The following is a 41,474-nucleotide window of genomic DNA, read 5'->3' as shown; positions in this document are numbered from 1 at the left end:
TAAGTTGTACTAACCGTATTATCCAAGGCTGGCGACCAGCTGCCAGATATACCATTGTTGGATTGTGTAGGCAAAGGGTCTAAGGTATCACCCTCACAAATAGGGTCTATGGGATCGAATAATGGGTCAACCAATGGATTAACCACGATTTCCAAAGTTACCTCTTGAGCACAATCTTGGCCAGGACCTGGTGTAAACGTATAAGTAGTCGTTGCTAAATTATTTAAAGCTGGTGACCAAGAACCAGATATTCCATCATTAGACATTATTGGAAGTGGCGCCAAGGCATCACCTTCACAAACAGGCGCAACAGCATCAAATTCTGGAAACTGTAATGGATTAACCACAATCTCTAAGGTGGCATTAGTTGCACAAGAATTGTCTGGAGTGAATGTATAGGTTGTAGTTACGGTATTATTAAGGGCTGGAGACCACGTCCCTGTTATACCGTTAGTTGAAGTTGTAGGAAGTGGCGCTAAGGTGTCACCTTCGCAGATTGAATCTACAGGGTCAAACAAAGGGGTCTCAACAGGCAAAACCGACAAGGTAAACATCTCTTCCGTGATATTACCACAAACATCGGCCACAGTGACCGTATAGGTTGTAGTTACAGTAGGAGAAAGTGTTGGATTAGGACTATTAGGGTTACTCACACCGTTAGTTGGTGACCAAGTATAGACCACACCACTAGGAATAGCTGCATTTACCACTTTACTTGACCCTTCACAGATGAAATCATCTTGCAACTGCAGGTTATCTACAAATGAGATACTATTGAAGCATACCGAATGCACATTGGAAAGCCCTCCTGTTGAACCTACAAATCCAAAAAATACAGAATCGTCGTTGGCGAAAATATTCCCTTTAACATCAAAAACTAAACTCAACCTAAGTTCACAATCAAAATAGACATTAAGGGTTGTTGAAGCAGCAAACCATTCTATTTTAATCTCATGGAAACTGCCATCTTCAATATTTTGACTGAAAGGACTTGCTTGAACTGGACCCGCCAAGTTTGTTCCTAAATTATTATGGTTCGGATTTCCATTACCCATTATAGAAATATGATCAAAAGAGGGGTCTCCAAGTAAGCCCTCAGCAGGAATATTGTTTTCATACGTATCAAACTCAACTGCTAGAGATGGTGAGATTCCTTGATATCCAACGCCGCCGCCAGCAGCACCAAGTTCTGGTGTTGAGGTGCCTTTAAAAACCAAAGCCATACCATCAGCGCCATTAGCATCCTTTGACCCAAAATTGTTTTGGTAAAGAATAAAAAAGTCCTCATCAAAATCAATCGGATTATCATACCAAACGCCACCAGCTTGGAAATTTAAATCTTGAGTTATGGTGTAACAATTATTTCCCTGATCAATGGCATCTCCAATTATAGAAGCATTTAATTGAGCTAACAAGTTATTGCTACATGCAATAAACAGAGAAACAACTATCCAAAGGTGTAAACGCAATTTTTTCTTTTATGGATGAAGATATTAAATGATAGCTACCGCTGCAATAAATCAGGTTATTTAGCGGAATTTTAACGTTATTCTGGTTATTTATTTAAGATTATCTTCAACGAATTCCAAAAGGTCACTTGGCTGACAATCTAAAGCCTTGCAAATAGCCTCCAACGTAGAGAAGCGAATAGCTTTGGCCTTGCCAGTTTTAAGGATGGATAAGTTAGCCGTGGTTATACCAATCTTGTCTGCCAGTTCATAGCTCTTCATACCTCTTTTGGCTAAAATTACGTCTAAATTAACAAGTATTGGCATATCTACACGGTTAGTTCATTTTCCTCTTTGGCGTGTTTTGCAACTTTAAATACCTCACTTAAAACCATAAAAAACAACCCTAAAGCTGTTATAAAAAGGTATGGGCTAAAACCTAGATTTATTTTTATTTCGCTTTTAAAATAAACGGCAAAAACAATGGCTAAAATCAGAGAAACTAAACCACTGTAGCATAAAAATTTACCAATAATTCCAAAATTTGTTATAACCTCATTGTGAAAAGGTTTCACTTTTTGAAAATAACTTAATGTCTTACGAAAAAGATAAACGCAATAGATATTTATATAAATCACTAAAGCCCCTATAAGAATAGTAATTTTTACTGGCCAACCGGTAATTTGGTCCTCCTCTTGGCCTAAACCTGGTAAAACTCTTATTATATCAGCATCCATAAACGCCATAACTACAAAAAATAGTACCATTGGAATTAATGGAATACACGTTAATATCCAGACAAAATCTATTAAACTTTTTAAAATTATTAATTTTCGCATTTTCAAAAAATTATTGTTTTACAATAACAAATTTAATAAAATTATTGTTTTACAATAATTTTTACTTTTTTTCAACACATATCTATAAGTATATTTGAGCAATGAATGCTAAAAAAATTATCATTTCTGAAAACAATAGACCGATTTGGCAGATTCCTTTAGCGGCTTTATTCTTTACAATTGCTGTTGGGTCTATTAGCTACAAAATATTTCTTTGGATAAGTAACGACGTACCTCTGAGCCTAAGTGTGGCTGATTTTAATACTGCTATTTATTTTAGTGCTTTAGGCGTTGGCTTCACCTACCGAAAAAGAATTTACATAGACCTTAAATCCTCTAGATTTAAACCTAGTTTTGAAGTTGGTCCTTTAAAATTTGGGAAATGGATAACTATAACAAACTATGAGTATGTATCCGTTTTTCATCAACCTTTAAAAGATGGAAGCTATATTTACGAAGTAAACTTATGGTATGACTCCAATAAACACTTTCAACTTTACGAAAAAAATGATTATAAAGATGCCTTTATCATTGGTTATCAGCTTTCTGAGGAGCTTAATATAGATTTATTAGATGCCACAGTTCCCAATGATTTTAAATGGATCGATAAAGAGAAATGGAAGAATCAAATGAATGAATCCTAAATTTCATTTATATTAAAGCAGCAACAATGTCCAAAACATTTACAACTATAGCACGTTATCAGTATTCTTCCGAAGCCCAAATTATTAAAGGACGATTAGAAGCAGAAGGTATTGAGGTATTTCTTAGTGACAATATCACTATAGATACGGACCCCTTAGTGAGCAATGCCATCGGTGGCGTTAAGTTAAAAGTCCTATCTGTAGACGTTATTAAGGCCAAGCATATTTTATCAACGATTCAATCTTTTTCTGTAGATGATAACGGAGAGCGCATCCAATGTCCCAAGTGTAATAATGAACATATCAATATATATTCAAGTATTAAGGATCTAAAATCCCTTTTATCTTTTATTCTTGGCTTTGTGTCTGGAACTTTACCCTTTAGCACAAGACACCACTATAAATGCGACAACTGCAGTTTTGAATTCCCTATTAAATAATACTATCTTGCGCCGAAATTTATTTTTATGCACTTAAAGTCTCTCGTTACAGTCATTGCCCTACTTGTCCTTATCCCTTGGAGTTTTGCACAAGAATTCCCTCAACAAGATCTCGACTCTATAACTTTGACTTCAGAGCGTATAGACTTACCTTTTAGAGAAAATTCGAGGACCATCAACATTATAACAGCTGCCGATATAAAAAAAAGTGCTGCTGTTAATATAGCTGACGTATTGCAACAAGTTGCAGGTATTGATATGCGCAGACGTGGTACTGGTGGCACCCAAGCGGATTTACACATTCGAGGCGGAAACTATAATCAAACCTTATTGTTAATTGATGGCATAAAAATGGATGATGCCCAAACAGGGCATCACACCATGAATGCCGCATTGCCTATAGAAGTTATAGAGCGCATTGAAATTGTTAAAGGGCCCGCGGCAAGGGTTTTTGGACAAAATGCCTTTACAGGTGCCATCAATATTGTAACCAAGAAAAGTTTTGAAAATACCCTTTCTGCAAATCTAGAAGCTGGTTCTTTCGGACAATTAAATGGCAATATTACAGCAGGCGTACAGCAAGAGAATGCTTCACACATTCTACATGCTGGACGAGTGACATCTGAAGGTTATCGTCCAAATTCAGATTATGATAATGCCAATTACTTTCTAAAGAGTATTTTTAATAAAAACCGTCAGCCTGTAGAGCTCATTGCATCCTTACTAGAACGAAATTTTGGTGCTCAAAACTTTTATACGCCAACGCAGTTTGGATTAACCGAGTATGAAGAAACCCAAAACAGCCTTATTGGTTTAACCACAACATTTAGAAAGAATAATCTAAAAATTAGGCCAAGAATCTATTGGAGACGCAACCAAGACAGGTATCAATTGGTAAGGGATAACCCTAGGGCAAGAAACTTTACAGTTAACAATAAAATAGGTGCAGAACTCAACGCTTCTTACAGTTCTAGTCTAGGAATAACAGGGTTTGGAATCGATCTTGCAAAGGTAGATATGCGCAGTAATTCACTTGGTAACAGAAACCGTTTTATGACAACGGTTTTTCTAGAACACCGTTTTAAATTACTGAACAACAAATTGGATATTACTCCAGGTATAGCTGCAAATTATTTTTCTGACTTCAAATTCAATGCATTTCCTGGCGTTGATGTTGGGTACGAGATTTCAAATCGTTTCAAAGTTTATGGTAACGCAGGATACACCTACAGGGTCCCAACTTATACAGAACTATTTATAATTGTTCCAGGACGTGAGGGTAACGAAAACTTACGGCCAGAAGAGGCGATTTCCGCCGAAATTGGTATGAAATATGCCAACAGAAATTTTAGCACGTCCATGGCGCTTTTTTACAGAGATACCAATAATTTAATCGATTATGCCAAAAATACCGAAACCGCCCCTTTAGTGGCAACTAATTTATCTGAAGATATCCGTTCTCAAGGGATTGAGCTAGATGCCAACTATTATTTCAAACTGAATAATAGCACACATCAGTTGGGAGTCAATTATACATTTATTGATGATGAGGTTGAAGATTTAAACTTAGACTTTTTACTATATTCCGTAAACTCGCTCAAGCATCAGTTTACAAGTAACTTCAGGTCTCAATTAACAAAGGCACTTAATGTTAATGTCATTTACAAATATGCTGAACGTACGTCTGGGCTCTCTTACAATGTATGGGACGCCTCCATTATTTATGGAATGAAGGCCTTAGAACTGACCATAACCGCCAGTAATATTTTTGATGCTGACTTTATTGAGCAAGACCCTATACCCATGCCACCGAGCAATGTTCTTTTTGGTTTGAGGTATGATTTCCAATAAAACCTGCCAATTGACTTAAATAAATATCTATTTAGTAAATTTTCTGACGTTTTATTAACTTTGATTTCATAAACTAATTTCTTTTGCAGCTTAATCTACAACAGATTCCACGAGTCGAAACCATTTCTAAAGCCGACTTTATTAAGCATTACTTTAAACCGCAAAAACCCGTGGTTATAGAACGCTTCATTGAAGACTGGCCCGCCTATAATAAATGGGATTTAGATTATATGAAAGCCGTTGCTGGTGATAAAATCGTGCCCCTCTACGACAATCGTCCAGTAGATTACAAAGATGGTTTTAACGAAGCTCACGCCAAAATGAAAATGAGCGACTACATAGACCTTTTAAAGCGCGAGCCTACAAAATTCAGGATTTTTTTATGGAATATACTTAAGGAAGTTCCAGTACTACAAAATGATTTCAGCTACCCAGACTTTGGTATAAGGCTCATGAAAGGATTACCAATGCTATTCTTTGGTGGAAGAGCTTCTTACACCTTTATGCATTACGATATTGATTTGGCTAATATTTTTCATTTTCATTTCGAAGGTAAAAAACAATGCATCTTATTTGATCAAAAACAGAATAAGTATTTATACAAAGTTCCACACTCTCTAATAACGCGAGAAGACATCAATTTTGCAAATCCAGATTTTGAAAAGTGGCCAGCCTTAAAACATGCTCAAGGTTGGGTCTGTGATTTAAATCATGGTGAGGTTCTTTACATGCCTGAAGGTTATTGGCATTACATGCGATATATAACTCCAGGTTTTTCTATGAGTTTAAGAGCTATTGCTCGGAATCCAAAAAATTTAGGAAAAGCGTTATACAACGTTTTTCTTATGCGTATTTATGATAATCTTATGCGCAGAATGCAAGGTCAAAAATGGATTGATTGGAAAAACCAGAAGGCTATTGAAAACACCAATAAGTTTGCATAATAGACTCTGACTTTGATCACTTACTATTTGTATATTTGCCGCTAATAAAAATTTCTACGATGAAAAAAATTGTTTTAATTACTGCACTTTTGGCCTTTACTTTTGGAAATTCTCAAGCCTTTAAAGGAAAGGATGACAGTAAATTCCAAGTCGGTGCCAATTTTCAATCTGGCGGTACAGGATTGAATGCCTCATACGATTATGGTATTGGTGAAAACATATCTTTAGGCGTCTCTTCAACCTATATTTTAGGGGTTGATAGCAATATAGATGCAGATTTTAAAGATCGGTTTGATGTAAGGGCTAGATTCAATGCTAATATTGGTAACGTTCTGGCTATTGATGAGAACTTTGATTTATATCCAGGCCTCAGCTTTGGATTGAAAAATTTTGGAGCACATGTTGGAGCTCGCTATTTTTTCTCAGATGGTTTTGGACTGTATACTGAACTCAATACACCTTTAGCAAAATACAATACTGACGACCTCACACCAGCTGAGGAATTAAATAATCAATTTACCATTAGTATTGGGGCATCATTTAATCTTTAAACACCCCTGTTTTAGAATATAAAAAGGCCTTTTCACATTATTTGAAAAGGCCTTTTTTATAAGTATTCATTGAGTTTTTCATAGATAAGATGAGATTCCCAGCCACGGTAAAGTAGATAGTCAGCAACCTTCCGTTTTTTCTTAAATAAATTAGTCTCTTTGACTTGGTCAATACGTTTTCTTATCAATTCATCTAAAGTATTGTAATAGTCAATCTCATCTATTTCACCTAGTGCTTTATCAATACTATATTTAGAAATTTCTCTAAATTTTAGCTCTTTAACCAATCTGTTTTTACCCCATTTTTTAATGCTAAACTTACCTCTAACAAATGTCTTCGCAAAGCGCTCCTCATTTAAATAATTGCCTTCTATAAGCTTCACCATTATGGCATCTATAGCTTCAGGAATCATCCGCATACTCCTTAGCTTAGTTCTTACCTCTTTATGACAACGCTCTTGGTACGCACAATAATGCTCCATACGTTTTTGCGCTTCATCGACAGTATATGTTTTTTGTAGATCCAATTGCTTGAAATATAAGTTTTTAACAATTAATATTGCATATTTGTTATAGCGAAAGTTAATGAATCTTCATTGCTTAGCTCCAAATCAACTTAAATTTTTCCCTCATGAAAAAAATTACCCTTTTTTCGCTTCTACTGACTGCACTAAGTATCTCAGTTTCTGGACAAATTAAAATTGCTGAATTAACATTTGAAAATGCTGGAGGCTATACAACAAGTATTCCAGAATTTACTGATGCAGATAAGGACCATTTCCTCAGAACGGACGGATCAGACACAGCTGGCGAAGTCTTTACTAATATACAAGGTAATTTCTATTTTCATGCTCAAGATATTGATGGCGAAGGCGCATTATTGCCCGTTAGTCTTTTGATTAACGATTTAAATATTAGTGGCTATGAAAATTTAGAACTACGGATACATCTAGCAGAGGATGATGCTGGTGCTAGTCAAGATTGGGATGAACCAGATTATGTTCACATCAATTTTGATATTGATAATTCTGGAACATTCTCTAATTTGTTATGGATTGAAAACGATGGGAGTACTTTCAATTCGGCACCCTTTATTGATACCGATTTTGATGGTACAGGTGATGGCATTGAAATAACGGATAATTTCGAACAATTTACAGAAAGTATTACTGGTTTTGGTACGTTATTAGATATTCAAATTATCTTCTCTTTAGATACTGAGGATGAAGATATCGCAATTGATAATATTGAATTATGGGGAACACTTGCAACTTGTTCATCGACTACAACATGGGACGGAACAACATGGGATAATGGCGCTCCGGATATAAATACGTCAGCCATAATCAATGGCCCATACACGACATCAATACCAACCGCTGGTAGCTTCACAACATGTAATTTAGAAGTAAATGCGAACTTATTTGTTGATAATGGTGATTTTGTGGAAGTAATCAATGACGTTACAGTCAATGCAGGAACACTTACCACTGAAACTCAGGGAAGTTTCGTGCAACGCGGATCAACGTTTACACTGTCAGGAGGAGATGCTGTTGTTATTAAAACAACAATTCCTAATACAGAAAACGATTATACCTATTGGAGTAGCCCTGTAGATAACATAAGTATCTTAGATGGGCTTACAGAAGCAAATCCAAACCGTCGCTATACTTTTAATTCTAATAACTATTTGGATTCTGATGGCGACGGCGTGGACGATGATGCTAACGCTTGGACGGATGTTACAGATACAGATATTATGGAAGCAGGTAAAGGCTATATCTCCATGCATGGGTTTTTCCCTATTGGTTTTGGAGTTGGATATGACTACCTATTTGAAGGCCCTTATAATACAGGTGATATTTCTCAGGCGGTACCATTTGATCCAAGTAATACCGTAAATCACTGGAATTTATTAGGGAATCCTTACCCATCAGCTTTAGATGCAGATGACTTTTTTACTGCAAATACTAGTGTAGTTGCATCTGAACTTTTCATGTGGTCTCAGGTTAGCCCTCCTAACGATACGAACCCAGGTAATGAGGTCTTAAATTTTAATCAGAATGATTATATTACTATTAACTCCATGGGTACTGCAGGTAACGGGACTACTCCTGCTCCATCAAATAGTGTGCCTTCTGGTCAAAGTTTCTTTATACCGTCAATCAGTGCCGGAAATGTCATTTTTACAAATACCATGCGACTTAGTGGAGCCAATGTAAATGATGAATTTTACAGAAACGGACAACAAAATACCTACGGCGAAATTGAAAGGCTTTGGCTTAATCTTAGTTCAGATATTGGTGTTTATAGCCAAATATGTGTGGCATACTCCAATAATGCGACTGATGGTTATGATGGCAAAGGCATTGACACAGAGCGCAATTATGCTGGGAATGCTGGTTTATTATATTCAACTGACAATAATAATGCAGGGTTCTACGTCATTCAAGGAAAAGCCAAAAGTAGTTTAAACGAAAATGAAATAATCAATGTTGGTTTCGCCTCATACCTTTCCACATCTGAAATCTATTCGATTTCGTTACCTGATTTTGAAGGAGAATATTTAGAAAATAATCCCATTTATCTCAGAGATAATGACCTTGGTATTGTTCATGACCTTAAATCTAGCGCATATGAATTTATATCTATTGGTGGTGATTTTGCAAATCGATTTGATATTATTTTCGCCGATAGCACCTTATCTAATTTAGAAGACCAGTTGCTAATTAATGGATTTACTATAGTTGAGAATGAAGACGATTTGGTTGAGTTTACCCTTTCAAATAAAGAGGTAATCTTTGATAGAATTGAAATATTCGATGTACAAGGAAGAAAAATATTTGATTTTAATGGCGACTCCAACCTAGAAATATTTGACTTTTCAGATTTTAAAAGCTCTATTTTTATAGCAAAAGCCCATATCTCAAATGGTCAAGTTATTACCAAAAAAGCGATTAAACGCAAATAGCTTTAATGATATAGCAATAAAAAAGCCTCTTTAATAAATGAGGCTTTTTTTATAAATTGTATTGTACGGCAATAATTAGGTTTCTCCCAGGTGCAGCTATCCCAGAGGAATAAGGCCTATAGCGTTGGTCTGTGATATTCTCTAAACTTGCTGTGAGGCTTAAATGGTCATTAAACGTATACTGAGACCTTAAATTAAATGTGTACCAAGATGGGGAATATGGGTTGCCATTTTCATCTAAAGCATAAATATAATCCTTTGATAATTCAGACGGTGCCAATTGATTAAATGATAATTCATTGTTGTAGACCACAAAGGCATCTAGCAGCAATCTGTTTTTATTCCAAATTAAATGTGTACGCCCAAAATTTGGAGCAACATGTCTAATAGGGACTTCAACATTGTTATTGTCTTCGGTTCCTCCAATAACGTTGTATTGGGACCGAAGTTTTAAGGCCTTGATAACGTTAACCTCTATACCTGCCTCAAATCCATATATCCAAGCTTTAGATGCATTCTGAACGGATTGAACGGTACTGAGCTCACCATCATAGATGATTTCCGTTGCACCATTAAGCTGTGCGTTTCGCCGTATCAATGCGTTATCCAAAAAGGTATAATAGGTTCCTAAATCAATACGTACTTTATTGTCAAAATTCAACAAAAGGCCCAACTCTCCTCCATAAGCATATTCCGCCTCTAAATCATTGTTAGGGATGACGACCGAACCTGGCTCAGAGTCGAAAACTTTACCAATATCGTCGATATTAGGTGCCCTAAATGCTGTTGAAAAATTGAGTTTCCATCGAATAATATCACTAGGAAACCAAGAAAATCCGGCAGAGCCCGTAAGTGCCCCTGTGTTTACTTCTGAATCATTAAAGGGAAGATTTAAGAATTGATTGTTTTCTTCAAAATTAGCTCTTGCTACAATTTGATTATAACGCAAGCCTGATTGAAACACTAGCTTAGGACTTGCCCTATATTTAAAATTAGCGTAGGCCGCAGCAGATTGCCAGGTAGATCCATCTGGGTATCTGGTTACATTTGGGCTACTTGTATTTTGAAGAATATCTTCTTCCCTACTTTCTGAACCTACATAATTGAAGAGATATTCCAAACCATAAGAGAAGCTGATTTTGGTGGTTAATCGTTTTTCAAAATCTAAGTTAAATGAAAATACATTTACATTTTCTGCTCTAACTTCTCTTAATGGCGATTGAAAACGCCTCACTTTTCTACTTTCCTTAAAATTCTGGTAAGCTAAGGTGGTTTGTAATTTATCATACAGGTTCGACCTGCTACTACGTTTTGTCATTTGAAAATTAGTCATAAACCACTGTTGTGGTCCATAGTCCCACTCCGCCGAACGCAATCCGTTACCATCTGGCCGTATTAACCTATCGTACCTTGGATAATCTGATGTTGTCGTAAAATAGATTCCGAAGTCAAAATTGAGTTTTTGAGACGGTGTAAACCTAACTTTCTGCATTAGATTTACTTGGCTATAGCCTGTTGGTATTTGACGCTCAGGATTAGAATTTGGCACAACAACATCTTGGCCGTTATCTCGTATAACGTAAGTTGACCTAAGGTACTCCTCAGGGCCATTACTGCCCATTCTTAAATCATCAAAATCCGTATATGTAATATTGGTTAAGAATCCCCATTTTTTATAACCCAAATTAAAATTAGTATGACCTGTTTTCTCATTATTAGCGCTAGAATACCGAGTCATGATCCCAGTACTAATAAATGGCTTTTCATTATCACTTAATGTCGGTTTTTTAGTATAAAAACTCATTACACCACCTATAGCATCACTACCATAAATTACAGAACCAGAGCCCAAGGTAACCTCAGTATTTTGAACCGAAAGTGGGTCTATTGAAATAACATTTTGAACGTTGCCCCCTCTAAAAATGGCGTTATTCATTCTAACACCATCTATGGTTATAAGGAGTCTATTGGTAGAGAAACCTCTTATCATAGGACTTCCACCTCCCAACTGGCTTTTTTGAATAAAAATATTACCAGAGTTATCTAATAAATCTGCACTGGTTTGCGGATTGGCCAGTTTAATATCTCCCGCATCTAAACTAATTATCGTTTGAGGGATATCGCGCTTGCGCTGTTCAAATTTTGAAGCTGATAATACAATTTGGTTTAAGCTTTCTACATTAGGTTTTAGAAATATTTGAAAATTATCAATTGCTATCGCCGCTTTTGTCATTGAAATAGCTTCATAAAGGAAATTGTCGAAAAAAAGAAGCTCATCAATTTGGAAAATATCAAGACTTGCCTTTCCATTTATATCCGTAAAAACCGATTTGTCTTTTCCTGAATTACTTATTGCCACATAAGGTATAGGTTGTTTTGTGCCTACCTCAAAAACAGTTATAGTTTGGCCCATTCCCAATTGAGAAAAAAGCATTAAAACAAAGGATAAGTAAAGACGTTTGTAGTTATATCTTAACAGCATAATATCACTCGCAAAAAACTTAATGAAACACGTCATTTAGCACCTTCAATGACTTGGGTTTTTTAAAACCTTCCAAATGTAATTCAAAATAAAACAATATCATATTCAAAAATGACTGGCGTTGTTCTGAATTAATTTTCACTTCTTTTAAGTCATCAAAATTTATGCCCAACAGACGTTTTAAAAGGTATAAATTATGACCTGATATGGAGTATAAGCCGTAATCTGTATTTTCAAAAATACCGGATTGAAGGTTAAAAAAAGTGCTTTTGTGAGTTTCTTGTTCTGGCTGAAAACCGAGATATCTGGTTAGTTTAAGTAGAAATAGCAAATGAAAATTAGCATAATCTCCCTCAGCGTCTAGATACTGCAGTGCAGTTTCAATAAAGGTATATAACCCTTCATTTTTTTCTTCTTCATTAATTGTATTAGCCAAAATCTCTGACAAAAAAAGCACAATAGCAGATTTAAAAATATTGGAATGGAGACTCTTGTAGATATAATAAGGTTTCACTTCTTTAAAGTGGTGCAGTGTTCTTTTTGGGTAGAAATTTTCCTCTACAACCAACTGAGTTAGCGGTTGAAAATAAACCACTTTACTAGATGATTTCTTTGACTTTAAAACACCTTTTAAAATATAGCTTACTAAACCTCTTTCTTTGGTGAAACACTTAACTATAAGGTCTGATTCTCCATATTTTAGTTTAGAGAGTACAATACACTTGTTCTTAGTAAGCATAGGAACTATCTAATGATTAACACCTTTAAAACCTTGGTCTCAAAAGAATCTAAATCTGAAATTAAGATTAGATAAACGCCCGATCTCACCACAGCGTTAGCGAGATTTTTTCCGTTCCAAATGGCTGTTCCTCCATCGATAGCAAAATTATAATTTGCATTTGAAGACCTTAAATTTACATTAGATTGTGCCTCTGCGACCAAATTCCCTTCGATATCCGTTATCTTAATATTAACACGTTCTGTAAGACCTGCTATTTTAATACCTTTTGTTATATCATTTAAGTCGCTAGATCCTAGCAAATTGTATTCTGGTCTTACAGGATTTGGATAGACATAGGCTTCTTCTAGTGATTCCTCTGGTTGCGAACCACCAGCTCTAAAGGACAGTAATCCTCTTGTGGTAGCAATAAATACCGAGCCGTCTTGAGGATTAATGGAAACATCGATAATTCTATTGGATGGTAGTGGAGAATTTTCCGTGGTAAAATGATAAATGGTATTCTGACCATCTGGAGAAAAGTAGAACAACCCTGAGTCTACTGTGCCAATCCATTTATTATTAGAACCATCTACTTCAATATCTGAAATGGTCTGACCCGCAAGAAGCTCTTGAGGTATTCCGTCTTCTAACACAATAATTGAACTAAGGCTTGGGTCTGGGTCATCATAAAACCCAGACGTATTAAATAACACCCTTAACCCTGTAAAAGTACCGACCCAAAGTTGATTTCTGGTATCTATAGCCAAGGAAGTGATTCTTGGAAATGGGACATTTTGTTCTTCCGTACTTAAGGTCCTTATAGGATTATTGGCTATGCCCTCATTAAAAGCGTAAAGCCCATTAGAGTAACCACCAATCCACTTAGTACCATTATTATCAATATCTATTTCAAAGAAACCAAACTCTCCAGTCAATGGGTCTTCGTAAATACTCGAAAAATCATAGCCTTGCCAATTCCCGTTGGCAGGGTCATAAGATTTTAAGGGGTTTGGTGCTCTAGAGGTCAGTGACCATAGTACACCATTTGAGTCAAAAGTAGAAGCACTTACCCTAATACTAATAAAATTTGGAGCATTAGGGACAACTAGCGATTCTAAGCCGCTATTTGATTCATCATATAAAACTGTAGCCTCAAAATTATCCATTTGCAAAATACCGTCTTGAAATGAGCTAATATATATTTGATTATTATTGAACGGATTTATCGTTATGGTATTAAGGTTTCTAGCACCTAAAAGACTATCAAAAGGGATACTAACCCATTGCTCATCTCTATAGTAACTAATTCCTCTGGCTCTTGTTGGAGAGGGATTAAAAGACTGAGAATAATCTCCAAATGTTGCCCAAACTGTACCTGTCTCGGCATTAAGTTTAAATGTTTCATTAAACAAAGGACCATTTGGCTTGATTTCTATATACTCAGAATTAGAAGATATATTTGTGAGAACTCCAAAGTCTTGGGTACCTATATATACAAATTGTCCAAGTATTGCAGCAGATGAAAAAACAGTATCAAATTCTTCGTTTGGGAGAAAAGTATTCTCCAAGAGTAAGTTGTCATCATATAAATAAATAGCGCCAGACGAAGAATAAATTAGGTTTGTATCGCTCACTTCACTGTCAATTGGCTGTGAATTTAATGTAAACAGAAAATTGGAGGTGTTTCCTTCAATCTCGAATAGATCGCTATTAGTTCTCACCGTGTAAACCTTATCATTAAAAGTATTTGCCGTGAGAAAATTTCCTGAGATAACAATATTCCACTCCTGAAAGTCAATTAAGTTAGGACTGGTAAGATCTGCTATTTTTATACCATTATTATCAGAACATGCTGCGTAGATATTGGTTCCTAAAACAGTGACTTGGTTGACCTTTATCTGGGTGCCACCATTACCAATAAAGTAGGTGTCACCAAACTCTAAACGCTCTAAATCATATACGGAGATACCAAAGTCTGTAGAAATATAAATTAAACCCTCATTTTCATAAAAATGATTAATCCGTTTGTTAACTGGCGTTATATTGTCTTTTTCTAGGATATCAACGACGGAGAAGACTGATTCTTCTGAAATTGAATACAATTCTATTAACCCAGTTTCGTAGCCAATAAGCAAATAATCAAATTCGTTACTATAGTAGATGGTTGTAATTTGTTCACCCGAAAGACCTTCAACGGTTGTAATTGTTTTAACCTCATCGCTTATTGGATCATATTTAAAAACGGCATTTTGTGCTGCAGCATATATAGTGCCTTCTGCACTAACGACATCAACAACATTATTGTAAGAATAATGTGATTGCCATAGTGCTGAAAAATTTTGTCCAGTAATAAGGTTATAAAAACCTGTCATAACCAATAAAACCCAAAAGGCAGATTGCTTCATCGCATCAAAGTTTGTCCAAATATATTTAATACTTAACGATTAGGGAGATACTTTCATATAAACTACAATAAAAAAGCTCCCATGATTTCATGGAAGCTTTAATTCAATTTCAATTATTAGATTATACAACACCTTGCGCTAACATGGCATCTGCAACTTTAACAAAGCCAGCAATATTTGCACCTCTAACATAATCTACTGTACCGTCGTCATTTTTACCATATTGCACACAAGAAGCATGGATATCGGACATAATTTCTTTCAACTTCTTATCAACTTCTTCGCGCGTCCAGCTTAATCTTAATGAGTTTTGGCTCATTTCTAGACCTGAAGTTGCTACACCACCAGCATTTGATGCTTTTCCTGGCGCGAACAATATTTTTGCATGTTGAAATTCGTGAATAGCTTCTGGAGTTGACGGCATATTGGCCCCTTCTGAAACGCACGTACAACCATTTGAAATAAGCTGTTTGGCTTCCTCACCGTTAAGCTCGTTTTGCGTTGCACAAGGTAGTGCGACATCGCATTTAACGGACCAAGGTCTTTGGCCTTTAAAATATTTAGCATTTGGATATTTATTAACATACTCACTAATGCGGCCACGCAGTTCATTTTTAAGTTTCATAACAAACTCAAGCTTTTCAGTGTCTATACCGTCTTCATCTAAAATATAGCCTCCTGAATCAGAAAGTGTTAACACAGTAGCACCAAGCTCTAAAGCCTTCTCTGCAGCATATTGCGCCACATTTCCAGAACCTGAAATAACCACTTTTTTACCTTCAAAAGAGTCATTTTTTGTTTTAAGCATGTTATCTGCAAAATAAACGGTACCATACCCTGTAGCTTCTGGTCTAATAAGAGAACCACCCCAAGATTGGCCTTTACCAGTTAATACACCAGTAAATGTATTTTTTAGTTTCTTATACTTACCAAACATAAACCCTATCTCACGTGCACCTACTCCAATATCTCCGGCTGGCACATCTGTATTATGGCCAATATGTCTAAATAACTCTGTCATAAAAGCGTGACAGAACCTCATTATCTCATTATCACTCTTGCCTTTTGGGTCAAAATCAGAACCACCTTTTCCACCTCCCATAGGCAATGTTGTAAGACTGTTCTTAAATACTTGCTCAAAAGCTAAGAATTTTAAAATACTAGCATTTACTGTAGGATGGAATCTTAACCCTCCTTTATAAGGACCAATTGCAGAATTCATCTGAATTCTGTAACCTCTATTCACTTGAATTTCTCCCGAATCATCAACCCAACAAACCCTAAACGAAATTAAACGCTCGGGCTCCACCATTCTCAAAAGAATATTTTTACCATGATAAATATCGTGCTTCACGATGTAAGGAAGTACGGTCTCTGCAACTTCCCTTACAGCCTGTAAAAATTCAGGCTCATGGCCATTGCGCTTTTCTACCATTTCTAAAAAAGCTTCAATTTTTTCTTTCATATGAAATATTATTAAGAAATTGTGATTTATAGGCAACAAATATACATTATCTGTAAAAATAACTGCTTATTTTTTTTATATTGTCAATTAAATTTTAATTTTCATAACATGTAATAAATATCTTCTCCCTAATAAGAATATTGCATTTTATCCGTTTTATTTTGTAGTTAATCGAGTTTTTATATATTTGTTTAACATTGGCCTAAACCAATTTTTATGGGCATATACATTAGGAAGATGATTTTACTAGTTGTACTGTTCTGCTCAGTACAACAAAGCTTCTCACAACTAGGTTTTTCTCACGAAATTGGTGCCTTTATTGGAGGTGTAGCTTTCCAATCTGATTTTGGCGTTAGACGAGATTTTCAGACCAATTCTGGGAATACTGGTATTGCCATCGGTATTGTTCACTACATCAACTTTGCCTATCGGGCAGATTGTAACTGTTATTCTACAGATACTTATTTTAATGATCATTTTAAATTACGAAGTGAAATCGCTTGGAACAAAACAAAACTTAATCACTTTGGTGAATGGGTAGAAGATTCAAAAACAAGTGATAATGCTGATAGACTCAGGGCTCATTCTGGAGAGGCTCAGAACTGGGATATTGGTATGCAACTAGAATATTTCCCAAGGAGTATAAGGGCTTTTTCAGCAGGTGTATATTCTTTTGCCCCTTTCGCGGCTCTAGGTGCACATTATGTTTCCTTTAATCCTTCTGTTGAAACTACTTATGGTACGGGAAATCCGCAAAACCCTAATAACTATTACACATTTTGGCAGCAGGCCTCTGGAGGAGATCCCTTTGTTAGCGATGAAAGTGGATCTACTTGGTCGGTAGTTGCAAGTGTTGGTACGCGTTACAAACTGACGATACTTTCAGATTTGTTTGTTGAGTTGAGGTGGCAATATTATTTTGATGATTTTGTGGATGGTCTTAATCACAAACTTGATTCTAACAAAGCTAATGATTGGAACCTCTGGTTAAATTTTGGCTACATTTATTATTTAGATTAGTCATAACTCAAAAAAAAAAGACAAGCAATAAATTACTTGTCTTTATACTATTTTTAAAATATTAGGTTTATCCTATGGCTTGTTTCAAGTCTTCTATTAAGTCTTCTTCATCTTCAATCCCAACGCTTAATCGAATTAGAGAGTCAACCACTCCTGTTTTTTGGCGCTCTTCTTTTGGAATACTTGCATGAGTCATACTCGCAGGATGCCCAGCAAGAGACTCTACACCGCCAAGTGATTCTGCCAAAGTAAATACCTTTAAATTCTCCACTATTTTTATAGCTTCTTCATAACTATTGCCTTTTGTAACGAATGACACCATTCCTCCAAAATCGTTCATTTGAGACTTAGCGATGTCATGGTTAGGATGACTTTCAAACCCAGGCCAATAGACCTTTTCTATCTTTGGATGCTTTACCAAATATTCTGCAACAGCTCTTCCGTTTTCGCAATGGCGCTGCATTCTCACATGCAGGGTCTTAATACCTCGAAGTGCCAAGAAACTATCTTGTGGGCCACAAACCGCGCCACTAGCATTTTGAATAAAATAGAGTTTATCAGCTAAATCTTTATCCTTAACTACTAAAGCTCCCATAACTAAATCACTATGGCCACCTAAATACTTTGTAGCAGAATGCATTACAATATCTGCCCCAAGGTTTAATGGTTGTTGCAAGTATGGTGTAGCAAAGGTATTATCTACCGCCAGCATAATCTTATGTGCCTGTGCAATCTCAGCGGTTGCCTTAATATCAATAACATTCATCATTGGGTTTGTAGGCGTCTCTACCCAAATTAACTTTGTATTGACATTGATAAATGATTCTATATTTGAGGCGTTTTCCATACCTATAAAATGGAACTTTATTCCAAAATCTTCAAAAATCTTTGTGAATAAGCGGTAAGTTCCACCATACAAATCGTTTGTTGATATCACCTCATCACCAGGGCTCAACAATTTAATTACAGCATCGATAGCTGCCAAGCCAGAACCAAAGGCCAAACCATAATTTCCATTTTCAATACTTGCAAAAGCTTTTTCTAAAGCATTCCGTGTAGGGTTATGGGTTCTAGAATATTCGTAACCCTTGTGCCCACCAGGAGTAGATTGCGCATAAGTAGATGTTTGATATATCGGAGGCATTACAGATCCATAAGCCGGATCATGTTCTTGCCCTCCATGGATAGTTTTAGTATTAAATTTCATATGAGTTTGGTTTAAATTGCCTTAGACGAGATTAAAATAAAAACATACGGTAAGGCGTTTTTATTAAGGACAACAAAAATAATGGATAATTCGCTCCTTTCAAACCTAAGTTATACCTTTATTATATCACTTTACACATTCTATTATGCTGAAAAAATCACTGCTTACTTTAATAATATTTGTGTCTTTAATGGCCTGTACATCTGAAACCAAAAGTATTACCTTTAAAACCATAGAAGTTAAAACGGCTTTTGATGCCGATATATCAGTTTTATATGACGTTGCCGAAGGAACCAATGGGGTTAGTACTACTATTAATAAGCATATAGAACAAGCCATCGTCGAAAGTATCGGCCTTGATAGCTCCTTAAAAGACATTTCTACCGTCCTAAAAACATTTAACAAGCAGTATGTTGAATTTATAACTGATTTTCCTGATTCTGCACTTGCCAAATGGGAATTACAAGTAGAAACCGAAAAAACATATCAGTCTGATGATGTCATTACCTTGGCAATTAGTGTTTACGAATATCAGGGTGGAGCACATGGAAACAGCCATATCCATTTATTGAATATTAATCCTAAAACTGGAAAAATCTTTAAACTAGATGCTATTATTGAAGACATAAAGGGATTTGAAAGTTTAGCTAAAACATATTTTATTAAAAACTTAACTCAAAAGGACGAAAATTTAAAAATGGAAGATTACTTTTTCGGAGAGCCCTTTCACTTGCCAGAAAATATGGGTTTCAGTGATGATGGATTTATTTTATTATATAACGTCTACGAAGTTGCTTCTTATGCTCAAGGCTATACAGAATTTGCCATCCCATATGATGACATGGACCCTTATTTAAAACTATATTAGGTTGCTGTTTTTGTGAGCTTCTTTATAAATGGTTCAACCGTTAAACCTTGCCCTAAAATAGAAGCTACAACAACAATATAGGTTATAACAAGAAACAGCTCCCGATGCATTTCTTTGGATAGACTCAGTGCCAAGGCAATAGAAATACCACCACGTAATCCACCCCATGTCATTATAAGATTAGTTCGCGGAACAAAATCAAGCTTTTTCGCAAAAAGTGTGATTGGCGGCCATAATGAAATGTAACGACATAAAAGTATTACAGGTATTGCTATGAGACCTGCATAGATGTATTTTCCTTCTAAAGTTAGAACTAACATCTCCATACCAATCATCACAAAGAGCACAGTATTCAACAATACATCTATCATTTCCCAAAACTTATCGACATAAGCCTCAGTCGTTTCAGACATGGCGGAGTTTCTAATTGTATCATTACCAACCATCAGCCCTGCCGTTACCATAGCCAAAGGTGCTGACAAATGAAATTTATGCGCTAGCATAGTTCCTCCCATGACAGATGCAATAGTTAGAATGACCTCAATTTCATAATTATCAATAGAACGCATTAAGCGATAGGTGACCCAGCCCAATAAAAGGCCTAGACCAATACCACCAATAACTTCCTGACCAAATAAAGTGGCAATATCTGAAAAATCTAGAGGTGCATTTGGCTTCGCTGCGATGGCAAAAATGGTTAGAAAAACTACAACACCAACGCCATCGTTAAACAGGGATTCACCAACAATTTTTGTTTCTAATTTTTTTGGAGCACCAGCTTTCTTCAATATACCTAAGACAGCTATAGGGTCCGTTGGTGAAATTAAAGCACCAAATAGGAGACAATTGATAAAGGTAACCTCAATGCCTATTGCATTAATAATATAGAACATAGCGATACCCACAAGAAACGTAGATACTAAAACTCCTAATGTTGCAAATAATAAAATCGGTCCACGCTGTACTCTCAATTGTTCAAAATTAGTATGAAGTGCCCCTGCGAAAAGGAGAAAACTCAACATAATATCCAATAAAACGGTTTCAAAATCAATACTATTAATAAAGGCCTTTTCACTAACTAGAAGTGTGTCATCAAACTGAGCCAAAGCAATTACTGCAATTGTAAAAATTATGGTTATGAGCATCAATCCTATAGTTATAGGTAACTTAAGAAAGCGAACATTGATATAACCAAATATTGCAGATAAAACAATAAGAATAGTGGCAATTGAATAATAATCCATAATACTAAATGAGTTTTCTTAAGGCATAAATATAACCTAAATGGATACCTTCATGAAAATTATTGAACTCTATAGCTTCGTCTAATGAGGTAATAGTACTTTTTGTAGAAACCGTATAAGTAGTATAGGTTTTAAAACGTTGGGCTTTGTAGTCTTTCTCGGTTTGTTCAATCGTTGAAAACAGTAACCCTTTTATGACATTTACTTCCTGTTCAAACACCAACTGGTCTGGCTTAGTTCCTTTTCTGTATTTGTTTATAAATGCTGTATCTATAATCGGTTCTAGTCCAGATAAGGTATAGACTAAAATTTGTTGTGTTGCAACGACATGAGCAATATTCCAAATGATATTGTTATTAAATCCTCTTGGAATCTTATTCAGATCCTCCAGGCTTAAGTTTTCGAGATAAGATTTGAGAATAGTTCTGTTCTTGGTTGTGATATCAAACGCCCAATCCATGACTTATATTTTTCTTAAAAGTACTGAAATTTCAATCGAAATACAGTTATTTTGTACTGTTTAAAATAATCCTAGCCAACCAATGAATACGTTTTTCTATTTGAGCACCTGCAATACTTGTACACGAATTATGAACGAACTCAACCTTCCGAATGATATTGTTCTTCAGGACATAAAAAATGATGCTATTACTGAAAAACAGATAGAGCAAATGAGAGCTTTAACGACATCTTACGAATCCTTGTTCAGTAAGCGAGCACGTTTGTATAAGGAAATGAACCTTAAGGATAAAAACCTGTCTGAAGACGACTATAAATCGTATATTTTAGAACACTACACTTTTTTAAAACGTCCTGTGTTAATTTACAATGACATTATGTTTATTGGGAATTCCAAAAAGGTGGTTGAAGCTGCCAAAACAGCATTGAATGCATAGCAGAGGATTTGCAATTTTAGCACTCTTTTTAGTGCAGCTATTATACGGACTTAATTACACCTTTGCAAAGGTAATTATGAACGGTAGTTTTGTAAAACCATTCGCGCTAACCCTGCTCAGGGTAGGAGGTGCTGCTGTTTTATTTTGGTTATTTAGCCTTGTAATGCCCTCAGAAAAAATAGAGCGCAAGGACTATCTAAGGTTTTTGGTTGCTGCTATATTTGGAGTGTTTATTAACATGCTTTTATTTTTAAAAGGTGTTGAACTAACAACGCCCATACATGCGGCCTCCATAGTTACGATTACACCAGTTATTATATTGATACTATCGGCTCTTATTCTAAATGAAAAAATTACCGCTCTTAAGGTCTTTGGTGTTGTACTAGCCTTTTCTGGAGCTATTGTGCTAACATTTTACGGAAAGTCACTTAGAGCAGGTGATAACGTTTTTCTTGGCAATGTATTAGTATTTATAAATGCCATTTCTTATAGTATCTATATCATTTTAATTAAACAACTTACTACCAAATACCACCCTTTTACTTTTATTAAATGGCTCTTTTTATTTGGCTTTGTTATGGTGCTACCATTTGGTTATAACGAACTTCAAAACATTGAATGGTCTAGTTTTACACCTTTTATATCGTTTTCTGTAATTTTTGTGGTTGTAGGTGCCACTTTCGGCACATATTTACTTAACCCTATGGCCTTAAAAAAACTTAAGGCTTCGACCGTTGGTGTTTTTATTTATCTGCAACCCGTATTAGCGGGTCTTTTTGCAATTATAATGGGAGAAGATGCCATAGATACAGTAAAGATTATTGCCATGGCCCTTATTTTTTCTGGTGTATATTTAGTATCTATTAAACCTAAAAAATCAATATAATTTGGCTTATGAGCACAACATATTCTCATCGATTAACGATATCCCTGAGTCGTATTGGGCAGACTTAAAATGTAAACATAATATCTACTTTAGGCCAGAGTTTTTACATTCATACGAAATAGCGAATAGAGATATCTCCTTTGGCTATATTTTTATTCTTAAGAAAGGCAAAGCAATTGCCTTAGCCTATACCCAATTGATAACCATTAGCATCAAAACAATTACGAAAAATACACGCATGCTATCTTGGTTTCGTGAACTTATTGATAGCATATTTTGTAGAAGTCCTTTACGAGTATTGTTCTGCGGCAATGTATTTCTTAGTGGCGAATATGGCGTTTTTCTCAAAAAAGAAGCTGATAAAACCGAAGCTTTCAATGCTATAGCTGATGCCATTAAATCGCTATCTCATAATACCAAGAGGTTACACGCACTTTTCATTAAAGATTTTGAGCAAGACTCACTCCATATTACGGATCAACTTCATCGTTTTGATTATGCCTCAATGAATGTGGAACCTAATATGATTATTGATTTAAAACCGCAATGGCAGAGTTTCGATGATTATAAAAAGGCTTTAAAATCGAAATATAGGATTAAGGCCAATAAGGCTGATTCTAAAAGTGAAAAGCTTAACGTTAAGTTACTTACGGAAGATGATATTAAAACCAACTTAGAGTCTCTTCAGAACCTCTATCAAAACACCATAGATAATGCCGACTTCAATGCTCAGATATTAAATCTTCAAACATACATTCATTTAAAATCTACTTTTAAAGAACGGTTTATTGTTAAAGGGTACTTTTTAGATGGGCGGTTAGTTGGGTTTTTATCCGCAATGCACAACAACCTTAATTTAGACGCTCATTTTATTGGTATTGATTACGCACTTAATAAATCTTATGCTATTTACCCAAGAATATTGAATGACTATATCCGACTTGGAATTGAGGTTGGCGCCCATAAAATAAATCTAGGACGTACGGCTTCAGAAATAAAAAGTACTCTTGGTGCCCTACCTCAGCAACTCACGTGCTACTGTAGACACAAAAGATATCTTCCAAATCTAATTCTCAAACCATTTATAGCCAACGTCCAAATAAAAACCTACAAACAGCACCAACCCTTTAAATAACTAGACTTGTATGGGTTTAGGTCTAACACCGTACTTTCTAGTATCTTCTTTAGTCAGTACTTTAAAACCATCGGATTTAGGAAATTTTTGAGACAATTCGAGCATTTCTTTTGGTAGACCGGTAAGTTTTCTCAATTTCAAATCTATCCAACCGCCTTGCATCTCACAGTGCGCTAGGTGCTCACCTTTATGATTGTAGAAGTCATGTTCAAACATAAAAAGCATACCGTCTTCACTCAGTCCTGACACCTTAATAGTTACCGTTATTGGCGCACCAATAAAAGATTCTTTGAAATAGTACATATGCTCATAAAACACCACTGGTCCTATACCATTTTTTAAAATATCTTTCATGGTAAAGCCAAACTCATTAAAAAACGACATCCTTGCATGACTCATAAAGTTAGTGTAGGCAGAATTTGCCAGGTGCCCATTGGCATCAACATCACTCCATCTAATTTCAAATTGCTTCTTGTACATAATTATAGGTTAGTTAAGGCGCAAATTTAAAAATCTTAAAGGCTACGCTATATTATTTACATAGAATTTAACAGGCGACTTTCAACTTACATTTTTGTACCTTTGCCCAACTTTAATAGTACCATTGATAATGATACAATCTATGACAGGCTACGGGAAATCTGTTCTACAGCTCCCAACCAAAAAAATTTCAATAGAATTAAAATCCCTTAATAGTAAAAACCTTGATGTCAACGCACGGATGCCCTCCATGTATCGTGCCAAAGAACTGGATATACGTAAACGTATTGCCGCTAATTTAGGTAGAGGTAAAGTGGATTTTTCACTTTATGTAGAAATTACCGGAGAAGATACTAGTTCCAAAATCAATAAAACTGTAGTCAACGAATATATTAAACAGCTTAAAGAGGTTGTTGATGGTGATACTACAGAACTTTTAAAAATGGCAGTTCGTCTACCAGACGCAGTAACCACGGAACGTGATGATATTGATGAAGAAGAATGGCACGCCATTGAAAATGGAATTGATGAAGCGATTTCAAAAATCGTGGCTTACAGAAAAGATGAAGGCGAAACATTAAAGCAAGATTTTTCCGAAAGAATAACCACACTTAAAAGATTGCTAGAGGAAGTAATCGTTATGGATCCCGAACGTATTGATGGCGTTAGGGCCAGACTAGAAAAGGGCGTGGCCGATATTAAGGAAAAGGTTGACGAAAATCGATTTGAGCAAGAGCTGGTCTATTACATCGAAAAATTTGATATCACTGAAGAAAAAGTTAGACTAGATAACCACTTAGACTATTTCTTAAAATCTTTAAATTCAGATGATTCCAACGGTAAGAAACTAGGTTTTATTTCACAGGAAATTGGACGAGAAATCAATACAATTGGCTCTAAAGCCAATTATGCACCGATGCAAAAACTCGTTGTACAGATGAAAGATGAGCTAGAAAAAATTAAAGAGCAACTACTTAACGTATTGTAGGTTTGGATAAAGGATTAAAACAAGGAAAACTCATTGTATTCTCTGCACCATCTGGGTCTGGAAAAACGACAATCGTAAGGCATCTATTAAGCCAACCAGAATTAAACTTGGAATTTTCCATCTCTGCAACCTCTAGAGAAGCCAGAGGAAACGAAATACACGGAAAGGATTATTACTATCTATCACTAAAGGAATTTAAGACTAAAATTAAAAACGATGAATTCCTAGAATGGGAAGAAGTTTATCGCGATAATTTTTACGGCACCTTAAAGTCTGAAGTTGAGCGAATATGGTCCAAGGGAAAGCATGTTATTTTTGATATTGATGTTTCGGGCGGTTTACGAATTAAACGAAAGTTCCCGGATCAGACTTTAGCCATATTTGTAAAGCCACCAGATCTTAACGAGCTGGTAAGGAGACTCAAGGATCGGGGTGAAGAAAGCCCAGAAAAAATAAGTATGCGTGTATCAAAAGCCCCTGCCGAATTGGCAACTGCACCACTATTTGATGAAATTGTTATTAATTCTAACTTAGAAGAAGCGCTTAAAAATGCTTATCAACTCGTGTCTGATTTTATCTCTAAATAACTATGAAAATAGGCTTGTTCTTTGGGACCTTTAACCCTATCCACGTTGGTCATCTTACTATTGGAAACCATATTGTTGAGCATAGTGACTTAGATCAGGTATGGTTTGTAGTTACACCTCAAAGCCCTTTTAAACAAAAAAGAAACTTACTAGATAATTACCAACGCCTAGAGATGGTTTATTTAGCAACAAAAGAGTATAATACCTTAAAGCCAAGCAACATAGAATTTGGTTTAAAGCAGCCTAATTATACAATTGATACATTGGCTTATCTAGAGGAAAAATATCCCGATCACCAATTTAGTTTAATTATGGGAGAGGATAATTTAAAAAGCTTCCATAAATGGAAAAATTACGAGCTCATTTTAGAGAATCACGGTATTTACGTTTATCCAAGGATTTCTAAAAGTGTTATTCCAGAACAATTTAAAAATCACGCTAAAATTTTTAACATTTCTGCGCCAATAATGGAGCTCTCATCTACGTTTATAAGACAAGAAATCAAAGCTGGTCGTAACGTTCGTCCAATGCTTCCCGATGAAGTGTGGAAATACTTAGACGAAATGAATTTTTATAAAAATTCATAATTGAAAGGATGTTAAACAATTCCGTGATTGATTTTTAATATTTAATTTTATTGACATTTTAATAGGAAAAGCAAATGACGTTTACAATTGTCTTTTTAACCGTAATTACAACATTTATTTTATTTAAAATAAAAACCATTTCTGAGAGGCAGCAATTGAATTCAAAGGTGGAAAAACGCCTTTTTATTTCAGGAATTCTTCTTGTCCTATTTATAATAACTAATGCGACCTTACCTTACCCAGAATCGTTATATTGGTTTATTGTTCTGGGAGTTTTAACTGTAATTGGAGTATTATCATTTGATGTAGTTAAAAAAGAATTACATCGCTTTAAACTATTATCATTAAAGGACCGCGTTACAAATGTTGCATTTTACGGTTTGCTAATTACCGTAACTACATTATTCATTTAAAAGTGGTAGAAGGCATTTTCTAAGTGATCAATAGTAAAATCACCCTTTGCCTTAACTATTGCGATAATATCAAAGCGCACCTCAACATCTAGGTCATTAAACGTTACATATTCATTAACTGCTTTAACAAGGTTTTTTATTTGTTTGGGTTTTACAAAATCTTGTGGATTTCCAAAATCTGTTGTGGAACGTGTTTTAACTTCAATAATGGCTAATACGCCTTCTTTTTGCGCAATTATATCAACTTCCGCTTTGTCAAATCTATAATTACGCTCAACGATATCATAGTTATTTTCAAGTAGAAAATCTACTGCTAATTGCTCACCCTTTTTACCTAATTCGTTGTGTTGCGCCATGTTACTAAAGTAGAAAAATAGTATTACTTTTAAGATGTAACATTAAATACCTCGACACATTACTTCGCTACTTGACTTTCCATTTAGCTTCGGGCAGAAAAGCTCCTTGCTTCTAATTTTCTTTTTTCACGGTATCGTATACTCATTTTTACTATTTCGAAAAGGATATATTCATAATAATACCGCTAGCAAATGGCTCAGTCTATTACTATTTCTATATGCAATGTATCTGGTGCCATATATGTTGGGATATGCTGGCTGGTATTCTGATGGTTCAACCCTAACTATATTCTCATTTAAACTATTCACAGTAAACATTTTATTTTTTGTCCCATTTATGCAGGTTTTATTGATTGGTCCTGTGGTGTATTTTTATACCAAAAGCTTATTAAATGCAAGTTTTAAGATTTCGAAAAACGACTATATCCACTTTATTCCAGCAGTATTATATGGCATTTATAGTTTAATAATCTTCGTAACCGACAAATTAATTTTAGATAACTACTACTTTTATGCCGATGGTAGAGATAAAGATTTAGCCAATTGGTATCAAGTTGTTGGTCTTATCTCGATGATATTTTACCTCGTTTTAAGTCTTCGGTACTATTCAGGCTACAAAAAACTGATTTTTGAAAAAGTAAGTTATGCAGACACATTACTTTTTAAATGGATTCGAAATTTTATGATTGCTTTTCTTGCAATTTTAATTCTTAGAGTTGTATTCTTTATCACAAATCCTGAATGGGGAAATTTCGGAAGTCAATTTTGGCACTACATCGCATTTTCGTTTGTATTTTATTACATCGCTGTTACTGGATATAGCAACATCATAAAACAAACAACTCTGAGAAATGAAAATTTAAAAGTCATTAATGTTTTTGAAGATGACATTTCAGTTAAAAAAACCACATCAAAATCAGATTCTACTGAACCAAATGTTTTAAAATGGAAAGATGAGCTTTCTAGTTTGATGATTCAAAAAAAACTATTTGAAAATCCGCGTTTAACACTCTCGGATGTGGCTGATGAATTAGATACCACTACAAAGACCATATCTTCGGTTGTAAATTCTGGTTTTAACATGAATTTTAATGATTTTGTAAACCATTACAGAATTGAAGCCGTAAAAGACAAGTTGGATAAAGGTGAGCAAACAACATCTACCCTTTTAGGAATTGCCTTAGACTGTGGCTTTAACAGCAAAGCCACTTTTAATAGAGCATTTAAAAAAAGTACAGATTTATCACCCAAGGCTTATTTAGATCAATTAGCCAAAAAATAGGTCTCAAATCAAGATTTGAAGCGTTTGATGTTGATTTTTACTAGATTTTTGCTTCAAATTAAAATTCATCATGAAAAAAACTATCACGCAACTTGCCTTACTACTTTCAATTTCACTAGTTGCACAACAGCAAATTAAACAAATTGATTCCATCGTCAATTCTAAAATTAATGTAAATGACCCTGGTTTGGCTGTTGGTATTATTAAAGATGGAACCATAATTTATGAAAAATATCGTGGACTCTCGAACCTTCAACATCAAGTGAAATTTGATGAAAAGACAAGGTCAAATATTGCATCTACAGCAAAACAGTTTACAGCCTTGATGGTTTTAGATTTGTCATTAAATAACAAACTCAATTTAGATGATGATATAAGAAAGTACCTTCCAAAACTCTATGAAAAAGTTACAGATAAAATTAGAGTAAGGCACCTTTTAAATCACACAAGTGGCATTAGAGACTATGTAGAACTATTAGATTTAGAAGGCGATGTTTGGTGGAGAAGGTTTGGATATGATAATGACGATGTGCTAGAGTTATTGCAAAAACAAGAGGAGCTAGGTTTTAAACCAGGCACAACATACAGTTACAGTAATTCTAACTACAATGTACTTGCCAAAATTATTGAAAAGATAACGGGCGACACATTTAGTGCGTATTCTAAAACGTTCTTTGAAAATTTAGGGATGAATGAAACCTCTTTCGTAGAAAGATATATGAAAGTAATTCCTAATAGAGCAAACCCTTATTCAGATTGGGGAAGAGGAGAATGGTGGGAAGTGCCAACAGTGACCAAAACCAATGGCGAAGGTTTTTTATACACTACTTTAAAAGACCAATTAACGTATGAAATGGCTGTTCAAAATGCAAAAAGAGATAAAAACCGTCTTTTGATTGAAAGTCAAAAACCCATACCTAATAGTGACATTACAACCTATGGGTTTGGGTTAGAATTGGAAAGTAGATTAGGTAGAACTGCTGTCCACCATTCGGGAGGAACATATGGCTTTCACTCACAAACCTATCGTTTCCCTGAAGAACAACTAACCGTTTTTATTATGAGTAATAATGGGAATATTAGTAGCAACTTGATCGCAAAACAAATTGCTGAAATTCTTCTGCCAAAATCGAACAAAAAGATAGCATATGACAAACAATTTTATCAAAAAAACAATGAAGATAACGTGACTATTTTAGGAAAATACATCTATCCAAATGAAGATAAAATCGTTGAAATCATAGATAAAGAAGGGAAAATATTTTGGCAAGAGCGCAACTTTACCGTAGGAATGGTATCAGAGGATAAAAATGTGTTTTCATTTACAAACAATACAAAATTAAAAGTAGTTTTTTATGAGGATAAAATGACAGAATATTATACTTCTGGTAAAACTATGATTTATAATAGAATTGAAGAATCGTCAATTTCCTTAGCCGATTTAGAGGCCTCTGTCGGTACATATAATAACAAAGAATTGGATATAAATTTTGATTTAAAACTAACCAAAGAAAATAACTTAAAACTTAAATTATCTACTGATAAAGGTTTTAACGATGTAATAGTGTACAATAAACAATACTTGCAAGCAAATAACTTTTTTTTGAAAGTAAAAAAAGATCAATTTAATAGAGTTACAGAATTACTACTTACCTATGGTAGAGCTAAAAATATTAGATTCATCAAAAAGACGAACCTAAAATTTCAACCAAAAATTGAAACCGATAATGGCTCTATAAATGTCACTACCATTGGCGCAAAAGATGGTGAGACATCAGACATTTTATTAACTAAAAACTATCCTAACGGAAATGAAATTTGGTTTAAGACATTTGGTGGAAGTAGTTATGATAAAGCCAGTTCAATTCTGGCAACAGAAGACGGTTATTTAATTGTTGGCTCTACAAGCTCTTATGGTAATGGCAACTACGATATGTTTGTGATTAAAACAGATAAAAAAGGAAATAAAATCTGGCAGAATACCTATGGTGACTTCTACAACGAATATGGTTATTCAGCAGAAAAAACAGACACTGGATATTTAATAAAAGGAACCATTCAAGATTGCACATCTAACTCAGATGTTTTTAATAGAACCTGTACAACAAATGTGTGGTTTGTATCTATCGATAAAAAAGGAAATAAAATTTCCAGCAAGGTATTAGAAGAATTCAAATAAATCTTGCATCACACTTTAATAAGAAATGATTGATTTGTCTTTTTGCACTACTAATTTAATTTTAGCGCCTAAAACCAAAGCCCTATTATCTGGTTCATGACCCGCTGGCATATTAAAGGCAATAGGGAAATCGTATTCTGAGAGCGCATCTAAAATCAGTTGTTCAATAGAAGTTCCCCAAAGCGTAGTGTTTTTCCTTAGCTTGCTCATATCGCCCACCATAAGTCCTTTACAATTATCAAAATAGCCAGCGCGTTTAAGGCTTTGAAGCATACGGTCAATATGATACTTATATTCGCCTATTTCTTCTATAAACAGAATTTTACCAGAAGTATCAATACTAGTTTCAGAACCAAGCATAGTATGTAACATGGTGAGATTACCGCCAACCAATTGGCCAATAGCCTCACCTTCTTTGTTATAAGACGAGCCTTCTAATTGATAATTATTAGGGTTACCGAATAAAGCCGATTTAAATGTATCTACAGTGTCTTGAATCTCGGACAAATCTTTAGTTAAACTTACACACATTAGGGCGTGAAGCGATTCAAACCCTTCATTATGTAACTGGCTGTGAAGTGCAGTAATATCAGAATAGCCTATCACCCATTTGGGATGTTTCCTAAATTGTGTATAATCTAATTTGTCTAATATTCTAACTGTTCCATAACCACCTCTTGCACACCAAATAGCACTTACTGATGGGTCATCCATAGCATTTTGAAAATCCTCACAGCGCTCTTCATCCGTACCAGCAAAATGATCGGCCTGATTAAAAACATGCTTTCCAACAATGGGATGTAAACCCCATGATTTCAGCAAACTAACAGCTTGTTGTATTTCCCCTTCCCTACTTTTTAAAATTCCCGATGGCGCTACAATGGCCACGGTATCGCCAGCTTTAAGATATGGTGGTTGAATCAAACTCGTAATATTTTTAGTAGAAACCGTTCCTTGTGATTCAATACTATTAAACGCAACAATTGTGTTTATAATTAGAATAAATCGAACAATTTTAGACATGTGGTAAAAGTACATTTTTTTTCAGTATAGCTTATATAATATGTACTTTTGTAACTTCCAAAAATTGAGTTTAGTATGTCAAAACGATACACCATTACAGCAGCCTTGCCTTACACCAATGGACCAATCCATATTGGTCATTTAGCGGGTGTTTACGTCCCTGCGGATATCTACTCGAGATATCTTAGACTAAGAGGAAATGATGTTGCCTTCATTTGCGGAAGTGATGAGCATGGTGTCCCTATTACTATCAAGGCAAAAAAAGAGGGCGTTACGCCACAAGCCATCGTTGATAAATTCCACGCCATTATTAAAACGTCCTTCGAAGAATTTGGTATTACATTTGACAATTACTCAAGAACATCAGCTAAAATTCACCACGACACCGCTTCAGAATTTTTCAAAACGCTTTACGACAAAAATGAATTTGTTGAGGAAGTCTCAGAACAACTTTATGATGCCGAGGCCAATCAATTTTTAGCAGACCGCTTTGTCATAGGTACTTGTCCAAAATGTGGCTATGAAGAAGCCTATGGCGACCAATGCGAAAACTGCGGCACCAGTCATAACGCTACGGATTTAATCAATCCAAAATCTGCAATCACGGGTAATACACCAACATTAAAGGAGACTAAACATTGGTTTTTACCATTAAATAAGCACCAGGACTTTTTAGAAGAGTGGATCTTAAAAGATCATAAAAAAGATTGGAAGCCTAATGTTTACGGACAAGTTAAGTCCTGGATTGATGATGGTTTGCGCCCTAGAGCTGTTACAAGAGACTTGGATTGGGGCATTCCGGTACCTGTTGAAGGTGGCGAAGGAAAGGTACTTTATGTTTGGTTCGATGCACCTATTGGTTATATTTCTTCTACTAAGGAGTGGGCGGAGCGCGAAGGCAAAAATTGGGAAGACTATTGGAAAAACGAGGATACTACCCTAATCCACTTTATTGGTAAGGATAATATTGTATTTCACTGCATTATTTTTCCGGCCATGTTAAAGGCAGAAGGCTCGTATATATTACCAGAAAATGTACCTGCCAATGAGTTTCTCAATTTAGAGGGAAATAAACTATCTACCTCCAAGAATTGGGCCGTTTGGTTACCCGATTATTTAAAGGATTTTCCCAATCAGCAAGATGTACTTAGATATGCTTTAACCGCTAATGCTCCAGAAACCAAGGACAACGACTTTACATGGAAAGATTTTCAAGCAAGAAATAATAATGAACTGGTTGCTATTTTTGGTAACTTCATCAACCGCGTGGTAGTATTAACCAACAAATACTACGATGGTGTGGTTCCAAAACCATCAGAATACACCGAAGTAGATACAGCTACTTTAACTGAATTAAAAGCATATCCTGCTGTGATTGCAAGCTCAATTGAGCGTTTTCGTTTTAGGGAAGCTAGCCAAGAGCTAATGAATTTAGCACGCCTAGGAAATAAATACCTTGCCGATGAGGAACCGTGGAAAACTATAAAAACAGACCAAGAGCGAACTCAGACTATTATGTATGTGGCGCTTCAAATAGCCTCAGCACTTTCTATATTGTCAGAGCCATTCTTACCCTTTACATCGACAAAATTAAAAGGCATTCTGCAACATTCTCATTTGGCCAATAATTCATCTTGGGATACCATTGCTAACAACATTGATTTGCTACCTTGTAATCATAAGATAGGTAAAGCAGAATTATTATTCTCTAAAATTGAAGATAGTACCATTCAAATCCAACTCGATAAACTCGAAGCCAGCAAAAAAGCCAATGAAGCCTTAAATGCTAAGGCAGAGCCGCAAAAAGAGGAAATCTCGTTTGAAGATTTTACCAAACTAGACTTGCGCGTAGGAACTATTCTTGAAGCAGAGAAAATGCCGAAAACCAAAAAGCTATTGGTACTTAAAGTTGATACTGGTGTGGATGTGAGAACCATTGTTTCTGGTATTGCAGAGAGTTTCTCTGCAGATGAAGTGGTTGGAAAACGAGTTACAGTTTTAGTTAATCTTGCTCCACGTAAACTCAGAGGTGTTGAGAGCCAAGGCATGATTCTAATGACCGAGGATGAGAGTGGTAATTTGGTGTTTGTTAACCCAGATAAGGATGGGCAAGTAAAAAATGGTTTAAAAATCAGTTAATCCCATTAAACGTTTTTATCTCGTATTAGTCCTATGACTTAGAATATTGTAACCATTAGGATGGTTCATAATATTGCGTTAAAGGGTGTAAGATTTTCCTGCCTTTAAATTATTTTTATGGTGGTTTGCTTGATATTCAAATGCTATGAATTATGAAAGAAAAAGAATTCCAATTTAAAGGTCTATTAATAGTTTTTATTTTTTGCTTTATCGGTGTTTCCTACGGACAAGATAATTCAGACTTTATCATTAAAAAGTTTGAAGATTACTCTGCTTTTCCAAGAGAATACACCTATGTCCATCTCAACAAATCCATTTATATTAAAGGTGAGATGATGGGTTTTACGGCCTATGTTTTCGATAAATTTGATCGTACACCTTCAACAGCTACCACAAACCTCTATTGTGTAGTCAAAGACTCCACCAAACAAATCTTAAAGAAAAAGCTCATTAGAGTTAAAGATGGTGTAGCGTCCAATGTCCTTAATATAGATTCTACATTTACCTCTGGGAACTATACTGTAGATTTCTATACCAACTGGATGCGAAATTTTAATGAAAACAATTATTTCACACAAAACTTTACAGTTATAGACCCAGAAAAGCAGCAATTTGTAGAAACCACTTCCGAAGCATCGGTTTATGATGTTCAGGTATTAGCAGAAGGTGGTCATCTGGTTGAAAACATTCAGAATACCATTGCTATTATTGTTAAGGACCAAAGAGGTCTTGGTATAAAAAATGCTTCTGGCCGAATTGTTGATATGAACGGTGAAATAATAACCGAATTTCAATTGGATAATCAAGGTATCGGCAAAACCATTTTAAACCCTTTACGAGGCGAACCCTATAAAGTAGTTATTTTAGATCCTGAAGGTGATGTGATTGAAAAAACTATTTCTTCAGTAGAAGCTTATGGCATTAATATGAGTATATCTCCATTAAAAGATGATATCATCGTTACGCTTAGAACCAATGATAAAACGCTGAAGAATATAAAATCAGATATATATACCATTGGCATTCACAACGGAAAAGGAATGGTTAAAACCAATGTATCTTTTAACAGCGAACCAGTAATCAACCAAAAGGTTAATGGCAGTTCCTTGTTTTCTGGTATCAACGTTATTACTGTATTCAATCAACAGAATCAACCCGTTTTAGAACGACTTTATTTTAATCACTCTTCTATTAAAACCAGTGAAGTCACTGTTAGCCCTAAAGCTAGAGTTAGTTTAGACACGGTTAAACTTCAATTGTTGGCTAAGACCATTGTTGATACCTCTAAGTTACAGAACGTCAGTATCTCTGTGCTCCCAAGTAATACAAAATCTTATAATTTTGATGGTGGAATTGCATCAAGAATATATTTAGAGCCTTATGTAAAAGGCTATATTGAAAACGCTTCTTACTATTTTTCTGGATCTACACCAAAAATTAAGTACGACCTCGATAATTTATTGTTGGCCCAAGGCTGGAGCAGTTATGATTGGAAAACCATTTTCAGTTATCCACCTTTAATTCGTAACGACTTTGAATTTGGTATAAGTATAGACGCTACTATTAATTCTAAAAACCCAGAAGGCAGTTACTTTTCGTATCCCATAAAAAATAATACCTCAGAGATTTTTGTACTAGATAATACCAATAATACTTTTAGCCAAAAAGGTTTATTCCCTGAAGAAGGTGAGGCTTATAGATTGAGTAAAGGCGATTCTTATACAAAGCCTGGTGCCAATGTGAGGTTCTTTCCTTATGAATTTCCAGATTTTGATATAGACATAAAACCGTATAATGTAAACGATAAAAACGTCCTCGCCTACTCTACAAGCAGTACCGATGGTATAAAAGAACAGTCTTGGAAAGACTCGGAAGTTGAGGAACTTGATGAAGTGGTGCTTACTTTAAAAAAGCGTAAAACCCGTATAGAGTCCCTAGGGAAAAAATATTTTGGAAAAATAGCCTTGGTTACAGAGGATGTGCAAGAAAGTAACATAACTCTAGATATATGGTTGCAACGCTATAATTATCTCACGAGAGAAACACCTCAAGGCGATTTATTAATCATTGACCCAACAGCAGCACTGTCTAATGGTGGCCAGACACCACTGATTTACTTGGACGATGTTTTATTGTCAGACGCAAGAATTCTTCTCAATTTCCGGATGGAAGAAATTGATTATGTGGTTATGGATAAACAAGGTGGCAATACCGGAATACGAGGTGCGGCAGGCGAATTACGTATTTATACACGACCGTTACTAGATAGAAAACTGAATAGAGACAATGTTTCAGAATACCCTTTTCCCTTGGCATTTGAGACAAACAAAACCTATTTTACACCAAAGTACCAGTTGTTTGACACACCTTTCTTTAGAGATTACGGTGTTATATCCTGGCAGCCCAACCTTAAATTTGAAGCACCAGGACGCTTAGACCTTAAGTTTTTCAATACCGAAACCTCAGAAATTAAGTTGTTTATACAAGGGTTTATTAACGAAGATACATTTATCTCGGAAATAAAAACGGTAGACTTAAGTGCTACAAGAGTTGATTAATCCCACAAACACTTGCAGTTGCTAAAGATTGCGTTTCATCCCATCTACAAACACCCCTTGCCAGAAGGCCATCGCTTTCCTATGGAAAAGTATGATTTGTTACCTCAGCAACTCCGGCATGAAGGCACGTGTTCTCAAGCTAATTTTTTTGAACCTAAAAGACCAAACGATAAATACATTCTCACAGTCCACGAGCCTGACTACTATTACGATTTGGTAAATATTACTTTAGACCCTCGCGCTGCTCGCAAAATTGGATTTCCATTGAGTGAAGTTTTGGTAGAACGCGAAATCATTATTGCAGATGGCACTATTAAGGCAAGTGAATATGCTCTACAATATGGTATTGCCATGAATATCGCAGGTGGTACCCACCATGCCTACACCAATCGTGGAGAGGCCTTTTGTTTGTTAAATGACCAAGCCATTGGTGCACGTTACCTTCAAAGTAACGGCCTGGCTAAAAAAATACTCATCGTAGACCTAGATGTGCATCAAGGTAATGGTACGGCGGAGATTTTTGAGAATGACAACTCCGTGTTTACGTTTTCAATGCATGGTAAAAGCAACTATCCCTTTAAAAAAGAACAGAGCGATTTAGATATTGCCCTCGAAAATAATACAGATGACGCTACCTATCTCAGTATATTAAGAGACACCTTACCAAAGCTTATTGAAGCAGAACAACCCGATTTTATTTACTACTTATGTGGTGTCGATGTTATTTCAACAGATAAGCTGGGTAAATTAGGGATGTCGGTGGAGGGTTGTAAGGAGCGTGACTGCTTTGTTTTAGAACAATGCCAAACTCGTAATATACCAGTAATGTGCAGTATGGGAGGTGGTTACTCTCCAGATATAAGGACCATAGTAGATGCACATGCCAACACCTTTCGTTTGGCACAGACGCTCTATTTTTAGCCATGGACTTTAGCGAAAATTAGAATAATTACGAATTGGTCTAAATTTCTCATATCAAAGAAGTTGAACTTTAGATTGAACAAATTAGTAAGTATCTTTACATAAAACTTAAAAATTATGTTATCAAAAACTATAGAAGCTGCACTAAACAAACAAATACGTATAGAAGCTGAATCATCCCAGGTCTATTTGGCAATGGCCGTTTGGGCAGAAGTCAAAGGTCTAGAAGGCATTTCAAACTTTATGTATGACCAATCCGATGAAGAACGTGAGCATATGCTTAAACTAGTAAAGTTTGTAAACGAACGTGGTGGCCATGCTCATGTCTCGGAGCTCAATGCGCCCAATGTAACCTTTAAGGGTTATAAGGAAATGTTTGAAAAATTATTAGAACATGAAATCTTTGTATCTAATAGTATTAATGATTTGGTACATATCTCGCTTCAGGAAAAAGACTACGCCACACATAATTTCTTACAATGGTATGTTGCAGAGCAAATTGAAGAAGAAGCTGTGGCAAGAACGATACTTGACAAGGTAAATATGATTGGTGATGATAAAGGAGGCCTTTATTTATTCGATAGAGACATTCAGCAACTAACGGTAAGCTCCGCTGCCCAAGATTTAGGATCGGAGGAGTAAAACTGTTAAAGTTTATTTAGAATAAATTAAAATAATTATTTTTGTTTCAAAATAGAGCCATTTATTTTGGGCAAGAAAAAGAAAAGTAAAACGTTAAAAAAAGAACGTATCAAAGTTCTTAAGTCTTCGGGTATAGAAGGTCTTGGCAAAGTAAAATCCAAGTGCTGTAAGAAGTATAAAAAGGCGGAATATAAACGCTGTAAAAAATGCCCTTGTTTTGATTTAATAAAGAAAGTCGCTTAACGTCATTTAAACTCCATTACACCAATTAAAATAACAGTATAAAAAAAGAGCGGCCAAAAGCCGCTCTTTTTATGAATTAATATGCTACGGATTATTTACCAAGCATTAATAGTTCGTTACAAACCACTTCGGTTGTATAGCGTTTAATGCCATCTTTATCTTCCCAAGAGCGTGTAGTGAGCTTTCCTTCTATGGCAACCTCTTTTCCTTTGCCTACATACTTTTCTACGATCTGGGCTGTTTTTCCCCAAGCTACAATATTATGCCATTGGGTATCTGTTACCTTCTCCCCTTGCGCCGTTTTATAGCTCTCATTGGTAGCTATTGAGAATTTAGCGAGTGTTTTACCAGACTCTAGATTAATGATTTCTGGATCGTTACCCAGGTTTCCAATCAACTGTACTTTGTTTCTTAGCGTGTTCATAATTTTAAATTTTTAATGTTAAACAGTTAATACTATTGAACCTTCAGTGATTCAACGGTACAAATATGAAACGCCTTGGAAACTCTATTCGGTAATTAGATATTTATTTTCGTTTATAAGCGTTTGTAAATATTTATATTGCGTAATACCATTGCCTTTATTGATATCTAATAAATTAGGTACATAAGTAGTATAAAGTTAATACCTTTGTTATGCTTCATTTAAATCAAACATTGGTCAATGGCAAAAATCTTTAGAAAAATAAGACAGAATATGATTAAGGATAAAAAGGTCATTAATTATCTTCTTTATGCTATTGGAGAAATTATACTCGTCGTTATTGGAATTTTAATTGCGTTAAGTATCAATAATTCAAATGAATTAAGAAAAACACAAGAGGCAGAGAAAGTCTATCTAAAAGAAATAAAGAGTGATCTAATTCAAGATACCTTATTGTTGTCTCAAGTCATTCAAGATCACAAATGGCGAATTGCTCAATTAATGTCTCAAGACTCTACTATTGACTTCATTTTTGAAGAAATTATTGGTAAGCTTCCTAAAGTAGCAGGAGTATCTGAATTAGAATATATTTTCTTTACCGACAGAAAATTTCGTCCCAAAATTGGAACTTATAATGCAATGATATCTGAGGGAAAATCAAATATTATAAGTAATCGTGAGCTATTTAATACTATTCAAAATATCTATGAATTGGAAGCCCAAAACATCATCAATATCGGAGATGATGTATTGGATCGTTCTAATGAATTGCGCAATAAATATGCGTATGAAATAAAATATGGTGATTTTAGCTCACCAATTAAAATTACAGACAAAGGAATATTAGCTGATATTTACATTTCTTCCAGACAACTTAATTATTATACAAGGCAATCAGTTTCATTAAAAAAGAGCATAACAGAGTTAATCGAGCTCATAGATATTGAATACCAATCTTTAGAAAAGAATAACCAAAGCTAACTTAAGACATATATATTTCTGTGCTTGTCATCCACTTTTAGTAATTGTAACAAATTTGAAACTTCCACGTCCTATTGCTCTAAACAATATAAATGAAAAATCAAATTCTACTATTTCTTGCATTAGTATTATTTAGTGCCTGTAACAACTCAACTAAATCGAACACAACTAATCAGCCAACTCTAAATGATTATCAGCTTGGCGAGAAATGGGTCTGGAAATATAAAGGAGTGACTACTGAAGGAGAAGTACGCTCTGATGGTAAAGATACAAGAGAAATAGTAAGTTTTGACGGAGTCCCAGGTATGACTATTGGAAAAGATACTATTCCCGTTACCGAAATCGTTAAACCAGATGTAAGCGAAACACCGAAGTACGACTGGCCTCTTGAAGTAGGCAAAAAATGGAAATATGAAAACAGTTGGACAAGTCAAGACGGAACTACTGGGAACCAAAGTCAGAATGCCGAAGTACTATCATACCAAGAAGAAACTGTAGGAGCAGGAACCTTTATGGCCTACACAATTAAATACACTGGAAAAACGATTAATTCCAGAGGATATAACGCAAATGAAACAGAAGTTTGGTTATATGCACCTGCTGTAAAAAACTTCATTAAACTTACTCAAAATCAAGGTGATTTTCACTACGTGGAAGAATTAATCGAATATTCAAAGCCACAATAAATAAACGAAAGCAAAACATCGTGTATAGCTCATTGCGGCTGAATTCCTAATCGGAATTTCAAGCCTTTTTGCTAAATTTATGGTTTGCTACGCCAGTCGCTTCGCTCGTGTCGGCGGAATGATACTCGCGTACCATTCCGCATCGAAACCATAGCCAAAATCTAAAGCATTAAAAAATGAGAGATTCCCAAATTAGAAGTTCTCTTCACTATCTGACGTATATTGAACATTCTGAGAGCCTTAAATTAGCTGCGGATGACAATTTACCTCGTGTCATCGAGTTGTCTAAAACCTGGCACTTGAACAACAATAGAGTGAAAGTCTTGGGTTTATTAAGTGCAACTTTATTGCTTTACGCATTATCAATCGAATTAATTTTAAAAGCAAGGGCTCTTTATATTGAAAAGGAAAGAATAAAAAGTGGAGAAATTGATTCTTATCAAAGTTTTTTAAAACAATGGAAAGGAAAAAGTAACGGACATGATGTTGAAAAATTAATCGAACACTACAAAATACAGATTTCTGAAAGTGATAAAGATTTAATTAAGAATTTCAAACAGCATATGATATGGGCAGGTCGATTTCCATATCCTATTAATAACGAACAGACTCGGGCTATGGAAAGTAGTGGAAGAAAAACTGGCTCAATAAACAATAAACACGATCAAATTGTGCAGGCTTTTATTGACAAACAAAAATTCGAAATGTTTAAATAACGCTTTACAACAATGTGTATAGTTCATTGCGGCTGAATTTCTAATCGGAATTCATTGCAATTTGCTATCTTTCGGTTACGGCGGAAAATCATAGCTGATTTTCCGCAACGAGCCATACACAAACAAGTTGTGCTTCATTATGACCAACCTCTTCCCAAATGATAAAATTCTTTAGATTATTGAAACTTAATTTTGCAAGGCAAAATCAAAGGTCTAGTAGACCTTTGGTTGAGATAGCCGCTTGCGGACAAA

39 protein-coding genes are annotated in these 41,474 nt (G+C 35.2%); 24 read left to right on the top strand and 15 right to left on the bottom strand.

What is annotated here, in order from left to right; genetic code table 11:
- The 3 genes from J4050_RS14735 to J4050_RS14725 form a co-directional block, all read right to left on the bottom strand.
- Nucleotides 1–1,469: L-type lectin-domain containing protein (locus tag J4050_RS14735; RefSeq protein ID WP_208155383.1), on the bottom strand; the 1,469-nt coding region annotated here is incomplete at its 3' end.
- A gap of 90 nt (nt 1,470–1,559) precedes the next feature.
- A complete protein-coding gene (locus J4050_RS14730; RefSeq protein WP_208155382.1) occupies nt 1,560–1,775 on the bottom strand; it encodes a helix-turn-helix domain-containing protein in 216 nt (71 codons plus the stop codon).
- Between the two features lie 2 nt (nt 1,776–1,777).
- Nucleotides 1,778–2,287: a DUF2975 domain-containing protein gene (locus tag J4050_RS14725; RefSeq protein ID WP_208155381.1), complete on the bottom strand. Its 510-nt coding sequence runs from the start codon at nt 2,285–2,287 to the stop codon at nt 1,778–1,780.
- Nucleotides 2,288–2,388: 101 nt separating this feature from the next.
- On the opposite strand from J4050_RS14725, the gene J4050_RS14720 reads away from it, so the two are divergent.
- The 5 genes from J4050_RS14720 (at nt 2,389) to J4050_RS14700 (ending at nt 6,717) form a co-directional block, all read left to right on the top strand.
- On the top strand, nt 2,389–2,931 hold the full coding sequence (locus J4050_RS14720; protein WP_208155380.1) for a hypothetical protein: 543 nt from the start codon (nt 2,389–2,391) through the stop codon (nt 2,929–2,931).
- A 26-nt stretch (nt 2,932–2,957) separates the two neighbouring features.
- Complete coding sequence (locus tag J4050_RS14715) at nt 2,958–3,371, top strand: putative signal transducing protein (protein ID WP_208155379.1); 414 nt, start codon at nt 2,958–2,960, stop codon at nt 3,369–3,371.
- A gap of 27 nt (nt 3,372–3,398) precedes the next feature.
- A complete protein-coding gene (locus J4050_RS14710) occupies nt 3,399–5,222 on the top strand; it encodes a TonB-dependent receptor plug domain-containing protein (RefSeq protein WP_208155378.1) in 1,824 nt (607 codons plus the stop codon).
- Nucleotides 5,223–5,305: 83 nt separating this feature from the next.
- Nucleotides 5,306–6,166, top strand: a complete 861-nt coding sequence (locus tag J4050_RS14705; RefSeq protein WP_208155377.1) for a cupin-like domain-containing protein — start codon at nt 5,306–5,308, stop codon at nt 6,164–6,166.
- A gap of 59 nt (nt 6,167–6,225) precedes the next feature.
- On the top strand, nt 6,226–6,717 hold the full coding sequence (locus J4050_RS14700) for a DUF6646 family protein (protein WP_208155376.1): 492 nt from the start codon (nt 6,226–6,228) through the stop codon (nt 6,715–6,717).
- Nucleotides 6,718–6,773: 56 nt separating this feature from the next.
- On the opposite strand, the gene J4050_RS14695 is transcribed toward J4050_RS14700, so the two are convergent.
- Complete coding sequence (locus J4050_RS14695) at nt 6,774–7,244, bottom strand: regulatory protein RecX (protein WP_243878658.1); 471 nt, start codon at nt 7,242–7,244, stop codon at nt 6,774–6,776.
- A gap of 104 nt (nt 7,245–7,348) precedes the next feature.
- On the opposite strand from J4050_RS14695, the gene J4050_RS14690 reads away from it, so the two are divergent.
- A complete protein-coding gene (locus tag J4050_RS14690) occupies nt 7,349–9,688 on the top strand; it encodes a RemA C-terminal-like gliding motility protein (protein WP_208155375.1) in 2,340 nt (779 codons plus the stop codon).
- 49 nt (nt 9,689–9,737) lie between these two features.
- Here J4050_RS14690 and J4050_RS14685 read toward each other — a convergent pair whose 3' ends face one another.
- From J4050_RS14685 to gdhA, 4 genes are all read right to left on the bottom strand, one after another.
- Nucleotides 9,738–12,122, bottom strand: coding sequence for a TonB-dependent receptor plug domain-containing protein (locus J4050_RS14685; protein WP_243878657.1), 2,385 nt, complete (start codon nt 12,120–12,122; stop codon nt 9,738–9,740).
- Between the two features lie 67 nt (nt 12,123–12,189).
- Nucleotides 12,190–12,909 carry a DNA repair protein RecO gene (gene recO / locus J4050_RS14680; RefSeq protein WP_208155374.1) on the bottom strand — a complete coding sequence of 240 codons (720 nt, stop codon included), beginning with the start codon at nt 12,907–12,909 and terminating at the stop codon, nt 12,190–12,192.
- A 5-nt stretch (nt 12,910–12,914) separates the two neighbouring features.
- Complete coding sequence (gene porZ, locus J4050_RS14675; protein ID WP_243878656.1) at nt 12,915–15,296, bottom strand: type IX secretion system anionic LPS delivery protein PorZ; 2,382 nt, start codon at nt 15,294–15,296, stop codon at nt 12,915–12,917.
- A gap of 121 nt (nt 15,297–15,417) precedes the next feature.
- Entirely contained in the window at nt 15,418–16,761 is a 1,344-nt protein-coding gene (gene gdhA / locus J4050_RS14670) for an NADP-specific glutamate dehydrogenase (RefSeq protein WP_208155370.1), read from the bottom strand.
- A gap of 216 nt (nt 16,762–16,977) precedes the next feature.
- Here gdhA and J4050_RS14665 point away from each other — a divergent pair, with 216 nt between their 5' ends.
- Nucleotides 16,978–17,781, top strand: a complete 804-nt coding sequence (locus J4050_RS14665; protein ID WP_208155368.1) for a THC0290_0291 family protein — start codon at nt 16,978–16,980, stop codon at nt 17,779–17,781.
- 67 nt (nt 17,782–17,848) lie between these two features.
- On the opposite strand, the gene J4050_RS14660 is transcribed toward J4050_RS14665, so the two are convergent.
- Entirely contained in the window at nt 17,849–18,988 is a 1,140-nt protein-coding gene (locus J4050_RS14660; RefSeq protein ID WP_208155366.1) for a cystathionine gamma-synthase, read from the bottom strand.
- A gap of 145 nt (nt 18,989–19,133) precedes the next feature.
- Here J4050_RS14660 and J4050_RS14655 point away from each other — a divergent pair, with 145 nt between their 5' ends.
- Complete coding sequence (locus J4050_RS14655) at nt 19,134–19,856, top strand: DUF3298 and DUF4163 domain-containing protein (protein ID WP_208155364.1); 723 nt, start codon at nt 19,134–19,136, stop codon at nt 19,854–19,856.
- On the opposite strand, the gene J4050_RS14650 is transcribed toward J4050_RS14655, so the two are convergent.
- Nucleotides 19,853–21,100 (bottom strand): cation:proton antiporter, encoded by a 1,248-nt coding sequence (locus J4050_RS14650; protein ID WP_208155356.1) that lies wholly within the window; start codon nt 21,098–21,100, stop codon nt 19,853–19,855. The genes J4050_RS14655 and J4050_RS14650 overlap by 4 nt on opposite strands.
- Before the next feature lie 4 nt (nt 21,101–21,104).
- Nucleotides 21,105–21,560 (bottom strand): DinB family protein, encoded by a 456-nt coding sequence (locus tag J4050_RS14645; RefSeq protein ID WP_208155355.1) that lies wholly within the window; start codon nt 21,558–21,560, stop codon nt 21,105–21,107.
- 82 nt (nt 21,561–21,642) lie between these two features.
- Between J4050_RS14645 and J4050_RS14640 the strand changes: the two genes are divergently transcribed.
- Genes J4050_RS14640 through J4050_RS14630 form a run of 3 tightly spaced genes read left to right on the top strand, consistent with a single transcriptional unit; the run spans nt 21,643 to nt 24,017 of the window.
- Complete coding sequence (locus J4050_RS14640; RefSeq protein ID WP_208155354.1) at nt 21,643–21,996, top strand: arsenate reductase family protein; 354 nt, start codon at nt 21,643–21,645, stop codon at nt 21,994–21,996.
- Nucleotides 21,989–22,882, top strand: a complete 894-nt coding sequence (locus J4050_RS14635) for a DMT family transporter (RefSeq protein ID WP_208155353.1) — start codon at nt 21,989–21,991, stop codon at nt 22,880–22,882. The genes J4050_RS14640 and J4050_RS14635 overlap by 8 nt, the downstream gene beginning before the upstream one ends.
- Before the next feature lies 1 nt (nt 22,883).
- Nucleotides 22,884–24,017 carry a peptidogalycan biosysnthesis protein gene (locus tag J4050_RS14630; protein ID WP_208155352.1) on the top strand — a complete coding sequence of 378 codons (1,134 nt, stop codon included), beginning with the start codon at nt 22,884–22,886 and terminating at the stop codon, nt 24,015–24,017.
- Here J4050_RS14630 and J4050_RS14625 read toward each other — a convergent pair whose 3' ends face one another.
- Entirely contained in the window at nt 24,018–24,497 is a 480-nt protein-coding gene (locus J4050_RS14625) for an acyl-CoA thioesterase (RefSeq protein ID WP_208155351.1), read from the bottom strand.
- 130 nt (nt 24,498–24,627) lie between these two features.
- On the opposite strand from J4050_RS14625, the gene J4050_RS14620 reads away from it, so the two are divergent.
- The 4 genes from J4050_RS14620 (at nt 24,628) to J4050_RS14605 (ending at nt 27,072) form a co-directional block, all read left to right on the top strand.
- Nucleotides 24,628–25,485, top strand: coding sequence for a YicC/YloC family endoribonuclease (locus tag J4050_RS14620; protein ID WP_208155350.1), 858 nt, complete (start codon nt 24,628–24,630; stop codon nt 25,483–25,485).
- 2 nt (nt 25,486–25,487) lie between these two features.
- Nucleotides 25,488–26,072: a guanylate kinase gene (gene gmk, locus J4050_RS14615; protein ID WP_208155348.1), complete on the top strand. Its 585-nt coding sequence runs from the start codon at nt 25,488–25,490 to the stop codon at nt 26,070–26,072.
- 2 nt (nt 26,073–26,074) lie between these two features.
- Nucleotides 26,075–26,659 (top strand): nicotinate (nicotinamide) nucleotide adenylyltransferase, encoded by a 585-nt coding sequence (nadD, locus tag J4050_RS14610; RefSeq protein ID WP_208155346.1) that lies wholly within the window; start codon nt 26,075–26,077, stop codon nt 26,657–26,659.
- A gap of 74 nt (nt 26,660–26,733) precedes the next feature.
- Nucleotides 26,734–27,072 carry a hypothetical protein gene (locus J4050_RS14605; RefSeq protein WP_208155344.1) on the top strand — a complete coding sequence of 113 codons (339 nt, stop codon included), beginning with the start codon at nt 26,734–26,736 and terminating at the stop codon, nt 27,070–27,072.
- Here the strand turns inward: J4050_RS14605 and J4050_RS14600 are convergent.
- Entirely contained in the window at nt 27,069–27,428 is a 360-nt protein-coding gene (locus J4050_RS14600; protein ID WP_208155342.1) for a YraN family protein, read from the bottom strand. The genes J4050_RS14605 and J4050_RS14600 overlap by 4 nt on opposite strands.
- Before the next feature lie 223 nt (nt 27,429–27,651).
- Between J4050_RS14600 and J4050_RS14595 the strand changes: the two genes are divergently transcribed.
- Together J4050_RS14595 and J4050_RS14590 are read left to right on the top strand one after the other, a co-directional pair.
- A complete protein-coding gene (locus J4050_RS14595) occupies nt 27,652–28,710 on the top strand; it encodes a helix-turn-helix domain-containing protein (protein ID WP_243878655.1) in 1,059 nt (352 codons plus the stop codon).
- Nucleotides 28,711–28,780: 70 nt separating this feature from the next.
- Nucleotides 28,781–30,889: a serine hydrolase domain-containing protein gene (locus tag J4050_RS14590; protein ID WP_208155340.1), complete on the top strand. Its 2,109-nt coding sequence runs from the start codon at nt 28,781–28,783 to the stop codon at nt 30,887–30,889.
- 15 nt (nt 30,890–30,904) lie between these two features.
- Here the strand turns inward: J4050_RS14590 and J4050_RS14585 are convergent, their stop codons facing one another.
- Nucleotides 30,905–31,912, bottom strand: a complete 1,008-nt coding sequence (locus J4050_RS14585) for a S66 peptidase family protein (protein ID WP_208155338.1) — start codon at nt 31,910–31,912, stop codon at nt 30,905–30,907.
- A gap of 75 nt (nt 31,913–31,987) precedes the next feature.
- Here J4050_RS14585 and metG point away from each other — a divergent pair, with 75 nt between their 5' ends.
- The 4 genes from metG (at nt 31,988) to J4050_RS14565 (ending at nt 38,172) form a co-directional block, all read left to right on the top strand.
- Entirely contained in the window at nt 31,988–34,051 is a 2,064-nt protein-coding gene (metG, locus tag J4050_RS14580; protein WP_208155336.1) for a methionine--tRNA ligase, read from the top strand.
- 152 nt (nt 34,052–34,203) lie between these two features.
- Nucleotides 34,204–36,609 carry a hypothetical protein gene (locus J4050_RS14575; protein ID WP_208155335.1) on the top strand — a complete coding sequence of 802 codons (2,406 nt, stop codon included), beginning with the start codon at nt 34,204–34,206 and terminating at the stop codon, nt 36,607–36,609.
- A gap of 18 nt (nt 36,610–36,627) precedes the next feature.
- Nucleotides 36,628–37,530 (top strand): histone deacetylase family protein, encoded by a 903-nt coding sequence (locus J4050_RS14570; protein ID WP_208155334.1) that lies wholly within the window; start codon nt 36,628–36,630, stop codon nt 37,528–37,530.
- A gap of 117 nt (nt 37,531–37,647) precedes the next feature.
- On the top strand, nt 37,648–38,172 hold the full coding sequence (locus J4050_RS14565) for a ferritin (protein WP_208155333.1): 525 nt from the start codon (nt 37,648–37,650) through the stop codon (nt 38,170–38,172).
- Between the two features lie 334 nt (nt 38,173–38,506).
- Here the strand turns inward: J4050_RS14565 and J4050_RS14560 are convergent, their stop codons facing one another.
- Nucleotides 38,507–38,839: a single-stranded DNA-binding protein gene (locus J4050_RS14560; RefSeq protein WP_208155332.1), complete on the bottom strand. Its 333-nt coding sequence runs from the start codon at nt 38,837–38,839 to the stop codon at nt 38,507–38,509.
- Nucleotides 38,840–39,079: 240 nt separating this feature from the next.
- On the opposite strand from J4050_RS14560, the gene J4050_RS14555 reads away from it, so the two are divergent.
- From J4050_RS14555 to J4050_RS14545, 3 genes are all read left to right on the top strand, one after another.
- Complete coding sequence (locus J4050_RS14555; protein ID WP_208155331.1) at nt 39,080–39,820, top strand: DUF6090 family protein; 741 nt, start codon at nt 39,080–39,082, stop codon at nt 39,818–39,820.
- Between the two features lie 92 nt (nt 39,821–39,912).
- Nucleotides 39,913–40,506 (top strand): hypothetical protein, encoded by a 594-nt coding sequence (locus J4050_RS14550; protein ID WP_208155330.1) that lies wholly within the window; start codon nt 39,913–39,915, stop codon nt 40,504–40,506.
- Nucleotides 40,507–40,682: 176 nt separating this feature from the next.
- Nucleotides 40,683–41,222 (top strand): hypothetical protein, encoded by a 540-nt coding sequence (locus J4050_RS14545; protein WP_208155329.1) that lies wholly within the window; start codon nt 40,683–40,685, stop codon nt 41,220–41,222.
- The last annotated feature ends 252 nt before the right edge of the window (nt 41,223–41,474 follow it).

It is taken from the genome of Winogradskyella pelagia, from assembly GCF_017581965.1.
Lineage (GTDB): Bacteria > Bacteroidota > Bacteroidia > Flavobacteriales > Flavobacteriaceae > Winogradskyella > Winogradskyella pelagia.
Note: the sequence above shows the minus strand (reverse complement) of the source record. Positions and strands in the feature narration are given on the sequence as shown.

What these genes read in the sequence shown, in the direction of transcription:
- J4050_RS14730 (WP_208155382.1), bottom strand. Translation starts at nt 1,775, where the DNA reads ATGCCAATACTTGTTAATTTAGACGTAATTTTAGCCAAAAGAGGTATG.
- J4050_RS14725 (WP_208155381.1), bottom strand. Translation starts at nt 2,287, where the DNA reads ATGCGAAAATTAATAATTTTAAAAAGTTTAATAGATTTTGTCTGGATA.
- J4050_RS14720 (WP_208155380.1), top strand. Translation starts at nt 2,389, where the DNA reads ATGAATGCTAAAAAAATTATCATTTCTGAAAACAATAGACCGATTTGG.
- J4050_RS14715 (WP_208155379.1), top strand. Translation starts at nt 2,958, where the DNA reads ATGTCCAAAACATTTACAACTATAGCACGTTATCAGTATTCTTCCGAA.
- J4050_RS14710 (WP_208155378.1), top strand. Translation starts at nt 3,399, where the DNA reads ATGCACTTAAAGTCTCTCGTTACAGTCATTGCCCTACTTGTCCTTATC.
- J4050_RS14700 (WP_208155376.1), top strand. Translation starts at nt 6,226, where the DNA reads ATGAAAAAAATTGTTTTAATTACTGCACTTTTGGCCTTTACTTTTGGA.
- J4050_RS14690 (WP_208155375.1), top strand. Translation starts at nt 7,349, where the DNA reads ATGAAAAAAATTACCCTTTTTTCGCTTCTACTGACTGCACTAAGTATC.
- J4050_RS14685 (WP_243878657.1), bottom strand. Translation starts at nt 12,122, where the DNA reads ATGCTTTTTTCTCAATTGGGAATGGGCCAAACTATAACTGTTTTTGAG.
- recO (WP_208155374.1), bottom strand. Translation starts at nt 12,909, where the DNA reads ATGCTTACTAAGAACAAGTGTATTGTACTCTCTAAACTAAAATATGGA.
- porZ (WP_243878656.1), bottom strand. Translation starts at nt 15,296, where the DNA reads ATGAAGCAATCTGCCTTTTGGGTTTTATTGGTTATGACAGGTTTTTAT.
- gdhA (WP_208155370.1), bottom strand. Translation starts at nt 16,761, where the DNA reads ATGAAAGAAAAAATTGAAGCTTTTTTAGAAATGGTAGAAAAGCGCAAT.
- J4050_RS14665 (WP_208155368.1), top strand. Translation starts at nt 16,978, where the DNA reads ATGGGCATATACATTAGGAAGATGATTTTACTAGTTGTACTGTTCTGC.
- J4050_RS14660 (WP_208155366.1), bottom strand. Translation starts at nt 18,988, where the DNA reads ATGAAATTTAATACTAAAACTATCCATGGAGGGCAAGAACATGATCCG.
- J4050_RS14655 (WP_208155364.1), top strand. Translation starts at nt 19,134, where the DNA reads ATGCTGAAAAAATCACTGCTTACTTTAATAATATTTGTGTCTTTAATG.
- J4050_RS14650 (WP_208155356.1), bottom strand. Translation starts at nt 21,100, where the DNA reads ATGGATTATTATTCAATTGCCACTATTCTTATTGTTTTATCTGCAATA.
- J4050_RS14645 (WP_208155355.1), bottom strand. Translation starts at nt 21,560, where the DNA reads ATGGATTGGGCGTTTGATATCACAACCAAGAACAGAACTATTCTCAAA.
- J4050_RS14640 (WP_208155354.1), top strand. Translation starts at nt 21,643, where the DNA reads ATGAATACGTTTTTCTATTTGAGCACCTGCAATACTTGTACACGAATT.
- J4050_RS14635 (WP_208155353.1), top strand. Translation starts at nt 21,989, where the DNA reads ATGCATAGCAGAGGATTTGCAATTTTAGCACTCTTTTTAGTGCAGCTA.
- J4050_RS14625 (WP_208155351.1), bottom strand. Translation starts at nt 24,497, where the DNA reads ATGTACAAGAAGCAATTTGAAATTAGATGGAGTGATGTTGATGCCAAT.
- J4050_RS14620 (WP_208155350.1), top strand. Translation starts at nt 24,628, where the DNA reads ATGATACAATCTATGACAGGCTACGGGAAATCTGTTCTACAGCTCCCA.
- nadD (WP_208155346.1), top strand. Translation starts at nt 26,075, where the DNA reads ATGAAAATAGGCTTGTTCTTTGGGACCTTTAACCCTATCCACGTTGGT.
- J4050_RS14605 (WP_208155344.1), top strand. Translation starts at nt 26,734, where the DNA reads ATGACGTTTACAATTGTCTTTTTAACCGTAATTACAACATTTATTTTA.
- J4050_RS14600 (WP_208155342.1), bottom strand. Translation starts at nt 27,428, where the DNA reads ATGGCGCAACACAACGAATTAGGTAAAAAGGGTGAGCAATTAGCAGTA.
- J4050_RS14595 (WP_243878655.1), top strand. Translation starts at nt 27,652, where the DNA reads ATGTATCTGGTGCCATATATGTTGGGATATGCTGGCTGGTATTCTGAT.
- J4050_RS14590 (WP_208155340.1), top strand. Translation starts at nt 28,781, where the DNA reads ATGAAAAAAACTATCACGCAACTTGCCTTACTACTTTCAATTTCACTA.
- J4050_RS14585 (WP_208155338.1), bottom strand. Translation starts at nt 31,912, where the DNA reads ATGTCTAAAATTGTTCGATTTATTCTAATTATAAACACAATTGTTGCG.
- metG (WP_208155336.1), top strand. Translation starts at nt 31,988, where the DNA reads ATGTCAAAACGATACACCATTACAGCAGCCTTGCCTTACACCAATGGA.
- J4050_RS14575 (WP_208155335.1), top strand. Translation starts at nt 34,204, where the DNA reads ATGAAAGAAAAAGAATTCCAATTTAAAGGTCTATTAATAGTTTTTATT.
- J4050_RS14565 (WP_208155333.1), top strand. Translation starts at nt 37,648, where the DNA reads ATGTTATCAAAAACTATAGAAGCTGCACTAAACAAACAAATACGTATA.
- J4050_RS14560 (WP_208155332.1), bottom strand. Translation starts at nt 38,839, where the DNA reads ATGAACACGCTAAGAAACAAAGTACAGTTGATTGGAAACCTGGGTAAC.
- J4050_RS14555 (WP_208155331.1), top strand. Translation starts at nt 39,080, where the DNA reads ATGGCAAAAATCTTTAGAAAAATAAGACAGAATATGATTAAGGATAAA.
- J4050_RS14550 (WP_208155330.1), top strand. Translation starts at nt 39,913, where the DNA reads ATGAAAAATCAAATTCTACTATTTCTTGCATTAGTATTATTTAGTGCC.
- J4050_RS14545 (WP_208155329.1), top strand. Translation starts at nt 40,683, where the DNA reads ATGAGAGATTCCCAAATTAGAAGTTCTCTTCACTATCTGACGTATATT.